Annotated in this window: 50 protein-coding genes and 1 tRNA gene (1 of these 51 running past the window's edge); 21 read left to right on the forward strand and 30 right to left on the reverse strand. The window is 63.3% G+C overall.

Features of this window, described 5'->3' with window-relative positions; genetic code table 11:
* Window positions 1-35: 35 nt before the first annotated feature.
* Window positions 36-4,055: a phosphoribosylformylglycinamidine synthase gene (purL, locus tag ACK41V_RS07585; protein WP_409780307.1), complete on the reverse strand. Its 4,020-nt coding sequence runs from the start codon at window positions 4,053-4,055 to the stop codon at window positions 36-38.
* Between the two features lie 148 nt (window positions 4,056-4,203).
* Here purL and map point away from each other — a divergent pair, with 148 nt between their 5' ends.
* Both map and ACK41V_RS07595 read left to right on the forward strand, forming a co-directional pair.
* Window positions 4,204-5,019 carry a type I methionyl aminopeptidase gene (map, locus tag ACK41V_RS07590; protein WP_409780088.1) on the forward strand — a complete coding sequence of 272 codons (816 nt, stop codon included), beginning with the start codon at window positions 4,204-4,206 and terminating at the stop codon, window positions 5,017-5,019.
* Between the two features lie 98 nt (window positions 5,020-5,117).
* A complete protein-coding gene (locus ACK41V_RS07595; protein ID WP_409780091.1) occupies window positions 5,118-7,709 on the forward strand; it encodes a [protein-PII] uridylyltransferase in 2,592 nt (863 codons plus the stop codon).
* A gap of 188 nt (window positions 7,710-7,897) precedes the next feature.
* Here ACK41V_RS07595 and def read toward each other — a convergent pair whose 3' ends face one another.
* Window positions 7,898-8,437 (reverse strand): peptide deformylase, encoded by a 540-nt coding sequence (gene def / locus ACK41V_RS07600; protein WP_409780092.1) that lies wholly within the window; start codon window positions 8,435-8,437, stop codon window positions 7,898-7,900.
* 167 nt (window positions 8,438-8,604) lie between these two features.
* Between def and ACK41V_RS07605 the strand changes: the two genes are divergently transcribed.
* The 4 genes from ACK41V_RS07605 to ACK41V_RS07620 all read left to right on the forward strand — a co-directional run bounded on the left by ACK41V_RS07605 (window position 8,605) and on the right by ACK41V_RS07620 (window position 11,195).
* Window positions 8,605-8,680: transfer RNA gene (locus ACK41V_RS07605), tRNA-Asn, on the forward strand.
* Between the two features lie 110 nt (window positions 8,681-8,790).
* The gene (gene aat, locus ACK41V_RS07610) at window positions 8,791-9,546 is read left to right on the forward strand and encodes a leucyl/phenylalanyl-tRNA--protein transferase (RefSeq protein WP_409780310.1); all 756 of its coding nucleotides are present in this window, start codon (window positions 8,791-8,793) and stop codon (window positions 9,544-9,546) included.
* A complete protein-coding gene (locus ACK41V_RS07615; protein WP_409780095.1) occupies window positions 9,543-10,301 on the forward strand; it encodes an arginyltransferase in 759 nt (252 codons plus the stop codon). Before aat ends, ACK41V_RS07615 begins: the two co-directional genes overlap by 4 nt.
* A gap of 66 nt (window positions 10,302-10,367) precedes the next feature.
* On the forward strand, window positions 10,368-11,195 hold the full coding sequence (locus tag ACK41V_RS07620; protein ID WP_409780098.1) for an IclR family transcriptional regulator: 828 nt from the start codon (window positions 10,368-10,370) through the stop codon (window positions 11,193-11,195).
* A gap of 181 nt (window positions 11,196-11,376) precedes the next feature.
* Here ACK41V_RS07620 and ACK41V_RS07625 read toward each other — a convergent pair whose 3' ends face one another.
* The 6 genes from ACK41V_RS07625 to ACK41V_RS07650 all read right to left on the reverse strand — a co-directional run bounded on the left by ACK41V_RS07625 (window position 11,377) and on the right by ACK41V_RS07650 (window position 18,981).
* Window positions 11,377-12,462, reverse strand: a complete 1,086-nt coding sequence (locus ACK41V_RS07625; RefSeq protein ID WP_409780101.1) for a serine hydrolase — start codon at window positions 12,460-12,462, stop codon at window positions 11,377-11,379.
* 116 nt (window positions 12,463-12,578) lie between these two features.
* On the reverse strand, window positions 12,579-14,117 hold the full coding sequence (locus ACK41V_RS07630; protein WP_409780104.1) for a 2-isopropylmalate synthase: 1,539 nt from the start codon (window positions 14,115-14,117) through the stop codon (window positions 12,579-12,581).
* 225 nt (window positions 14,118-14,342) lie between these two features.
* A complete protein-coding gene (pssA, locus tag ACK41V_RS07635; protein WP_409780107.1) occupies window positions 14,343-15,176 on the reverse strand; it encodes a CDP-diacylglycerol--serine O-phosphatidyltransferase in 834 nt (277 codons plus the stop codon).
* Between the two features lie 193 nt (window positions 15,177-15,369).
* Window positions 15,370-16,383 (reverse strand): ketol-acid reductoisomerase, encoded by a 1,014-nt coding sequence (gene ilvC, locus ACK41V_RS07640; protein WP_409780110.1) that lies wholly within the window; start codon window positions 16,381-16,383, stop codon window positions 15,370-15,372.
* Window positions 16,384-16,545: 162 nt separating this feature from the next.
* On the reverse strand, window positions 16,546-17,037 hold the full coding sequence (gene ilvN, locus ACK41V_RS07645; protein WP_409780113.1) for an acetolactate synthase small subunit: 492 nt from the start codon (window positions 17,035-17,037) through the stop codon (window positions 16,546-16,548).
* 147 nt (window positions 17,038-17,184) lie between these two features.
* Window positions 17,185-18,981, reverse strand: coding sequence for an acetolactate synthase 3 catalytic subunit (locus ACK41V_RS07650; protein ID WP_409780116.1), 1,797 nt, complete (start codon window positions 18,979-18,981; stop codon window positions 17,185-17,187).
* Window positions 18,982-19,273: 292 nt separating this feature from the next.
* On the opposite strand from ACK41V_RS07650, the gene ACK41V_RS07655 reads away from it, so the two are divergent.
* Genes ACK41V_RS07655 through ACK41V_RS07680 form a run of 6 tightly spaced genes read left to right on the forward strand, consistent with a single transcriptional unit; the run spans window position 19,274 to window position 22,837 of the window.
* Window positions 19,274-19,843 (forward strand): RNA polymerase sigma factor, encoded by a 570-nt coding sequence (locus tag ACK41V_RS07655; protein ID WP_409780119.1) that lies wholly within the window; start codon window positions 19,274-19,276, stop codon window positions 19,841-19,843.
* Window positions 19,840-20,289: a DUF3619 family protein gene (locus ACK41V_RS07660; protein WP_409780121.1), complete on the forward strand. Its 450-nt coding sequence runs from the start codon at window positions 19,840-19,842 to the stop codon at window positions 20,287-20,289. The genes ACK41V_RS07655 and ACK41V_RS07660 overlap by 4 nt, the downstream gene beginning before the upstream one ends.
* A 20-nt stretch (window positions 20,290-20,309) precedes the next feature.
* On the forward strand, window positions 20,310-21,200 hold the full coding sequence (locus ACK41V_RS07665; protein WP_409780124.1) for a DUF3106 domain-containing protein: 891 nt from the start codon (window positions 20,310-20,312) through the stop codon (window positions 21,198-21,200).
* A gap of 38 nt (window positions 21,201-21,238) precedes the next feature.
* On the forward strand, window positions 21,239-21,784 hold the full coding sequence (locus tag ACK41V_RS07670; RefSeq protein WP_409780126.1) for an RDD family protein: 546 nt from the start codon (window positions 21,239-21,241) through the stop codon (window positions 21,782-21,784).
* 56 nt (window positions 21,785-21,840) lie between these two features.
* Entirely contained in the window at window positions 21,841-22,251 is a 411-nt protein-coding gene (locus tag ACK41V_RS07675; protein WP_409780129.1) for a diacylglycerol kinase, read from the forward strand.
* Window positions 22,244-22,837 carry a TIGR00730 family Rossman fold protein gene (locus ACK41V_RS07680; protein WP_409780132.1) on the forward strand — a complete coding sequence of 198 codons (594 nt, stop codon included), beginning with the start codon at window positions 22,244-22,246 and terminating at the stop codon, window positions 22,835-22,837. Before ACK41V_RS07675 ends, ACK41V_RS07680 begins: the two co-directional genes overlap by 8 nt.
* Before the next feature lie 186 nt (window positions 22,838-23,023).
* On the opposite strand, the gene ACK41V_RS07685 is transcribed toward ACK41V_RS07680, so the two are convergent.
* Entirely contained in the window at window positions 23,024-23,362 is a 339-nt protein-coding gene (locus tag ACK41V_RS07685) for a P-II family nitrogen regulator (protein ID WP_056638495.1), read from the reverse strand.
* Window positions 23,363-23,417: 55 nt separating this feature from the next.
* The gene (locus tag ACK41V_RS07690) at window positions 23,418-25,076 is read right to left on the reverse strand and encodes an NAD+ synthase (RefSeq protein WP_409780136.1); all 1,659 of its coding nucleotides are present in this window, start codon (window positions 25,074-25,076) and stop codon (window positions 23,418-23,420) included.
* 80 nt (window positions 25,077-25,156) lie between these two features.
* Here ACK41V_RS07690 and ACK41V_RS07695 point away from each other — a divergent pair, with 80 nt between their 5' ends.
* Window positions 25,157-26,530 carry a GNAT family N-acetyltransferase gene (locus tag ACK41V_RS07695; RefSeq protein ID WP_409780139.1) on the forward strand — a complete coding sequence of 458 codons (1,374 nt, stop codon included), beginning with the start codon at window positions 25,157-25,159 and terminating at the stop codon, window positions 26,528-26,530.
* Between the two features lie 198 nt (window positions 26,531-26,728).
* Here the strand turns inward: ACK41V_RS07695 and ACK41V_RS07700 are convergent, their stop codons facing one another.
* The 3 genes from ACK41V_RS07700 to ACK41V_RS07710 form a co-directional block, all read right to left on the reverse strand.
* Complete coding sequence (locus ACK41V_RS07700) at window positions 26,729-27,739, reverse strand: Bug family tripartite tricarboxylate transporter substrate binding protein (protein ID WP_409780142.1); 1,011 nt, start codon at window positions 27,737-27,739, stop codon at window positions 26,729-26,731.
* Window positions 27,740-27,834: 95 nt separating this feature from the next.
* Window positions 27,835-28,209, reverse strand: a complete 375-nt coding sequence (locus ACK41V_RS07705) for a hypothetical protein (protein WP_409780145.1) — start codon at window positions 28,207-28,209, stop codon at window positions 27,835-27,837.
* A gap of 21 nt (window positions 28,210-28,230) precedes the next feature.
* The gene (locus ACK41V_RS07710) at window positions 28,231-29,598 is read right to left on the reverse strand and encodes an acyclic terpene utilization AtuA family protein (RefSeq protein WP_409780148.1); all 1,368 of its coding nucleotides are present in this window, start codon (window positions 29,596-29,598) and stop codon (window positions 28,231-28,233) included.
* 130 nt (window positions 29,599-29,728) lie between these two features.
* Between ACK41V_RS07710 and ACK41V_RS07715 the strand changes: the two genes are divergently transcribed.
* Complete coding sequence (locus tag ACK41V_RS07715; protein WP_409780151.1) at window positions 29,729-30,622, forward strand: LysR family transcriptional regulator; 894 nt, start codon at window positions 29,729-29,731, stop codon at window positions 30,620-30,622.
* 87 nt (window positions 30,623-30,709) lie between these two features.
* Here the strand turns inward: ACK41V_RS07715 and ACK41V_RS07720 are convergent, their stop codons facing one another.
* Window positions 30,710-31,102, reverse strand: a complete 393-nt coding sequence (locus tag ACK41V_RS07720) for a VOC family protein (protein WP_409780154.1) — start codon at window positions 31,100-31,102, stop codon at window positions 30,710-30,712.
* A gap of 77 nt (window positions 31,103-31,179) precedes the next feature.
* Window positions 31,180-31,722, reverse strand: a complete 543-nt coding sequence (locus ACK41V_RS07725; protein WP_409780157.1) for a 2'-5' RNA ligase family protein — start codon at window positions 31,720-31,722, stop codon at window positions 31,180-31,182.
* 123 nt (window positions 31,723-31,845) lie between these two features.
* Here ACK41V_RS07725 and ACK41V_RS07730 point away from each other — a divergent pair, with 123 nt between their 5' ends.
* Window positions 31,846-32,853, forward strand: coding sequence for an NAD(P)-dependent alcohol dehydrogenase (locus ACK41V_RS07730; protein WP_409780160.1), 1,008 nt, complete (start codon window positions 31,846-31,848; stop codon window positions 32,851-32,853).
* 67 nt (window positions 32,854-32,920) lie between these two features.
* Here the strand turns inward: ACK41V_RS07730 and ACK41V_RS07735 are convergent, their stop codons facing one another.
* From ACK41V_RS07735 to ACK41V_RS07755, 5 genes are all read right to left on the reverse strand, one after another.
* On the reverse strand, window positions 32,921-35,143 hold the full coding sequence (locus tag ACK41V_RS07735; RefSeq protein ID WP_409780163.1) for an ATP-binding protein: 2,223 nt from the start codon (window positions 35,141-35,143) through the stop codon (window positions 32,921-32,923).
* Complete coding sequence (locus ACK41V_RS07740) at window positions 35,128-36,348, reverse strand: hypothetical protein (protein WP_409780166.1); 1,221 nt, start codon at window positions 36,346-36,348, stop codon at window positions 35,128-35,130. Before ACK41V_RS07740 ends, ACK41V_RS07735 begins: the two co-directional genes overlap by 16 nt.
* Window positions 36,349-36,542: 194 nt before the next feature.
* Window positions 36,543-37,010: a hypothetical protein gene (locus ACK41V_RS07745; RefSeq protein ID WP_409780169.1), complete on the reverse strand. Its 468-nt coding sequence runs from the start codon at window positions 37,008-37,010 to the stop codon at window positions 36,543-36,545.
* On the reverse strand, window positions 37,004-37,891 hold the full coding sequence (locus ACK41V_RS07750; RefSeq protein WP_409780172.1) for a hypothetical protein: 888 nt from the start codon (window positions 37,889-37,891) through the stop codon (window positions 37,004-37,006). Before ACK41V_RS07750 ends, ACK41V_RS07745 begins: the two co-directional genes overlap by 7 nt.
* Before the next feature lie 122 nt (window positions 37,892-38,013).
* Window positions 38,014-39,582 (reverse strand): EAL domain-containing protein, encoded by a 1,569-nt coding sequence (locus ACK41V_RS07755; RefSeq protein WP_409780174.1) that lies wholly within the window; start codon window positions 39,580-39,582, stop codon window positions 38,014-38,016.
* Between the two features lie 293 nt (window positions 39,583-39,875).
* On the opposite strand from ACK41V_RS07755, the gene ACK41V_RS07760 reads away from it, so the two are divergent.
* Both ACK41V_RS07760 and ACK41V_RS07765 read left to right on the forward strand, forming a co-directional pair.
* The gene (locus ACK41V_RS07760) at window positions 39,876-41,582 is read left to right on the forward strand and encodes a hypothetical protein (RefSeq protein WP_409780177.1); all 1,707 of its coding nucleotides are present in this window, start codon (window positions 39,876-39,878) and stop codon (window positions 41,580-41,582) included.
* Between the two features lie 195 nt (window positions 41,583-41,777).
* A complete protein-coding gene (locus ACK41V_RS07765; RefSeq protein ID WP_409780180.1) occupies window positions 41,778-42,782 on the forward strand; it encodes a PhnD/SsuA/transferrin family substrate-binding protein in 1,005 nt (334 codons plus the stop codon).
* A 43-nt stretch (window positions 42,783-42,825) separates the two neighbouring features.
* Here the strand turns inward: ACK41V_RS07765 and leuD are convergent, their stop codons facing one another.
* The 4 genes from leuD to ACK41V_RS07785 are packed head-to-tail and all read right to left on the reverse strand — an operon-like array spanning window position 42,826 to window position 46,822.
* Entirely contained in the window at window positions 42,826-43,485 is a 660-nt protein-coding gene (gene leuD / locus ACK41V_RS07770) for a 3-isopropylmalate dehydratase small subunit (RefSeq protein ID WP_409780183.1), read from the reverse strand.
* Window positions 43,482-44,900: a 3-isopropylmalate dehydratase large subunit gene (leuC, locus tag ACK41V_RS07775; RefSeq protein WP_409780186.1), complete on the reverse strand. Its 1,419-nt coding sequence runs from the start codon at window positions 44,898-44,900 to the stop codon at window positions 43,482-43,484. Before leuC ends, leuD begins: the two co-directional genes overlap by 4 nt.
* On the reverse strand, window positions 44,897-45,802 hold the full coding sequence (locus ACK41V_RS07780; protein WP_409780189.1) for an alpha/beta fold hydrolase: 906 nt from the start codon (window positions 45,800-45,802) through the stop codon (window positions 44,897-44,899). The genes leuC and ACK41V_RS07780 overlap by 4 nt, the downstream gene beginning before the upstream one ends.
* 24 nt (window positions 45,803-45,826) lie before the next feature.
* Window positions 45,827-46,822: a tripartite tricarboxylate transporter substrate binding protein gene (locus tag ACK41V_RS07785; protein ID WP_409780192.1), complete on the reverse strand. Its 996-nt coding sequence runs from the start codon at window positions 46,820-46,822 to the stop codon at window positions 45,827-45,829.
* 124 nt (window positions 46,823-46,946) lie between these two features.
* Here ACK41V_RS07785 and ACK41V_RS07790 point away from each other — a divergent pair, with 124 nt between their 5' ends.
* Window positions 46,947-47,846 carry a LysR family transcriptional regulator gene (locus ACK41V_RS07790; RefSeq protein ID WP_409780195.1) on the forward strand — a complete coding sequence of 300 codons (900 nt, stop codon included), beginning with the start codon at window positions 46,947-46,949 and terminating at the stop codon, window positions 47,844-47,846.
* Between the two features lie 376 nt (window positions 47,847-48,222).
* Complete coding sequence (locus ACK41V_RS07795; protein ID WP_409780198.1) at window positions 48,223-48,819, forward strand: lipocalin family protein; 597 nt, start codon at window positions 48,223-48,225, stop codon at window positions 48,817-48,819.
* Window positions 48,820-48,973: 154 nt separating this feature from the next.
* Here ACK41V_RS07795 and ACK41V_RS07800 read toward each other — a convergent pair whose 3' ends face one another.
* From ACK41V_RS07800 to ACK41V_RS07825, 6 genes are read right to left on the reverse strand one after another with little or no spacing between them, the layout of a single operon-like run.
* Window positions 48,974-50,602, reverse strand: coding sequence for an ABC transporter ATP-binding protein (locus ACK41V_RS07800; protein ID WP_409780201.1), 1,629 nt, complete (start codon window positions 50,600-50,602; stop codon window positions 48,974-48,976).
* On the reverse strand, window positions 50,599-51,642 hold the full coding sequence (locus ACK41V_RS07805) for an ABC transporter permease (protein ID WP_409780204.1): 1,044 nt from the start codon (window positions 51,640-51,642) through the stop codon (window positions 50,599-50,601). Before ACK41V_RS07805 ends, ACK41V_RS07800 begins: the two co-directional genes overlap by 4 nt.
* Window positions 51,643-51,647: 5 nt before the next feature.
* Window positions 51,648-52,064 carry a type VII toxin-antitoxin system HepT family RNase toxin gene (gene hepT, locus ACK41V_RS07810; protein WP_409780206.1) on the reverse strand — a complete coding sequence of 139 codons (417 nt, stop codon included), beginning with the start codon at window positions 52,062-52,064 and terminating at the stop codon, window positions 51,648-51,650.
* On the reverse strand, window positions 52,054-52,476 hold the full coding sequence (mntA, locus tag ACK41V_RS07815; protein WP_409780209.1) for a type VII toxin-antitoxin system MntA family adenylyltransferase antitoxin: 423 nt from the start codon (window positions 52,474-52,476) through the stop codon (window positions 52,054-52,056). The genes hepT and mntA overlap by 11 nt, the downstream gene beginning before the upstream one ends.
* 22 nt (window positions 52,477-52,498) lie before the next feature.
* Complete coding sequence (locus tag ACK41V_RS07820) at window positions 52,499-53,530, reverse strand: microcin C ABC transporter permease YejB (RefSeq protein WP_409780212.1); 1,032 nt, start codon at window positions 53,528-53,530, stop codon at window positions 52,499-52,501.
* A gap of 26 nt (window positions 53,531-53,556) precedes the next feature.
* Window positions 53,557-55,383: an extracellular solute-binding protein gene (locus tag ACK41V_RS07825; RefSeq protein ID WP_409780215.1), complete on the reverse strand. Its 1,827-nt coding sequence runs from the start codon at window positions 55,381-55,383 to the stop codon at window positions 53,557-53,559.
* Between the two features lie 115 nt (window positions 55,384-55,498).
* Between ACK41V_RS07825 and fabI the strand changes: the two genes are divergently transcribed.
* Complete coding sequence (fabI, locus tag ACK41V_RS07830) at window positions 55,499-56,299, forward strand: enoyl-ACP reductase FabI (protein ID WP_409780218.1); 801 nt, start codon at window positions 55,499-55,501, stop codon at window positions 56,297-56,299.
* A 77-nt stretch (window positions 56,300-56,376) separates the two neighbouring features.
* On the forward strand, window positions 56,377-56,801 hold the start of the coding sequence (locus ACK41V_RS07835) for a DNA ligase (protein ID WP_409780221.1). The gene runs 427 nt beyond the window's last position; only the first 425 of its 852 coding nucleotides appear in the window; the start codon lies at window positions 56,377-56,379; the stop codon falls past the right edge of the window.

Here is a 56,801-nt window from a genome sequence, read left to right on the forward strand (position 1 = left end):
CAGCATGCGCCTGTGCGCAGCGCCTCAGATCATTTTCAACCCACCCACTTGCGCGCATTGCGCCAGAGGTGCATCCACGGGCTCAGCTGGCTGCGGTCTTCGCTGGTCCAGCTCATCTGCACATTGCGGAACACGCGCTCGGGGTGCGGCATCATGGCCGTGAAGCGGCCGTCCGCCGTGGTGACTGCCGTCAAGCCGCCTGCGCTGCCGTTGGGGTTGAACGGGTACTGCTCGGTCGCTGCGCCGTGGTTGTCCACAAAGCGCATGGCAGCAATCGCCTTGGCCGCATCGCCGCGGTATTTGAAGTTGGCATAACCCTCGCCGTGCGCCACGGCAATCGGCAGGCGGCTGCCCGCCATGCCCTGCAGGAACAGGCTGGGGGATTCAAGCACTTCCACCATCGACAGGCGGGCTTCAAAACGCTCGCTCTGGTTGGTGGTAAAGCGCGGCCAGTCTTGCGCGCCGGGGATGATGTCCGCCAGCTCGGCAAACATCTGGCAGCCGTTGCACACGCCCAGGCCGAAGGTGTCCGTGCGGCCAAAGAAGCCCTGGAACTGCGCGGCCAGCACGGGGTTGAAGGTGATGGAACGCGCCCAGCCAATGCCCGCGCCCAGCGTATCGCCGTAGCTGAAGCCACCACAGGCGACCACGCCCTTGAAATCTTCGAGCTTGACGCGGCCAGTCTGCAGGTCGGTCATGTGCACGTCGTAGGCCTCAAAGCCTGCTTCCGTGAACGTGTAGGCCATCTCGATGTGCGAGTTCACACCCTGCTCGCGCAGGATGGCGACCTTGGGCTTGGCGAGGTTCAGGAACGGCGCGGCCACGTTCTCCAACGGATCGAACGTGAGGTGCACGTGCATGCCGGGGTCCGTGGGCTCGCCCGCTGCGGCGTGTTCGGCATCGGCGTTGGCGGGGTTGTCGCGCTGCTGGCAGATCTTCCAGCTCACGGCATCCCACACCTGGTGCAGGTCGGTCAGCGGCGCGCTGAACACAGCCTTGGCATCGCGCCAGACCTGCAGCTCGCCCTTTCCCGCGGCAATCTCGGACGACGCAGGGCGCGTCTTGCCAACGAAGTGGCTGAACCTGGACAGACCGTGGTCACGCAGGGTTTGCATGACGTCGTTGCGTTCTGCAGTGCGGACCTGCAGCAACACACCCAGCTCCTCATTGAATAGGGCTTTCAAGGTGAGTTCGTCGCGGCGCGCGCCCACCTGGCCCGCCCAGTTCTTGGCATCGCCCGTGTCCATGCGGCTGTCGCTGATGCCGTCGCCTTCGGTGATCAGCAGGTCGACATTGAGCGCAACGCCCACATGGCCCGCAAAGGCCATTTCGGCTGCGGCGGCCAGCAGACCGCCATCGCTGCGGTCGTGATAAGCCAGGATCTGGCCCTTGGCGCGCAATGCGTTGACCGCGTTGACGAGGTTCACCAGGTCTTGCGGGTCGTCCACATCGGGCACCACGTCGCCGCTTTGGTCCAGCGTCTGGCCCAAAATGCTGCCGCCCATGCGGTTCTGGCCCTTGCCGAGGTCGATGAGCACCAGTGTGGTGTCGGCTTCGGCGGCGTCGAGTTGTGGCGTGAGCGTGCCGCGCACGTCAGACAGCGAGGCAAACGCGCTCACGATCAGGCTGACGGGTGATGTGACCTTTTTCTTGTCTGAACCTTCGTTCCATTGCGTGCGCATGGACAGCGAATCCTTGCCGACCGGAATGCTGATGCCCAGCGCGGGGCACAACTCCATGCCCACAGCCTTCACGGTTTCGTACAGCGCGGCGTCTTCGCCAGGCTCGCCACAGGCGGCCATCCAGTTGGCAGACAGCTTCACACGGGGCAGCTCAATCGGCGCGGCCAGCAGATTGGTCAGCGCCTCGGCCACGGCCATACGGCCAGATGCAGGCGCGTTGATAGCCGCCAACGGCGTGCGCTCGCCCATGCTCATGGCCTCGCCCGCAAAGCCCTTGTAGTCGGCCAAAGTCACGGCGCAATCGGCCACGGGCACCTGCCAGGGGCCGACCATCTGATCGCGGTGGCTCAGGCCCCCCACGGTACGGTCACCAATGGTGATGAGAAACCGCTTGGACGCCACCGTGGGGTGGGCCAGCACGTCGATTACGGCCTTTTGCAGCGGCACGCCCGTCAAGTCCATCGGTGCGAATTCGCGCACCACGGTCTTCACGTCGCGGTGCATCTTGGGCGGCTTACCCAGCAGCACGTTCATGGGCATGTCCACGGGCAGCTTCTGGTCGTCTGCGGTGGCGGCCGGGTCGTGCAGCACCAGTTGGCGCTCTTCGGTGGCCGTGCCGATCACGGCAAATGGGCAACGCTCGCGTTCGCAGAAAGCCTGGAACAGCGGCAGCGACTCGGGCGCAATGGCCAGCACATAACGCTCCTGGCTCTCGTTGCTCCAGATTTCCTTGGCAGCCATGCCCGACTCTTCGAGCTGCACGGCGCGCAGGTCAAAGCGTGCGCCACGGCCTGCGTCGTTAGTCAGCTCAGGAAAGGCATTGCTCAAACCACCCGCGCCTACGTCGTGGATGGCGAGGATGGGGTTGGCCGCGCCCTGCGCCCAGCAGTGGTTGATGACCTCTTGCGCACGGCGCTCGATCTCGGGGTTGCCGCGCTGCACCGAGTCAAAGTCCAGCTCGGCCGCGTTGGTGCCGGTGGCCATGGAGCTGGCCGCGCTGCCACCCATGCCGATGCGCATACCGGGGCCGCCCAGCTGGATCAGCAGCGAGCCCGCAGGGAATTCGATCTTTTGGGTCAGCCCGGCATCGATCACGCCCACGCCGCCCGCGATCATGATGGGCTTGTGGTAGCCGCGCTGCACGCCAGCCACTTCCTGCTCGTATTCACGGAAGTAACCGTTCAGGTTGGGACGGCCGAATTCGTTATTGAACGCTGCGCCGCCCAGGGGCCCTTCGACCATGATCTGCAGCGGGCTGGCGATGTGCTCGGGCTTGCCGACGGTGCTGCCCCACAGCTTGCCCACGGTAAAGCCCGTCAAACCCGCCTTGGGCTTGGAGCCCCGGCCCGTGGCACCCTCGTCGCGGATCTCGCCGCCCGCACCGGTGGAGGCACCGGGGAACGGGGAGATAGCCGTAGGGTGGTTGTGCGTTTCCACCTTCATCAGCACATGCTGGGTGACACTACTCTTTTGATAGCTGTTAGCGCTTGATGGATAAGCGCCAGAGGCCATTTTGGCTAAAAATCGCTCCACCTCATGGCCTTCCATGACCGAGGCGTTATCCGAATACGCAATCACCGTGTGCTGGGGCGCCAGCTGGTGCGTGTTGCGGATCATGCCGAACAGGCTCTTCGCTTGAGCCACGCCGTCAATGGTGAACTCGGCGTTGAAGATCTTGTGGCGGCAGTGCTCGCTGTTGGCCTGGGCGAACATCATCAACTCCACGTCGGTGGGGTTGCGAGCCAGGCCCGTGAAGGCGTTGACGAGGTAGTCGATTTCGTCATCGGCCAGCGCCAGGCCAAAGCGGGTGTTGGCGGCTTCGAGTGCCTTCCTGCCTTGTTCAGGGCCACCGGCCAGCACGTCGACATGCTCCATGGGCGCGGGCTGCAGTTCGGTGAACAGCGCAGCGGCGGCACTGCGGTCGGCCACCACCGATTCGGTCATGCGGTCGTGCAGCAAGGCCGCCACCTGGGCCAGTTGCTCAGGCGTCAGTTCGGGCGTCTTGCCTAGCAAGCCCGATTTGAGGCTGATGCGGAATTCGGTGATGCGCTCTACCCGGCGAATGGCAATGCCGCAGTTGCGGGCAATGTCGGTGGCCTTGGAAGCCCAGGGCGACAGCGTGCCCAGACGCGGGGTGACGATGAGGGCGGCGCCATCTTCAGGGCCTGCGTACGGATCGCCGTAGGTCAGCAGCGCGGCCAGACGTTCCTGCTCAGTGGGAGTGGGGGCCGCATCGGTCGCCACCAGGTGCACGAAACGCGCTGCAATGCCACTGATCTTGGGGTGGATCGCCTCCAGGGCGGGTTGAAGTTGCTGAGCGCGGAAGGTGCTGAGGGCGTTGCCGCCCGCCAGCGTAGTCATGTGCAAGGTCACGGTAGCGGCCTGTTGGGGGTGTGAGGGGTCGATGGTGGTGCCGACCCGGGGTCCAGACCGGTGGGCCTGGGCAGGTGGACAGCCCGACATTTTACCGGGCGTACCACCCACCGCTGCAGCCACCGGAGTGCAATGGGATAATTGCGGCATGAGCATCACCATCAAAAGCGCTGAAGACATCGAGGGCATGCGCCTGGCCTGCCGCCTCGCCTCCGAAGTGCTGGACTACATCACTCCCCACATCAAGCCCGGTATCACGACGAAAGAAATCGACCGCCTGGGCGCCGAATGCATGGCCCAGCAGGGCACGATTTCGGCTACGGTGGGCTACCAGCCACCCGGCTACCCGCCCTACCCTGCGTCGCTGTGCACCTCGGTCAACCATGTGGTGTGCCACGGCATCCCCAATGACAAGCCCTTGAAAAAGGGCGACATCGTCAATGTGGACGTGACCGTGATCACCAAGGACGGCTGGTACGGCGACAACAGCCGCATGTTCCTGATCGGCGAATGCTCGATTGCCGCCAAGCGCCTGTCCGCCATCACGTTTGACGCCATGTGGCACGGCATCATGCAGGTCAAGCCGGGCGCCCACCTGGGCGACATCGGCCACGCCATTCAGAAGTTTGCCGAAGGCCAGGGCTTTTCCATCGTGCGCGAGTTCTGCGGCCATGGCATTGGCCAGAAGTTCCACGAAGAGCCCCAGGTACTGCACTACGGCCGCCCCGGCACGCTCGAAGAACTGGTGCCTGGCATGGTGTTCACGATCGAGCCCATGATCAACGCAGGCCGCCGCGAGGTGAAGGACTTTGGCAACGATGGCTGGACCATCGTGACCAAGGACCACAGCCTGTCGGCCCAGTGGGAGCACACGGTGCTGGTCACCGAAACAGGCTATGAAGTGATGACGCTGTCGGCAGGCTCCCCGCCGCTGCCGGCCTTTGTGACAGCCACAGCCACCTGACGGCGCCTGCGAGACCGCAACCGCCACGGTCTCGCACAACTCTTGCATGGCTTTTTTCATGGCCCCCTAACCGCGCACAAACCGCGCACCCCTCGACCATGACCGAACTCCATGCCCTGCGCGACACCTACCGCAGCGACAAAGCCGCCCTGCTGGCCGCCATGCAGGCCACTGGGGCATCCACCCGTGGCATTCGCGTGCTGCTGCGCAAGCTGTCGACGCTGGCGGGCCAGTTGCTGCAAACCCTGTGGCAGCGGGCCGAGTTGCCCAGCGACCTGGCCCTGATCGCGGTGGGCGGCTTTGGACGTGACCAGCTGTTTCCGTATTCGGATGTCGATGTGCTGCTGCTGCTGCCGGATGGCACGGCCCCCGAGGCTGGGACGGTGCTGCGCACGCAACTGGAAGGTTTTATTGGCAGTTGCTGGGATGCGGGGCTGGAGATTGGGTCCAGCGTGCGCACGGTGGCCGAATGCCTGGCCGAGAGCGCGCGCGATGTCACGGTGCAGACCTCGCTGCTCGAATCCCGCCTGGTCTGCGGCAACACCGATCTGTTTGCAGAGTTTCAGCGCCAATACCGCAAGCAGATGAGCCCCCAGGCATTTTTGGTGGCCAAAACGCTGGAAATGCGCCAGCGGCACAACAAGTACGAAAACACGCCTTACTCGCTGGAGCCCAACTGCAAGGAGTCGCCCGGTGGCCTGCGGGACTTGCAGATGATTCTGTGGGTGTCGCAGGCAGCGGGCTTGGGCAGCAACTGGAAGGAACTGGCCGCCAGCGGCATGGCCACCGCATTCGAGGTGCGCCAGATTGAACGCAATGAGGCGGTGCTCTGCCTCATACGTGCCCGCCTGCATGCAGCCGCTGGGCGGCACGAAGACCGACTGGTGTTTGACTTGCAAACCGCCGTGGCGGAATCGTTTGGCTACCGATCGCAAGCGCCCGACGGGTCGCGCCTGCCGATGCGCGCCAGCGAAACCATGATGCGGCGCTACTACTGGGCCGCCAAGGCGGTATCGCAGCTCAGCCAGATCCTGTTGCTCAACATCGAAGAGCGGCTGAACCCCTCCACCCACGAGCCACGGCCCATCAACGCGCGTTTCTTTGAAAAGGCGGGCCTGATCGAAGTGGCGAGCGATGACCTGTATGTGCGCGACCCTCACGCCATCCTCGAAACGTTTTTGCTCTACCAGACCACGGTAGGCCTCAAAGACCTGTCGGCCCGCACCCTGCGTGCGCTGTACAACGCACGCGGCGTGATGGATGGGGCCTTCCGCCGCGACCCGGTCAACCGGGCGGCCTTCATGCGCATCCTGCAGCAGCCGTCGGGCATCACGCACGCCATGCGGCTCATGAACCAGACCTCGGTGCTGGGGCGCTATCTGTGGGCGTTTCGGGGCATCGTGGGGCAGATGCAGCATGACTTGTTCCACGTGTACACCGTGGACCAGCACATCCTGATGGTGCTGCGCAATGTGCGCCGCTTCTTCATGGCTGAACATGCGCACGAATACCCGTTTTGCTCGCAACTAGCGGGCGGCTGGGACAAGCCGTGGATCCTGTACATCGCCGCACTCTTCCACGACATCGGCAAGGGCCGTGGCGGCGACCACTCACAGATTGGCGCCGTGGAAGTGCGCCGTTTTTGCCGCCAGCACGGCGTGGACCGCGAAGACGCCAAACTCATCGAGTTTCTGGTCAGCGAACACTTGTGCATGAGCCGCATCGCCCAAAAGGAAGACCTGAGCGACCCCGACGTGATTGCCGCGTTTGCACTCCGCGTGGGCAACGAGCGCTACCTCACCGCGCTGTATTTGCTGACCGTGGCCGACATCCGCGGCACCAGCCCCAAGGTCTGGAACGCCTGGAAGGGCAAGCTGCTGGAGGACTTGTACCGCGCCACGCTGCGCACCCTGGGCGGCCGTGCACCCGATGCCGCCGCCGAGATCGAGGCGCGCAAGCGCGAGGCGTTGGTGCTGCTGGCGCTGAGCGCCCTGCCCTTTGAAGCCCACAAAACCCTGTGGGCTACGTTGGACGTGAGCTATTTCATGCGCCACGAGGCCGCCGACATTGCCTGGCACACGCGCCACCTGTCCCGCCACGTAGGCGCCCCGCGCCCCGTGGTGCGTGCGCGCCAGTCACTGGCGGGCGACGGCCTGCAAGTGATGGTCTACGCGCCCGACCAAGAAGACCTGTTCGCCCGCATCTGCGGCTACTTTGACCGTGCAGGCTTCAGCATTCTGGATGCGCGGGTCCATACGGCCAACAACCAGCACGCGCTGGACACCTTTCAGGTGGTCGCAGCCGACCAGGCAGGTCATTACCGTGAGCTGACCCACATGGTGGAGAGCGATCTGGTGCGCGTGATCGAAGAAGGCGGCCCGCTGCCCGAGCCCGCACGCAAACGCGTGTCACGCCGGGTCAAGAGCTTTCCGGTCGCGCCGCGCGTCACCCTGCGACCCGACGAAAAAGCCCAGCGCTGGCTGCTGGCCATCTCAGCCAGCGACCGCGCCGGTCTGCTGTACCTGGTGGCCCGCGTGCTGGCACAACACCACCTGAGCGTGCAACTGGCCAAGGTCAGCACGCTGGGCGAGCGCGTGGAAGACACCTTCCTGGTGCAAGGCCCCGAGTTGCAGAACAACGCCCGCCAGATCCAGATTGAGACAGAACTGCTGCGCGAGCTGTCGGCGTGATGAATGCGCGGCTGAGGCGGGGGCAAAGGCGCAGCAGATGCAAAGGTGCTGCGTACAGCATATTGCTTCCCTATTGATAGCTACTAGCGCTTATCCATCAAGCGCTAGAGGCATATTTCATCAATATTTTCACTATCAGCTAGACGCAACGAGAACGGTGCTTCTTGCCGCACGCCTGCACGCGTGTATCAGTCGTCCTCAGTCGCGCTGATCTCGGGAAACAACACCTCGGTGAAGCCGAACTGCGTGAAGTCACGCACCCGCATCGGATAGAGCTTGCCAATGAGGTGATCGCATTCGTGCTGCACCACCCGCGCATGAAACCCCTCCACGGTGCGATCAATCGGATCGCCAAACGGGTCCACACCGGTGTAGCGAATGCGCGACCACCGCGGCACCTTGCCACGCAGCCCCGGCACCGAAAGGCAACCTTCCCAATCTTCTTCCTCTTGGTCGCCCAGGGGGGTGATCACCGGGTTCAGCAGCACGGTGGGCGGCACCAGCGGACGGTCGGGGTAACGCGGGTTGCGATCGTCCGAGCCAAAAATCACCAATTGCAGATCCACCCCAATCTGCGGCGCAGCCAAACCGGCACCATTGACGGATCGCATCGTGTCGAACATGTCACGCACCAGCAGGTGCAGCGCATCGGTGTCAAAGGCCGTCACGGGTTGGGCAACACGCAACAAGCGCGGGTCTCCCATTTTTAAGATGGTGTGGATAGTCATGGGGTTTGGAGCGTGGTGTGGCAAACGCGTGAACGGAAACGGCTCGCGTTGAAGCCCGCGCAGCATAACGCGCGCAGTGCAAGCGCGCGGGGGGAACGAAGCCCCGCAAAACGCAGCCCTGTTTTCTGGAAAACGCTCACATTTTGTGTATATAATCGTGGTCTTGTTCCTCGATAGCTCAGTTGGTAGAGCGCCGGACTGTTAATCCGTAGGTCCCTGGTTCGAGCCCAGGTCGAGGAGCCACTTCAAAAGCCCTGCACCCACCGGTGCAGGGCTTTTTTGTTGGGCCCACAGCCTGTCGCGCGGAACGCCTGCCACCGTGCCAGACAATAGTGCTTTTGACCGACCACCCCGTGCCGCCGCAACTACCCTGGCTGGAGCCTGAAGACCCACTGCCCCACCCCACTGCGGCCTGGGGTTTGAACGACCCTGCGCCGGGTCTGCTTGCTGCGGGAGGAGCCCTTGGTGTACCAAATCTGTGTGCAGCCTACGGCCAAGGCTCATTCCCCTGGTATGGCCCTGGGCAACCCATTCTTTGGTGGGCGCCCGACCCGCGCATGGTGCTGCCGGTTTCCGAATTTCGCCTCCACCGGTCCTTGCGCAAAACTCTGCAGGCATTTCGCTCCAATCCACGCTGCGAAATTCGGGTAGACAGCGCCTTCCACGCCGTCATCACGGCTTGCGCCACCCAAGAGCGTGATGGACAGGCGGGCACCTGGATCGTCCCCGAAATGATCGCCGCCTACACCGCTCTGCACACAGCGGGCTACGCCCACAGCATTGAAACCTGGGTCAACGGCGAGTTGATAGGGGGTCTGTATTGCGTGGCCCTCGGCCGCGCCGTGTTTGGTGAATCCATGTTTGCCCACGCGACCGATGCCTCGAAGATCGCGCTTTCGGCACTGGTGTGCCTGTGCCGCCACAACGGCGTTGAACTGATCGACTGCCAGCAGAACACGCAGCATCTAGCTTCACTAGGCGGACGGGAAATATCCCGCGCACAGTTCCTCATCGACACAGAGCGTGCCCGCCAAGAACCCGCTCCACGCTGGACGTTTGACCCCGTATACTGGAGCGAGCTGCTGCCATCCACACTGCCCAAGGCATGACGCAACTCAATGACCTCCCGCTGCAGACCCTGCAGTTCTACGCGACGGCCCCCTACCCCTGCAGCTACCTGCCGGACAGACAGGCCCGGTCTCAGGTCGCCACGCCCAGTCACCTGATTCAAAGCGATGTGTACTCCGACTTGGTCGCAAAGGGATTCCGGCGCAGCGGCATGTTCACTTACCGACCGTATTGCGATGGGTGCCAGGCCTGCACACCGCTGCGGGTGCTGGTCAACGAGTTCAAGCCCGACCGCAGCCAAAGACGCTCGACCGTGCGGCATGGAAACCTTCAAGCGCGGGTGCTGCGGCTGTGTTTTGTTCCTGAGCACTACCAGCTCTATCTGCGCTACCAGAACGGGCGCCACGCGGGCGGCGGCATGGACCATGACAGCATTGATCAATACACCCAGTTTTTGCTGCAAAGCCGCGTGAATTCCCGGTTGGTGGAATTTCGCGAGAGCGACGAGTCAGGCGAACCCGGGGCGCTGAAGATGGTGTCCATCCTGGATGTGCTGGATGACGGGCTATCGGCTGTCTACACCTTCTATGAACCCGAGCCCCACTGCAGCTACGGCACCTACAACGTGATGTGGCAGATTGCCCAAGCCAACTCCTTGGGCCTGCCCCATGTGTATCTGGGCTATTGGATCGAAGCCAGTCCCAAAATGAATTACAAGGCGCGTTTTCATCCGAATGAGATTCGCACCCAGGGAGAATGGCAGCGCACAGGCGAGGGAACACTTCAAGGCGGCTGAACTCGGCGCAAAGCGGTGGCACATTTCACAAGGTAAGATGCAGCGGCCCTTGCCCTATCGCCGCTCATGAAAAAAATCGACCCCAGCATCCCCGTCAAACCCAGCGTTCAAGTGCTTGAGCGCATGTTTACGCTGATCGATGTGCTGGCGTCTCGCGAAGAGGCGATTTCGCTCAAAGAGATCAGCGAAAAAACGGGCCTGCACCCTTCCACGACGCACCGCATCCTGAACGATCTGACCATTGGCCGTTTTGTGGATCGCCCAGAATCCGGCAGCTACCGCCTGGGCATGCGTCTCCTGGAACTGGGCAACCTCGTCAAAGCACGCCTGAGCGTGCGCGATGCAGCACTGACTCCCATGCGCAACCTGCACAAGCTGATCCAGCAGCCCGTGAACCTGAGCATGCGCCAGGGCGATGAAATTGTGTACGTGGAAAGGGCCTACAGCGAACGCTCTGGCATGCAGGTGGTCCGTGCAATTGGCGGACGTGCCCCATTGCATCTCACATCAACCGGCAAGCTGTTTTTGGCGCTGGACGACCCCCAACGCGTACGCGCCTACGCGACACGCACAGGCCTGTCCGGCCAGACCCGCAACAGCATCACCCAGCTCCCCATCCTTGAACGGGAACTGGCCAAGGCACGGCAATACGGAATCGCCCGCGACAACGAAGAATTGGAATTGGGTGTGCGCTGCATGGCAGCTGGCGTGTATGACGACCAGGGCAAGCTCGTCGCTGGCCTCTCTATCTCGGCACCTGCAGATCGGCTCGACGAAGGTTGGCTGCCAAAACTTCAGGCGACCGCCAGCGAGATCTCAGTGGCGCTGGGCCACGTGGCAAGTCCCGACGCGCCTGGTGATGTGATCGGGAGCAACCGGAGCCTGGTCCGGTAAAACCGACACGGGCAACTACTCGCCAGGGACCGCCAAAGCAGCAGACATGGCATGGCGGGATAGCCATGAGCAGCGCTGCAAACGCAGTCGTCTCGCTTTACCGAAGAACCGCAGCGATCCGCATTGCGCGATGTGGAGACAGCACCCGGGGCGACCCCAGCGCGTCGCCAGCAAACGCTGCTCAGCCGTTGTTACCTCGAACCGCTTGAAGTGGAGCTGCCAAAGATGGCAGGACAGGCATGGACTCAACCCATTGCCTCACACGCTCGGCATCACCCAGACGGCTGAATTTGCCTGCCGAGTCGAGAAAAACCATGATGAGCTTGCGCCCAGCGACCTGTGTCTGCATCACCAGACAACGCCCTGCTTCAGAGATGTAGCCCGTTTTCTGAAGGCCAATTTCCCAGGTGGGGTTCTTCACCAAACCATTGGTGTTGTTGTACTGCAGAGTTTTTTGTCCCACCGCCACTTCATAGCCAGGCGAAGTCGACAGCTCGCGCAGCAATGCATCACCGTGAGCCACGTTAACCAACGTCGCCAGATCCCGTGCGCTGGACTGGTTGCGACTGGAGAGCCCGGTGGGCTCCACATAGCGGGTATCGGTCATGCCCAACAGGCGCGCCTTGGTGTTCATTTGGGTCACAAAAACACCCAGGCCGCCTGGATAAGTGCGGCCCAAAGCATGGGCAGCGCGGTTCTCGCTAGACATGAGCGCCAAATGCAGCATTTCGCCGCGGGTGAGCGTAGTCCCCACCGTCAGCCGTGAGCGACTGCCTTTTTCAGTGTCCACATCGTCCTGCGTGATGGTGATGGGTTCATCCATCGGCAAATTGGCCTGAGAGATGATCATCCCGGTCATCAGCTTGGTCAGCGAGGCAATGGGCAAAACGGCGTGATCGTTCTTGCTGAGCAACACCTCATGCGTGTCCTGGTCGATGACGAGAGCCACGCTGGATTTGAGTTCCAGCGGATCGGTGATTTCGTGCAGGCCTGCGATTTGCCCAAACGAGAGCTTGGGAGGAATGTAGGCAACCCGGGTAGGCGCTTTCGCCATCTTGGCGGAAATGCGAACTGCCTTGGTGTTGGCTGCGGTCTTTCGAGGAGCCACAGCACGCTTGGACTTCACAGAGCTGACCTGCTCTTTTTTCGCTGACGCCTTCTTTCGCTCGCCTGCATGGGCAGCGGGCGCAATCAGCGCGACACCCACAAAGAGACAGCCCAAAAGCTTGAAAAATCGACTCACTGCGGTGCGGTGGGCATGGTGCATCAAAGTGCTCCAAACAGTAAAAAGTGTTGTGCAGTGTACAGAAACTAAAAAAGTCTCGCAAGATCAATAACTTGCGCGACTTTCCCAGAAAGTGAGTGAAATTATAAAATCAATACTCAGCCTTGTGCTGCCACCCGGTCAGCTTTACTTTGTAACTTGTTCAAAGCGCTGAGGTAAGCCTTTGCGGACGCGACGACGATGTCTGGATCGGCGCCCACGCCATTCACCACGCGGCCACTGTTCTGCAGGCGCACGGTCACTTCGCCCTGGCTTTCTGTAGAACCACTTATGGCATTGACGGAGTACAGCACCATTTCGGCGCCACTCTTGACGTGCGACTCAATGGCCTTCAGCGACGCATCCACCGGCCCATTCCCATCGGACTCGCTGCGCACTTCGTGTCCATCAATGGTGAACACGATGCGAGCGCGCGGTTGCTCCCCCGTTTCACTCTGCTGAAAGAGCGACACAAAGCCGTACTGCTCCTTCTCGCTGGTCACGCTCTCATCGCTCACCAGTGCAAGAATGTCTTCGTCGAAAATCTCGCTCTTGCGGTCGGCCAACTCCTTGAACCGCGTAAACGCTGTGTTGACCTCGGTCTCGCTATCCAGACTCACGCCCAATTCCTGCAGCCGCTGCTTGAAGGCGTTACGGCCGCTGAGCTTGCCCAGCACAATCTTGTTGGCACTCCAGCCCACATCCTCGGCGCGCATGATCTCGTAGGTGTCACGCGCCTTGAGCACGCCATCCTGGTGGATGCCGCTGGCGTGGGCGAAGGCGTTGGCGCCGACCACGGCCTTGTTGGGCTGCACCACGAAGCCGGTGGTCTGGCTGACCATGCGGCTCGCCGCCACGATGTGCTGGGTGTCGATGTTGAGGTCGAGGTTGAAATAGTCACGGCGGGTCTTGACCGCCATCACCACTTCTTCAAGCGAGCAGTTGCCGGCACGCTCACCCAAGCCGTTGATCGTGCACTCGACTTGGCGCGCGCCGCCTATCTTGACGCCTGCCAACGAGTTGGCCACCGCCATACCGAGGTCGTTGTGGCAATGCACCGACCAGATCGCTTTGTCACTGTTGGGGATGCGCTCACGCAGCGTCTTGATGAAGTTGCCGTACAGCTCGGGGATCGCATAGCCCACGGTGTCGGGCACGTTGATGGTGGTGGCGCCTTCATCAATGACGGCCTCCAGCACACGGCACAAAAAGTCCGGATCGCTGCGGTACCCGTCTTCGGGGCTGAACTCGATGTCCGCCACCAAATTGCGCGCAAAACGCACCGACTGCTTGGCTTGCTCCATCACCTGGTCCGGTGTCATGCGCAACTTCTTTTCCATGTGAAGTGCAGACGTCGCGATGAAGGTGTGAATGCGCGCATTGGCTGCACCCTTCAAGGCCTCGGCAGCGCGGGAAATATCTCGGTCATTTGCACGTGAAAGCGAGCAAATGGTGGACTCCCTGATCGCGTTCGCGATGGCCTGCACCGCCTCAAAATCCCCGTTGGAACTGGCAGCAAAGCCAGCCTCGATCACATCGACCTTCAGGCGCTCCAGCTGGCGGGCAATGCGCAGCTTCTCGTCTTTGGTCATGGACGCGCCTGGCGACTGTTCGCCGTCACGCAATGTGGTGTCGAAAATGATGAGTTTGTCAGCCATGTCGTCTCTCCTGGATCTAATGAAGTTGCAGGTGGGGGTGGGTTCGGCCCGCAACACTGAAAATCTGGCGCCCAAAACAAAAGGCCCGTTGCGGATGCATACGGGCCTTTGTGGAAAAGTGTGCGCGTGCGCCTACTGTCTCCGCCCGTGGGGAGGTAGCAGTAGGGCCAGTGCAAACGATTTCATGCGGTGTAATGTAGCACAAGTCGCCAAACACGACCTTGTTCACTTGTGAAGTCCGCGCTCATCGGGTTCATCCGTCGATGTGCTGATGACACTGCTGTGCTGACCCTTGGCCTTGCGCCATGCGTACACCCCGTAGCCACTCACACCATACAAAACGAAAACGCCAAACAGGACGATGGGAGGGTTGATGTTGATGACGGCGATACCCAGTGCAATCAGCACAATGGCCGCAAAAGGAACGCTCTTTTTCATCTGCAAGTCCTTGAAGCTGTAAAAGGGCACGTTGGTCACCATCGTGAGGCCCGCATACAGCGTGAAGGCGAACATGATCCAGGTGACCTGGTTCCAGGTGAGCCACAGGTCTTCCCCAGGGCGCACCCCCAACTCGGTCATAAGCCAGATAAAGCCCGCTACCAAAGCCGCCGCTGCAGGTGACGGCAACCCTTGGAAGTAGCGTTTGTCCACCACGCTGGTATTCACATTGAAACGGGCCAGGCGCAGGGCAGCGCAGGCGCAGTAAACAAAAGCGGCAATCCAGCCCCAGCGCCCCAAACCTCTCAACGACCACTCGTAGGCGATCAAGGCAGGCGCGGCACCAAAAGACACCATGTCAGACAGCGAATCCATCTGTTCACCAAACGCGCTTTGGGTGTTGGTCATGCGGGCCACACGGCCGTCCAGGCTATCGAGCACCATGGCACAAAAAACGCCCACAGCGGCCAAGTCGAAGCGGCCATCCATGGCCATCACGATGGAATAGAACCCCCCAAACAGCGCCGCCAGCGTAAACAGATTGGGCAAGATGTAGATGCCTTTGCGCCGCTTGCGCACCATCACCTCGGTGCTTTCGGTGGAACCATTGCCATCATGCATCAAAAAGACCTCCAGCGCTTGCCAGCAAAGCGCAAGCAGCTATTAAATTTATAGTAATCGACAACCTTCTGCCCAGCAGGTCAGTTGTCGCTCGCATCCAAGGCGAAGGCCGCAGTGTAGCGCCTGCGAGCAGCACTTCACGCCCATGAAAAAGGCCACCGAAGTGGCCTTTTGATGGCTCAGGAGTGAAGCATCAGTTGCGGGTCTGGTCGACCAGCTTGTTCTTGGCAATCCAGGGCATCATGGCGCGCAATTGGCTACCCACCACTTCGATGCTGTGGTCGGCCGTGTTGCGGCGACGGGCCGTCATCGATGGGTAGTTCAGGCGGCCTTCCTGAATGAACATCTTGGCGTAATCGCCGTTCTGGATGCGCTTCAGGGCATTGCGCATGGCAGCGCGCGACTGCTCGTTGATCACTTCAGGGCCGGTCACGTACTCGCCGTACTCGGCGTTGTTCGAGATCGAGTAGTTCATGTTGGCAATGCCGCCTTCGTAGATCAGGTCCACGATGAGCTTGAGCTCGTGCAGGCACTCGAAGTAGGCCATTTCAGGGGCGTAGCCAGCTTCGACCAGGGTTTCGTAACCCATCTTGATCAGCTCGACCGCACCGCCGCACAGCACAGCTTGTTCGCCGAACAAGTCGGTCTCGGTTTCTTCCTTGAAGTTGGTCTCGATGATGCCAGCCTTGCCGCCGCCGTTGGCTGCGGCGTAGCTCAGGGCCAGGTCACGGGCCTTGCCGGACTTGTCCTGGTGCACAGCCACGAGGTGGGGCACGCCGCCGCCTTGGGTGTAGGTGTTGCGCACGGTGTGGCCGGGGGCCTTGGGGGCGACCATCCAGACGTCCAGGTCAGCGCGGGGCACGACTTGGTTGTAGTGCACGTTGAAGCCGTGGGCGAAGGCCAGCGAAGCGCCCTTTTTCAGATGCGGTTCGATTTCAGTGTAAACAGCCGCGATGTTCTCATCGGGCAGCAAAATCATTACGACGTCGGCCAATGCAACCGCTTCGTTGACTTCCAGCACGTTCAGGCCGGCCTTTCCGACCTTGTCCCACGATGCACCGCCCTTGCGCAGGCCGACCACGACCTTTACGCCGCTGTCGTTCAGGTTTTGTGCGTGGGCATGGCCTTGGCTGCCGTATCCGATGATGGCTACGGTCTTGCCCTTGATCAGGCTCAGGTCGGTGTCTTTGTCGTAGAAAACTTTCATGGGTCGCTCCGGTTGAAATACGTTGTTGGTTGAAAAAATTAAAACAGGGGATTGTCTTACATAGGATTGGATTTCGGCCGGATGGCTAGGCTGGGGAGCCGCAGACAGTGCTGTAGCACGGCAAGGCTCCCCAACGACGCTAGCTGGTCGAAGGCCAATCCGTCACACGCGCAGAATGCGCTCGCCGCGGCCGATGCCACTGGCACCGGTGCGGACTGTTTCAAGAATGGCGGTGCGGTCAATGGCCTGCAGAAAAGCGTCGTTCTTCGACTGGTCGCCTGTCAGCTCAATGGTGTAGCTCTTCTCGGTCACGTCGATGATGCGGCCACGAAAGATATCCGCCATGCGCTTCATCTCTTCGCGCTCCTTGCCCACCGCGCGCACCTTTACCATCATGAGCTCGCGCTCGGTGTAGGCACCTTCGGTGAGATCAACCACCTTGACCACTTCAATGAGGCGGTTCAGGTGCTTGGTGATCTGCTCGATCACGTCGTCGGAACCCGCGGTCTGGATCGTCATGCGCGACAGCGATGGATCCTCGGTAGGCGCCACGGTGAGCGATTCGATGTTGTAACCACGGGCCGAGAACAGGCCGACCACGCGCGACAGCGCCCCGGGTTCGTTTTCCAGCAAGACAGCAATGATGTGTTTCATGGGTGCAGATTCCTCTTTTCGCTGCCCTCCCCCGTGCACGGTAATACACGGGCTTGGCAGGCAATAGATTCGTCAAAAAAAGTGATTGCTATGCATTAGATAGCTAGTAGCGCTTATTGGATAAGCGCTGGAGGCCGATTTTGCTTATTAAAGGTCTTCCGACCCCAACAACATTTCGGTGATGCCCTTGCCCGCCTGCACCATCGGGAACACGTTCTCGGTGGGGTCGGTGCGGAAGTCCATGAACACCGTGCGGTCCTTGAGCTTGCGCGCTTCGCGCAGCGCAGGCTCCACGTCCTTCGGGTGCTCGATCAACATGCCGACGTGGCCATAAGCCTCGGCCAACTTCACGAAGTTGGGCAGCGCATCCATGTAGCTGTGGCTGTAGCGGCCTTCGTACTCAACCTCTTGCCACTGCCGCACCATGCCCAGGTAACGGTTGTTCAGCGAGCAGATCTTGATCGGCGTGTTGTACTGCAGGCAGGTGGACAGTTCCTGAATGTTCATCTGCACCGAGCCTTCGCCCGTGATACAGAACACTTCAGATTCGGGCTTGGCCAGCTTGATGCCCATCGCGTAGGGAATGCCCACACCCATGGTTCCCAGGCCACCAGAGTTGATCCAGCGGCGCGGCTCGTCAAACCTGTAATACTGCGCAGCCCACATCTGGTGCTGGCCCACGTCAGATGTGATGTAAGTGTCGACGTCCTTGGTCATGTTCCACAGCGTTTCCACCACGTACTGCGGCTTGATGACATCGGTACTGCCCATGCTGTACTTCAGACAATCGCGGCTGCGCCAGCCTTCGATGGTGTCCCACCACGCGGCGAGCGCACCGGCATCGGGGCGGGTGCTGCTCTCGCGGATCATGGAGATCAGCTCAGTCAGCACATCTTTCACATCACCAACAATCGGGATATCGACCTTCACGCGCTTGGAGATGCTCGACGGATCGATGTCTACGTGGATGATCTTGCGGTCGTTCTGCGCAAAGTGCTTGGGATTGCCGATCACGCGGTCGTCAAAGCGCGCGCCCACAGCCAGCAGCACGTCGCAGTTCTGCATCGCGTTGTTGGCTTCGATGGTGCCGTGCATGCCCAGCATGCCCAGAAACTTGCGATCCGACGCTGGATAGGCGCCCAGGCCCATCAGCGTATTGGTGACGGGGTAGCCCAACATGTCCACCAGGGTACGCAGTTCATTGGTGGCGTTGCCCAGCAGCACGCCGCCACCGGTGTAGATATAGGGACGCTTGGCCACCAGCAGCAACTGGAGCGCCTTGCGGATCTGTCCGCCATGCCCCTTGCGCACCGGGTTGTACGAGCGCATTTCCACACTTTGTGGATAGCCGCTGTACGGCACCTTCTTGAAGGACACGTCCTTGGGCACATCCACCACCACGGGGCCAGGGCGGCCTGAGCGTGCGATGTGGAAGGCCTTCTTCATCGTCATGGCCAAATCACGCGGATCCTTGACGAGGAAGTTGTGCTTGACGATGGGGCGGGTGATGCCGACCGTGTCGCATTCCTGAAATGCGTCCAGTCCAATGGCGGCCGTAGGCACCTGGCCGGAGATGATCACCATCGGGATGCTGTCCATGTAGGCCGTGGCAATACCGGTGACAGCATTGGTGAGGCCGGGGCCGGACGTGACCAGCGCCACGCCGACTTCGCCGGTAGCACGGGCATAACCGTCGGCAGCATGCACAGCGGCCTGCTCGTGGCGCACCAGCACATGCTGGATGGTGTCTTGTTTGTAGAGCGCGTCGTAGATGTAGAGAACCGCACCGCCGGGATAGCCCCAGATGTACTGAACGTTCTCAGCCTGAAGCGACTTGATGAGGATCTCGGAACCCATAAGGTCCTGAGCACCGGAAACGGGGGAGATATTGTTGCCCTGCGAAGCAGCGGCAGCTGAGGAGAGCTCAGCTTTGGAGATTTCCATGATCGATCAACCTTTGTGAATTTCTCTGACGAAAAACCTTGGGTGCTCCTTGCACGCGCTCTTGTGAAGCCAGCTCGGAACTTGAGGCCAAGGACATAAGCGAGATGATTGCCCGCCGGACCGTGACCCGTTTGCCTTTTGAATTGCAGCGGCGATTATCGCACTGCAACACAACCAAAACCCAAGAGCCCTAAAAAATTCACCGCTGGATGCGATAATCTATGGCTTCACAGTGCCACATAGCCACATTTTTGGTGCCTAGCGGCGCCGATCCCTCCCGGGCTGACCCGTCTTGGCAACCGAACAAGAACTCTCCGATTTCCTCAAAAGTGTAGAAAAGCGCGCCTTCAAGCGCTCGGTCTATCACGTTCGCAACGAGGAAGCGGCGCTCGACATTGTTCAAGACAGCATGCTCAAGCTGGCAGAACACTACGGTGACAAACCGGCCAACGAGCTGCCCATGCTGTACCAGCGCATCCTGTCTAACTGCACGTTGGACTGGTTTCGCCGCCAAAAAACACGCAATGCACTGTTTTCGAGCATGAGCGACTTTGAAGGCCCCGGTGAAGATGGCATGGATTTTGATCTACTGGAAGCGTATTCAGGCCCAGAGAATGGGGAACGCGCAGAAAGCGCCGAAGATCTGACCCGCCGGGCACAGATCTTTCATGGGATTGAGGCCGAGATCGCCGAGTTGCCCCCACGTCAACGGGAAGCGTTCCTGATGCGTTATTGGGAAGAAATGGATGTAGCAGAAACGGCAGCGGCCATGGGCTGCTCCGAGGGAAGCGTCAAAACGCACTGTTTTCGTGCCATACAAAGCCTCAGCAAGGCACTGAAGGCCAAAGGAATCGAGCCATGAACACTGTACAGACCCCATCCGCACAAGCAGAAGCTGCAGCAGAGCGCTTTGCGCTGCGCGTCGCAACGCGTTTGTCCAGCGGTACGAGCGAATTGCCCTATGACATTTCAGAACGGCTTCGCGCCTCGCGCATGCAGGCGCTTGCCAAACGCAAGAAGCTGACAGCACCCGCACGCATTGCGGCTCCGGTCATCGTCAATGGGGGGGGCAGCGCCACCCTGGGGCGTGGCAGTAAAGGCGGGGGCTGGTGGAGGGCACTGGTTTCGGCGGTTCCGTTGATGGCTTTGGTCGTTGGCCTTGTGGTGATCAACATTGCCCAGGACGAAGACAGCGCCAATGACCTCGCCGAGGTGGATGCCGCCCTGCTGACCGATGACCTGCCGCCAGCCGCCTACGCAGATCCAGGCTTTGTACAATTTCTCAAGACTTCCGCCCAGTCGAACTGATCAGACTGACACCGGACTGCATGCACCCACGTCCCACTGACGCCCGCCCCCACCTGCCAGCCTTTGTGCTGGCTTTGGCGCTTCTGGGCGCGTTCGCCGTGGTGGGTGGCGTGGTTTGGATGCAGATGCGCATGGCGCCAGGCACGTTGCTACCTGTGGGCGCCGAGGCGGCCATCGCAGCGCCCAACAACGTGCGCCCCCCCGCTGCAAGTGGCACTGCAGCAACACCCCTGGTCGAGACGGGCCCTGGCTGGCAGACGCTGACAACCCCACAGAAACTCGCCCTGTACCCGTTGGCAGAGCGCTGGGCGCTCATCAGCGAGGCGCAAAAGCGCCGCTGGCTATCGCTGGCCACCAACTTTTCTGCTTTGCCACCCGAAGAGCAGACCAAGTTTCATGACCGCATGACGGACTGGGCCAGCCTGAGTGCCCAGCAGCGCAACCAGGCGCGACTGAACTACGCCGTCACCAACCGATTGGCTCGCGACGACAAGCGTGCCCAGTGGGAGGCCTACCAAGCGCTCTCCGACGAAGAAAAGCGGGCACTGGCCGCCAAGGCGGCCCCCAAACCCAAGGGCGCTGCTACGGCCCTGCGCCCGGTGTCTCCCAAAAAGCTGGCGCAGGTTCCAGCCGCGACACAGGCCAACCCCAACCGTCCGAACGCTCCCAAAATCCCGCCGGTCATTGACCAATCGCCCCGTGTGGCCGCGCCGGTCACCCCCGCGGCAGCAGCCAGCACGGCGTCACCCGCCCCACACGCTGAGCCCACCGTGGTGGAAACCGCTCCGGTTTCGGTCCCGGTGGCCGTACCGTCGGCACTCCCGCCGCTCAGTCCCAGCTCTTCGGATGCCCCGTCATCGGCAAACAGTCCACCCGTGACGCCTGACACCTCAGGCCTGTATCCTCAGTAGTTTTCTAGCCTGACACCGCTCTGCGCGGTTTTTCCGGAATGCCCGCTTCTCCCCCCGCTCGCGCGCCGCAGCTTGATACCCCCGGCGCCCCCCCTCACACTCTCGGCACGACTCCCAACCTGTGGCGCCGCATGGCCTGCTGGCTGTACGAAGGCATGTTGATGTTCGGGGTCGTCTTTATTGCTGGCTACCTCTTTGGCACCCTCAGCCAAACCCGCAATGCGATGGACAACCGCCATGCACTGCAAGCTTTCCTGTTTGTCATCTTCGGCATCTACTTCACCTGGTTCTGGGCCAAGGGCCAGACCCTGGCACAAAAGACCTGGCATATCCGCGTGGTAGACAAAGCGGGGCAACCCATCACCCAGCCGCGAGCACTGCTGCGCTATGCGCTCAGCTGGGTGTGGTTCCTCCCGCCACTCGCCGCCTATTCGCTGGGCGTATCGGCGGTTGAAGTGCTGGTCCTGACATTTGGCTGGGTGGCCATCTGGGCCATCTTGAGTCGCTTTCATCCCGAGCGCCAGTTCTGGCACGACGCAATGGCGGGCACCCGATTGGTGCACTTTGAGCTTCCCAAAAAATAGGCATTGCTCCGCGGTCAGCGCCCGTGTCGGTGCGGAGCGTGCAAAACAACCATTCCATGTCCCCCTCCCCCTCTGAACCCACTTTGCCCGCCAACCCCCAAAAAGCGCGCACAGGTATCAACCGCGTCTGGCACGCGGCTGGCTATTCTGTAGAAGGCCTGCGCGCGGGCTGGAACGAGAAAGCCTTTCGCCAAGAGGCCATCGCCGCCATGGTGCTGATTCCTGCGTCGCTGTGGCTCGGGCAAAGCTGGGTAGAGGTCGCGCTGTTGGCAGGCTCGGTCGTGATCGTGATGATTGTCGAACTGCTCAACACCGGCATTGAAACCGCCATCGACCGCATCGGGCCCGAATGGCATGACCTGTCCAAACGCGCCAAGGACATGGGCAGCGCCGCGGTGCTGCTGGCGCTGCTTTTGTGCATGGGTACCTGGGCTGCGGCAATTTTTCAGAGGATTTCCCATGGCTGAACCCGCTTTTTCTGTGTGTGTGTACTGCGGCTCCCGTCCCGGTGAAGACGCCGCTTTTGCCCAGGCCGCAAAAACTGTCGGCCAATGGATCGGCGCCCACGGAGGCCAACTGGTCTACGGCGGCGGTCGCAGCGGGCTGATGGGCACCGTAGCCGAGGCCACGCGCCTGGCTGGCGGTCGCGTTGTGGGCGTGATTCCCCAGGCGCTGGTCGACAAGGAACTCGCCAACCGCCAATGCGACGAGCTGCACATCGTGCAAACCATGCATGAACGCAAGGCCCTCATGGCCGAACGCAGCGACGCCTTTTTGGCCTTGCCCGGCGGCATTGGCACGTTTGAAGAATTGTTTGAAGTGTGGACCTGGCGCCAGCTGGGCTACCACGACAAGCCGCTGGGCCTGCTCAACGTGGCCGGCTACTACGACGGCCTGCTGGGCTTTTTGCAGACCAGTGTGGCCAGCGGCTTTATGGGGGAATGGCAGATGGGCCTGCTGCACGCAGACACAGATGCCGAAGCTATGCTGCGTACGCTGGTGCAAGACGCTGGACCAGATCAAGCGCCCATCCCGCTGCGCTCAGTGATCTAACGGCCCGCAAAACTGGCGCAGCGCAAGGCCAGTGCCACCGTGGAACTGGCTTTGCCAGGCCACTGGTGGCGTCCCCCTCAGGGGCTGAGGGCCGCGGCTCCAAGCCTGCCTGCGCAGGCTTGGACGAGCCCGAAGAGACGCCGCCTCTGGCGGCGGCACCGAGGCGCGCAGCGACTCAGGGGGAGCTCACACCGCCGCGTCGTCCAGATCGCCCGTGCGAATGCGCACCGTGCGCTCCACCGCGGTCACAAAAATCTTGCCGTCACCAATCTTGCCGGTGCGCGCCACGTTCACGATGGCGTCCACGCAGCGGTCCACGTCCTCGGTTTTCACGACGACCTCGACCTTCACCTTGGGCAGAAAGTCCACCACGTACTCGGCGCCACGGTACAGCTCGGTGTGGCCCTTCTGGCGGCCAAAACCCTTTACCTCGGTCACGGTGAGGCCGGTCACGCCACATTCGGCCAGGGCTTCGCGGACTTCTTCGAGCTTGAAGGGCTTGATGACGGCGGTGATCATTTTCATGGCGTGTCTCCTGGAGGATGTAAAAAATGGGGGCTGAAGGCGCAGCGCCGAAGCGTCAGGCCCTGAATTTGCTGGTGATAGGGTAACGCCAGTCCTTGCCGAAGCTGCGGCGCGTCACCCTTATCCCTACCGGCGCCTGGCGGCGTTTGTACTCGTTGAGCTTGATGAGCCGCGTCACGCGCTCCACATCGGCGCGCGCAAAGCCGCTGGCGATGATGGACTCGATGGGCTCGTCGTTCTCCATGTAGCGCGCCACGATGGCGTCCAGCACCTCGTAGGGCGGCAGACTGTCCTGGTCCTTCTGATCGGGCCGCAGCTCGGCGCTGGGCGGGCGCGTGATGATGCGCTCGGGGATGGGGCTCACGCCCGTGCCATACGGGTCGTTCACATTGCGCCAGCGGGCCAGGTCGAACACGCGGGTTTTGGCCACGTCCTTGATCACCGCAAAACCACCCGCCATGTCGCCATACAGCGTGCAGTAGCCGGTGGACATCTCGCTCTTGTTGCCCGTGGTGAGCACGATGGAGCCGAACTTGTTGGACAGCGCCATCAGCAGCGTGCCCCGGATGCGTGCCTGCAGGTTTTCTTCGGTCGTGTCTTCCGCCAGACCCGCAAAATCGCTGGCCAGCGCGGCCTTGAAGGCCTCGAACTGCGGCTTGATGGAGATCTCGTCATAGCGCACGCCCATGCGCGTGGCCATGTCGCGCGCGTCGATCCAGCTGATGTCAGCCGTGTAGGGCGACGGCATCATCACCGTACGCACCTTGTTTGCCCCCAGCGCATCCACCGCAACCGCCAGCACCAGGGCCGAATCAATGCCACCCGACAGCCCGAGCAGCGCGCCTGGGAAACCGTTCTTGCCCACGTAGTCGCGCACGCCCAGCACCAGGGCGTCCCACAGGTCGGCCTCCAGGCTTTTCTCTGGGGCTATGTCTGCTTCAATTTTGATAGCTGCTTGCGCTTGATGGACCTGCGCAAACACCAGTTTTTCCTCAAATCCCGGCCCGCGGCAGGCCACCGAGCCATCGGCGTTCAGCGCGAACGAGCGGCCTTCAAATACGACTTCATCTTGGCCGCCGACCAAGTGCGCGTACACCAGCGGCAAACCCGTCTCGGCCACACGCTCGCGCATGGTCTGCTCGCGCTCGGCACTTTTACCCAAATGGAACGGCGATGCGTTGATGACCGCCAGCAGTTGTGCACCCGCCGCTGCGGCATCGCGTGCGGGGGCGGCAAACCAGGCGTCCTCGCACACCAGCACGCCGACTTTCACGCCTTCCACTTCGAAGATGCAAGGCTTGTCGCCCGCCACAAAGTAGCGGCGCTCGTCAAACACCTGGTAATTGGGCAGCTCGCGCTTGGCATAGGTCTGCTCGATCTGCCCGTCGCGCAGCACGCTGGCGGCGTTGAAGCAGGCGCTGAATGCAGGCGCATCGGGCGCCACGGCCTGCGGATGGCCCAGCACGATGGCCAAGCCTTTCAACCCCGCAGTCTCGCGGGCCACGGTTTTCACGGCATCATCACAGGCCGCAATGAAGGCGGGGCGCAGGAACAGGTCTTCGGCCGCATAACCGCAGATGGCCAGCTCAGGCGTCAGCAGCAAACGGGCGCCCTGGGCATAGGCCTCACGGGCAGCCGCAATGATCTTTTGAGCGTTGGCGGGCATATCGCCCACCACAAAGTTGAGCTGCGCAGTGCAAATGGAGAGCGTCATGGAACTGGAATCGGCCCCTGCGGCCAGGTTGAATACCGCCAATATTGGCCCGCAGCTTGCGAAGCAAAACCGGGGTGTGCATGGCTGAAGCTGCCATTATCGCCCGCGTAGTTGCCACTGCGATGGATGTGGATGCCACCGCCTGGAACACCCTGCTGGCGGCGCAAAGCCACCCCACCCCGTTCATGCGCCACGAATATCTGGCCGCGCTGGAGGAGAGCGACAGCGCCACCCCACGCACCGGCTGGGCGCCCCGGTTCATGACGCTGTGGAAAGGCGAGGAACTGATTGCCGCCTGCCCGCTGTACCTCAAGAACCACTCCTACGGTGAGTACGTGTTTGACTGGGCCTGGGCCAGCGCCTACGAACAGCACGGCGTGCCCTACTACCCCAAGGCCGTGGTCGCCGTGCCCTTCACCCCCGTGCCTGGCACCCGCCTCATGGCGCGTGACGATGCGGCGCGCGCCTTGCTGGTGCAGGCGGTGTGCCAATGGTGCGAAGACGAAAACGTGTCATCAGTGCACATCCTGTTTGCCAGCGACGACGACGTGCTGACCAGCGCACAGCAAGACCTGATGCTGCGGCACACCGTGCAATTCCACTGGAAGAACGTGGCCCCCACGCTCCCCGCTGCGCGTGGTTCGCTGCCCCATGCCGGGGAAGGGGCTCCGACTTCACCAGCGCGTGGGGCCCTCACCGCCTTGGGGCGGCCCGGCGGCGGCGAGAACGTGCCCCCCGAGCTGCCCGCTTCGTCTGCGGCGCTTATCCCTGAGGAGTCCTCGCCTGTCGGCGGAGAGAGTCAACCCTTCACAGATTTCGACCACTTCCTCGCCAGCCTCGCCCAAGACAAGCGCAAGAAGATCCGCCAGGAGCGCCGCCGCGTGGCCGATGCCGGGGTCACGTTCCGCTGGTCGCGCGGCGCAGACATCATCGCGGCGGACTGGGATTTTTTCTACCGCTGCTACGAACGCACCTACCTCGAACACGGCAACCCGCCCTACCTCACGCGGGACTTCTTCGCCCGCATGGCGGCCCACATGCCCGAGGCGTGGCTGCTGTTTGTGGCCGAACGCGACGGCCAGCCGATTGCTAGTAGTTTGATAGCTATCAGCGCTTTACCATCAAGCGCTAGTGGCCAAAAAGACCAAAATTTCGTAGCCTACGGCCGTTATTGGGGCGCGCTGGAGCGCGTGGACTGCCTGCACTTTGAGGCCTGCTACTACCAGCCCCTGCAGTGGTGCATCGACCATGGTGTACAGCGCTTTGAAGGCGGCGCCCAGGGCGAGCACAAAATGGCCCGCGCCTTGCTGCCGGTGCAAGCCACCAGCGCCCACTGGCTGGCCCACCCGGCATTTGCCGAGGCGGTAGAGCGGTTTCTGCAGCGCGAAGGTTCGGGGGTGGAAAGCTACCTGAGCGAGCTGCAGGCGCGCAGCCCGTTCAAGGCGACCACCTGAACGCTGCAGCCGCTCGGGGTGGTTGCGCTCCGCCAAACCGAAGCGGCGTTGTGCAACCACAGGCCCAACCCCGGGCCATCCCATCACCCACGGCCGGGCGATGTTGGCAAAACAGGTTAGCTGGCTGTTCCCAATCTCGAAAAATAAAACGAAGGAGCGTACGCCGCCGTGCCGGTCAGCGTGCGCCAGGCGAGCGGCTTACTCCGCCTCAATCCCCGCCGCCTTGATCACCTTGCCCCACTTCGTCGTTTCGGCGGCCTGAAACTTGGCCAGTTCGTCGGGCGTGGTGCTCCAGGCTTCGGAGCCCGCGTTGTCAAAGAAGCTCGTGGCCGCCGCGCTTTTGGTGGCGGCGGTCAGAAGCTCGTTCAGGCGCGCAACCACGGCGGCGGGCGTGTTGGCGGGCACATAGGCGGCAAACCAGTAGCCCATGTCATAGCCCTTCACCCCGGCCTCGTCCAGCGTGGGCACGTCGGGCAACTGCGCGCTGCGCTTTTGGGTGGAGTAGCCCAGGGCACGCAGCTTGCCCGCCTTGACCTGCGGCACGCCGGTGGAGGTGTCGGTGATCATCAAATCGATCTGCCCGCCCAGCAGGTCGGTGATGGCCAGCGGGTTGCTTTTGTAGGGCACGTGCAGGATGTCCACGCCCGCCAGTTGCTTGAGCATTTCACCTGCCATGCGGCTGGATGAACTGCCGCTGCCAAAGCTGAGCTTGCCGGGGTTCTTCTTGGCAAAGGCCAGCAGCTCGCTCACGTTCTTGTACGGTGCATTGGCGTTGACCACCATCACCTGCCCGCCCTTACCCAAGCCGGTGACGGGCGCGAAATCTTTGACCGGGTCGTACGAAAGCTTCTTGTACAGATGCTCGTTGGCGGCGTGCGTGGTGTTGGTGGTGATGAGCACGCTGTAGCCATCGGCCGCGGCCTTGGACACGGCGGAGGCCGCGATCATGCCGCTGGCACCGGCCTTGTTGTCGATGACCACGGGCTGCTTGGTGTCGTTGGTGATGGACTGGCCCAGCGCGCGGGCCAGTTGGTCGGTGGCGCTGCCTGCGGCAAAGGGCACCACAAAGGTGATGGCCTTGGCCGGGTAAGTAGGCGCCTGGGCCAAAGCGGCAGGGGCGTACAAAGCGCCGAGTGCCAGCAGGGCTGCGGCGGCCAGGGTGTGGCGACGGGTGCGGTGAATCGTCGAATGGGAAGGCGTGTGGTTCATGTTGTCTCCTGGTTTAGTTAGGTTAGATATGGGGAAAGGGAAATCGGTGGTGCTGCGCGCAGGGCCCTCAAAACCACCGCGTGCCTTGGCCGGGGCTACATCGGCGGTCCCGCCAGATGCAGTGCCAGCGCGGCGGGCACCTGGATTGGCAGGTCCAGCAGCAGGTAGCTCAGCGCCTTGCCGTGGCTGTCGAGGTTGAGGGAATCGTTCACGCCGCCGTCGAGCACATCGTCCAGCACGATGTTCATGGCCTGCAGCTGGGGCAGCAGGTAGCGCGTGACCTGGCGCGGCTGGCGCAGCGCGAACTGGCGTGTCACGGCGGCTTCGGTGACTTGGTCGACCAGCACATTCCACAGCGCGGGGTGCCAGGCGATGACGCTGATATTGGAGCGGTTGCCTTTGTCGCCCGTGCGGCTGTGGGCCAGGCGATAGAGCGGAACAGTGATCGTTGAAGCGGTGGCGGAAGTCATGGTGCGTCGTTCCTTCATCGATCAATCAACCATCTCGAAATGCACCGCGACGGCCTCGCGCGGCACCAGGCACGACACGGTGCCCAGGCGCGGGCGCATGGCGGTGCGCACGCCGCCGCCGCCTGCGGGGCCGCAGGTGTAGAGCGCGGTCACCTCGCGCACCAGGCGTTGGGCGCTGGCGTGGTCGCGGTGCTGCAGGGCCACGCGCAGGCGCACGTCCCGGGCATCGCCGCTGTCGCTTGTGGACGCATCGAGCCAACGGCTGGTGTCGTCGCCCAACACGCTGGTCACGCCGATCAGGTCGATGCGCAGCGGGCCAAGACCTTGCAGGCGCTCGCGCAGTACCTCGCCCGCCAGTCGGGCGCGGGCCTCGGCGCGCGGGCCGGCGTAGGAGATTTCGCCCTCGGCGAACCAGCCGGATTCAAAACACACGTTGACTTTGAGCGTGGGCGGCTGCGCGTGGCCCAACACACCTTCCAGCCGAACGGCGTCGGAGACGACAGCCCATACCTGGGCCTCGGTGATGTCCGCCACCACATCGGGCGTGAGGTACGCCGCTGGGTCGTGCAGTTCGTACAACAGTTGTTCCTTCACCGTGCGCTCGGTGATGCAGCCGCCGGTGCTAGCGGGCTTGGTGATGGTGCAGTGGCCGTCGGCATCAATCTCGGCAATCGGGTAGCCCAGCTGGGCCAGGCCCGGCACGTCCTTGTAGCCGGGGTCGGCAAAGTAGCCGCCCGTGACCTGTGCGCCGCATTCGAGCAAGTGCCCGGCCATGGTGGCGCGGGCGAGCCGGTCCCAGTCGTCCAGGGCCCAGCCGTAGTGGGCCAGCGCCGGGCCCAGCACCAAAGACGGGTCGGCCACGCGGCCGCAGACCACGATGTCGGCACCGGCGCGCAGCGCATCGGCAATGGCCTGCGCGCCAATGTAGGCGTTGGCACTGACGATGGGCTCGGTGGGCATGGCATCGCCCAAGGCATCCTGCAGCAGTGCGCGGTGGGCGGGGCCGCTCAGGTCGTCGCCCTGCAGCACGGCAATGCGGGGGCGGGGCAGGCCCAGCTCGGCCGCCAGCGCGTGGATGCGGCGTGCGGCGCCATGGGGGTTGGCCGCGCCAAAGTTGCTGACGATGCGCACGCCGTGTTCCAGACACTGCGCCAGCACGGGCTGCAGCAAGTCGACCAGCAGGGGTTCGTAGCCCGCATCGGGATCGGTGCGGCGAGCCAATTGCGCCAGAGCCAGCGTGCGCTCGGCCAGGGTCTCGAAGATGAGCACCGACGGCTGACCGCTGGCGATGAGCGCCTGCACCACGGGCAAGGCCGCGTCGGTGCGGTCGCCCGAAAAGCCGGCTGCGCAGCCGACCAGCAGGTTGTGGTGATGAGCGTGGTTCGCCATGTTTTCCTTGCAGACCGTTGTCTTTGTCTCAGGGGGCCACTTTAGGGAGACTGCGGTATTCTGTGAAATCGATTGTTACGATCAATCCATCTGAAATTCAAATGAATAGCCGCCGTCTGATGGCTCACCCATGAGTACCCACCACCTCTCCAGCCGCCAGCTGGACGCCTTCATCGCGCTGGCCGAGCAGCGCAGCTTTACCCGCGCCGCCGTGGTGTGCCACCTGTCGCAACCCGCGTTCAGCGCCCTCATCCGCGCGCTGGAGGGCGACCTGGGTCTGCGCCTGTTTGACCGCAGCACGCGCCATGTCGACCTGACGTCCGAGGGGCAGAATTTTTTGGAATCTGCCCGCCGCATCCGCAGCGAGATCACCAACGCACTGGCCGCCGTGCGCGACACAGCCACCTTGCAGCGCGGGCGCGTGGCCGTGGCGCTGCTGCCGTCACTGGCCGCAGGCTGGCTACCCGGCGTGCTGGCGCAGTACCGCGCGGCGCACCCGGGCATCGAGATCGACATTGCGGATGTGCTGTCAGAGCCCTGCATCGACCGCGTGTCCAGCGGTCATGCCGACTTTGCGCTGGCCGCCATCCGCGCCGACACGCCCGCCCTGCAGGCCGAGCCGTTTTGCAGCGACAACTTCTACCTGGTGTGCACCGCCGACCACCCGCTGGCGCGCCGCCGCAAAACCATCACCGCGCAGGACCTGGCCGCCTGGCCCTTCATCCACCTGGCGCGCACCAGCAGCGTGCGCCAGTACCTGGAGGCCGCTCTGCACCCACAGGCCATGCACACGCTGATGGAGGCGGAGCAACTGGCCACCGTGATGGGCATGGTGCGCGCGGGGCTGGGCATCAGCGTGGTGCCTGCGCTCACGCTGTTCCACTTCGAGCAACCGGGCCTGGTCACGCGGCCACTGTCGCTGCCCGGGCTAACGCGGCAGATCTACTTGGTGAGGCGCCGGGACGAGAGTTTGTCGGTGGCGGCGCAGGTGATGTATGCACTGGTGATGGCGCAACGGCCTTGAACCACGGGCAGCATTAACTACAAATTTGATAGCCATCAGCGCTTATTCAATAAGCGATAGAGGCCAATTTCTTTTGAAATCTATCGATCAAACTGCTGCAGCACGCGCATAGCTCACGGTCAGCATCTCCCACTGGTGCCCGTCGGGTTCGTTCCAGTAAACGATGCGGCCACCGTGGGCTGTGTCTACTTGGCTGTCCACCGGGCCGTGCACCGCGCTGCGGTACGGTATACCCGCCGCCTGGATGCGCGCGAGGATGGCGCTGAAAGCCTCATCGCTCACGCGAAAGCAGTAGTGGATGTGCGGAATGGGCTCGGGCCATTCGTCAAAGTCGATGGTGAAACCATCGTTCACGAACACGGGCGCAAACGGCCCGACGCCTGTTACGGACCAGAGCACGCCCAGCAACTCGGCCAGCAGCCGGGCGGCGGCCAGTTTGTCCCGGGCAGGCACCATGAGGTGATCAAGCTGAATGGACATTTTTCAACCTCCTGTGACGGTCCAAGACTGGTGGTCTTGGGACCCGGATGGCCGCAGTGTAGGAGCAGCACAAGGATTCAGCCCACCAGGTCAAACCGACCCAGGTGATCAAAACGGCCATCCGTCACCTGCCCGACCCACAGCGCGCCCACACGCCCCGGGATGGACACACCCACATGGTTGCGTTCGACGCACCACTGCCGCGCTTGCGGTGCGGATTCAAACGTGCCCACCGTGATGTGTGGTGTGTAAGGCAGATCAAGCCGCAGTTGGTCGGCCAGTGGGCCGGTGTACAGCGCATCGTGCAGCAGCGACAACGCGGCATACCCTTCGTCCGGCACCAGACACGCATGGGCGCGAGGGCTGTGGGCGTCGGCCCCCAGCATGGCGTAGCGACAGTGGAAGGCAATGGGCACAGTGCGCGCCGCAACCGCTGCGACGTGGGCCATATACGTGGACTCATCCACCGCGTTGCACGCAAACACCAGCGTGAAATGCGGGCGGACCAGCGCATGGCCCGCAGCGTCGTGGGCAGCGCGCCAGGCGTCCACGGCAAGCAGGTCTTGCGCGCCGCATTCGGGGTAGGCCACGGTGTAGAGGGTGGGGTTCAAGGAGGGCATGGCTCTACAGCGTACCGCGCGGTGACCCCGCCCAAGGTCGGGTTGCGCACAAGACACGCATCTGCCTACGCTCTGCGGTTGCGCTACCCGTCCGTCCGTCCCCCTCCAACCATCTGCCTCGCCATGCCTGCCATTCCATCTACCGCCCACATCCCCGCCACCATGCGCGCCTGGGTGTGCAACAACTACGGCGGTACCGATGTGCTGGCGCTGCAGATGCGCCCTTGCCCCATCCCTGGCCCGCACGATGTGCTGGTGCGGGTGTTGGCGGCCAGCGTGTCGTCGGCCGACGTGCGCATTCGCACGCAAAACCTGCCACGCGGCTTTGGGCTGATGGGGCGGCTGGCGTTTGGACTGGCGCGGCCGCGCCAGCCGGTGCTGGGCACCGATGTGGCCGGTGTGGTGGAGGCCGTGGGCCGCGACGTGCAGGGCTTTCAGCCGGGCGACGCTGTGCTGGGCGTGGCCGGAATGGCCATGGGCTGCCATGCCGAATACTGCGTGCTGCCCGCCAGCAGGCCCCTGGCCCACAAGCCAGCGCGGATGTCCTTTGCCGCAGCGGCCAGCTTGCCGTTTGGGGGCATGACAGCACTGCATTTTTTGAACAAGGCCCAGGTGCGGGCGGGCGAGAAGGTGCTGGTGATTGGTGCATCGGGCGCGGTGGGCAGCGCCATGGTGCAGCTGGCGCAGCACCGGGGGGCGTCGGTCACGGGGGTGTGCAGCACGGGCAACGTGGCGCTGGTGCGTTCATTGGGTGCACACGCCGTCATCGACTACACCGAGCAGGACTTCATCCAACTCGATCAACGCTGGGACGTGATTGCCGACACCGTAGGTGCCAGCAGCTTTGCGGCCTGCCTGCCGCGCCTGAACGAGCACGGCCGCTACCTGTCGGTGGCGGGCAACCTGATGGACGTGTTGGCCCGCCCCCGCGGCACACGCCGCAGCATCGGTGGCCCGGCGGCAGAGCGTGTGCGGGACCTGCAGTTGCTGATGGAGCTGACCCACGCGGGAGCGCTGCGGCCGGTGATTGACTGCACCTACCCCTTTTCCGAGTTGCCCGCTGCGCATGCCTATGTGGAGACGGGGCGCAAGCGCGGGGCGGTGGTGGTGGTGGTGGTGGCCATGCCTTAAAAGGCATGGAACACCAAATTTGATAGCTACAGGCCCTTATCCAATAAGCGCAAACGGCCTTTTTTTCTCATATTTTTATATCACTGCGCGCCAGCACCGCCAGTTCCTGGTGCAGCAGCAGCTCCACCTCGGTCGGCTCGAACTGGTCCTGCAGCAGCGGGATGGCAAAGCGGTAGTCGGCGTCCTGCTTGCGCAGTACATAGGCCAGCTGCAGGCGCGCCAGCGACTGGCGCAGGGCCTGGGCATCGCCGGTGATGCCGTGGCTTTGCAGAAGTTGGGCCAGGGCGACCAGACTGGTCTGCCCGACCTGGGCGGTGTGATAGACCACGATGCGGTCGAGGCGGCAGGCGGCTTCGTCGTGGCTCAGGCGCCCCCAGCCGGCCAGGGCGTCTTGCACGGCCTGCGAGGCCAGGGCTTGGGTGAGGTGGCGGGCTTCGATGACGCGTTCGCCGGGCGCCAGCGCTTCCAGACACTCCTGGCAGAGGATGGCCACCAGGTTGGCGCGTTGGCCGCTGGCGTCGATGAGGCGGTCCACCAGTTTTTCGTTGTCAAAGCCCAGGCGCAATTTGCGCAGCGGCTCGGTGGCCAGCTCGCGGCAGGCGGCGCGCTCCAGCCCGCCGATGGCCAGCACCTCGCCAAAGTTGCGCAAGGGGCTCTGGTAGTCGAGCACGGCCGTGGCATACAGGTCCCAGAAGCCCGCCAGCATGAACCAGCAGCGCCCCTCTTCGCTCAGCGCGCGCAGGGTGGACAGCTGTGCGTAGCCATTGTTCGACTCGTCGCGGAAGAACAGGTCGGCTTCGTCGATCAGCAGCACCAGGCGCTTGCCCTCGTACTGGGTCTGCAGGTGGTCCACGATGGCTTCCAGCGGCGTGTCGGCCGCCAGGCCAAACTGCAGCGCCATGCGCGGCGCCAGGCGGTGGTCGCGCAGCGAGACGTAGTGGCACACGGTGTGCGGATGGCCCTGCATGCGGCGCTGCACAGCCTTGAGCAGGCTGCTCTTGCCTAGTTGGCGACCACCCACGACTAGGTAGTTGGCGGGCTCGCGGTTGATGACGCGAGCCAGCAGTTGTGCGCGGCCAAAGAAGGCACCTTCGCGGGTGACGCCGCCGCGCGTCTGGTACGGCGAGATGCGGGTGATGCGCAGCTGCGCGGCCAGTTGGCGCAGCAGCACCTGCAGCGCTTCGCCGCCAATCAGCCATTCGGTCTGGCTGGCGCTGTCCACCATCACATGCAGGTTGGCGCGGTCGTCGGCATGGGCGCGCAGCAGCGGCCAGGGCGTGTCCACGCTGTGTTCGCTCAGGATCAGCAGCACATCGCTACCGGTCTGCGCGGCGCGCAGCTGGCGCAGCAAGGTGGCTTCGTCGATGCCGGGCGTGGGGATGAAAACCATGCAACGGTCCAGCGACACGGGCAGGTCGGGCGGAAATTGCCACTCGAAGACCTGGCCGGGCAACGCCCAGTCGGTGCTGGGTTGGCAGCGGGCCGACACGCGCTCGGCCAATGCGCGTGCCAGGGCCGGTGCATGGTCGGCGCCCGTGGCCTGCGCGCACAACACGGCGCGGCGCCAGTCCACCATGCGGATGTCGGCGGCCAGCAGGGTGGGCTCCAGCCGCCGCAACCAGCGCAGCAGCCGGTCGATCTGCGGCAAGCGCGACAGCGGGGTGCGGCGCAGGCGTGCGGGGCGCAGTTGCCCGGCGCCGATCAGGGGGTGGCGCACCACCCACACCACGGCGCCCAAGGCAAAGATCACGCCGCACCACAGGATGAGCGAGCGCAGCCAGGCAAACGGATCTGCATCGGCGGCATGGGTGGAGGGCTTGGCGGGCTCAAAGTCGTCGGTGCTGCCCTCCAGACAGTTGATGGGCAGGTAGCCGGGGGGAATGGGCGGGTTGCCGGGGCGGCACGTCCAGGTGTGGGTGCCGGGTTTCAGTTCCATCACCACCTGCGTGCCGGCCAGCTTGCCCAGCTCGGGGTTGTGGGCGATGTCGGCCTGCAGAACGTTGGGGCGCGGAGACGTTACGCGCAACTGCGGGTTGGCAATGCGCGGCGCGTATTGGTGGATGTCCTTGGGCCAGCCATCCAGCTCGTTGCGCGCCTCGATCATGGCAATGCGCCACTGCACCAGCTCGCCCCACACCGGGCCGACATTGACCGACGCCAGGAACCCACCGCGCGTGACCGGGTTGAGCTGGGGCGTGAAAAGCGCGCTGGCAACAAACAGCGTGACCACCGCAATCACCACCGCGCGCACCACGGCCGTAGACAGCAGGGGCTTCAGTCGGTCGAGCATGATTCCAGCACCATCAAACCCGCATCCCGAATGGTGGCGCATCGCCAGTGCAGCCGCGCCGCATCGCCCGCGCCGCGCACGTGGATGAGGTTGCCCCAGAACAGGCTGCGCAGTTCGTCGTCCTGCAGATAGGGGCGCGCACGGCCCAGGTCGTCGGCCTGCAGCAGTTGCAACAAGCGCGTGCGGGTGGCAGGCGCCTGGGCCAGCGGCAAAAAGGTCTGCCACAGGCGCGGGCTGCTGGCCAAGTGCGTGCGCAGTGCGCTGGACGGTGCGTGGCCATCGCCGACACCGTGGTCCACCAGCCACTGCAGCCCCTCTTCAAACAACGCGGGGTGGCCGCCGCTGAGTGCCTTCAACTCGGCCACCACCGACCCGGTCCAAGTGTGCTCGGGCCAGCGGTGGCGGGCCAGTTGCATGAGGTCGTCCAGCGACGGGTCGGGCCAATGGTTGACCTGCGCGATGTTGAGCAGCGAGAGGTCGCCGCTGCGGTATTTGAGGTCGGCCAGCGCCTCGCCGCCACACAGCAGGAGGTGCAGGCGGCCGCTGTGCATCTCGCTCAGGCTGCGCAAAATGCCCGCCAGGGTTTCGCGCAGCGCGGGCGTGCCTTGCTCAAAGCGGCTGACCAGGCAGAAGATGCGCTCGCCCGCCAGCAGGCGGCGCTCCAGCGCGGATTCAAATTCGTAGTCCGACGCTACCTCGCCCAGGCCACATTGGCGGCCGATGGCCGCAAAGTAGTCAGCCTGCGCGGTGCTCACGCTGTAAGGCGGCTGGATGTGCAGCACCGATGCCTCGCCGTACTGCGCACGCGCGCGCTGCAGCAGCTCTTGTCGAAACGGCGGCTGGCCCCAGTGCGCGGGCGACAGCAGCAGCGAGATGGGGTACGGCACGGCCTGCGCGAGCTGGGCGAACACCTTGTCCTGAAACGCGGCAAATGGCTGCGCGCCCACCGACTCGGCCTGCAGCGGGAACTCGGGCGCGAAGCCTGCGGCACTGAGCAGGCGGTTGGCCTCGCTCTCTGCCAGGCGCAGGTAGCGCGTGCAGGCCACCACGCGGTCGCGCGAGCGCGGGTTGGGCACCGACACGCCGTTGCGCCAGTTGTTCACCGCCTCGCGGCTCAGGCCGATTTCGGTGGCCACGCCCGAGGCGCTGGCGCGGATGCGGCGCATGTAGATCGACAGCAGATCGGCAAAGGAATCGGTGGCCATGAGGAAATGGGACGAGATAGGCAAGAGGCTGGCGGCAAGGGAAACGACCACGGGTCAGGAAAAAGAATGCGGCGGGTGGCTGGCACGGATTGTCATCTGTGCCGAAGCCACCCAGCCGCAAAAAGCGGTGGTTCGAACAGTCCGCGACCCCGAGACCCAAAGCACCATCCAGCGCCTCGGGGTTTCAGATCCTCCTAGATCAGCGGCTGAACCAGGGGCCACGCCTTGGCGCAGCCCAGTCCACACGCCACCAGTACCGGGCTGTACAGCACCAGAGCCCCTACCACCGACATCAACCAGCCGGGCTCTTCGTCGTCGCCTTCTTCAGCTGGTTTTGCTTCTCCTCCTTCCCCTCTTTTATCTACCTTGTCGTTTTGATCTCCCTCGCCGGAGTCGCCAGTCATCTCTTGCACCAGCATCACCACAACGATCACCAGCGATGCACCCAGCACCGCCAGGTAGGCGTACTGCAGCGCAAGCTGCTCCAGCGGGTAGAAGTAACCCGCCAGCACCCCGGCAGGCAGCAGGTAGAAAGCGTGCATCTGAAGCCGGTACCACGAGATGCCTTCGTCCTTCGTCTCGAGCGCGCCCATCACCATCCGGTGGGTCAGCGCCCCCACCACAAAAATCAGCCCGCCCCACCATTCGATTTGCGTCAGCATGTTGGGCTACCCCGGGCCATGACGGTGGCCGGGCTGCCGTCATCGTCATTGCTGCCGTCGTTGTTATCGTCGTCATCTCCCTTGAGGTCCTTGTATTCACTGAGCATGTAGTAAAGCGGCAGCACCACCGCCAACACCAGCCCCAAGCCCAGCCACAACCAGAAACCCTTGAACAGCAGCACGGTGACTACGGTAAATACAAACGCCTGCAGCAGCCCCTTGAGCCCGGCGCGCAGCAGCAGCACCGCGATCAGCCCTTTCACCGGTGATGTTCCACTTTTACCTATGGCCTTGGCGAAGTCGACGATGGCTTCGACTGCCTCTTGCGCCTCGCGCTTGCGCTCCGCCTCCTGCTTGCGCAGCTTGGTGATGGAAATCGGCTTGGCAGGGTCTTTGGAGCAGGCGTAGTCGGCATCCTCATCGCCCTCGTCGTCCTCGCTGCTCTCGCCTTTTTCACCACGCTGGGCTTTGGGCTCGACCACGGGTTGCCACTGCGGGTTTTTCTGAAAGAACGCCTGGCGGGACACCCATTGCCCCGAATCAAAATGCATGCGCTCGGTTTCGCCCACTTGGTCGTAGAACACTTCCAGCACCGCAGCTTGCAGACCATGGGCAAACAGCGCCTCCAGCGCGCGCAAAGGGAGGTCGTCGGTCGTGCCCGTGTCAAAACGCAGCGTCAGGCGGTTGGGCTCGGCAAACACCTCCTGGTTAAACCACTGGTCATCCCACAGCGCGTCCAGATCGGCGCCACCGAGTTTGTCGGCCCAGCGCTGGGCCTGCTCGGCATTGCCCGCCGCCAGGTACTGGTAGACCAATTGGCCCAGCTTGAGCTTGATCGGGTCTTCAAAGAAGAGCTGCAGGGTATGGGTGTTTTGGGACATGAGGGACAGGCTTGTAAGGAAGTGGCTTGATTGTTGCCATGGGCGGTGTTGTGCGCCCTCTCCGCCTTGTCCATCGCGGCAGCCGCAGCGGTTGACGTGGTGTCAACCGCTGGTCGCCACGGTCAGCTTTTCGCTGTGTCCAGTTCCTGCACCAACTGGCGTATGTCCATCGCCTTCGCATACAACCAGCCCTGCGCAAACTCCACCCCATGCTCGCGCAGGTAGGTGGCCTGCTCTTGCGTTTCCACACCTTCGGCAATCATCCGGAGCTGGAGCGACTTGGCCATTTCGATGATGTGGCCGATGACGTTGCGGGTCACGGCCTGCGTGCCAATGGTATTGACGAAACACTTGTCGATTTTGAGGCAGTCCAGTTCGAACTCCGTCAGGTAAGACAGGCTGGAGTAGCCCGTGCCGAAATCGTCAATCGACACCACGTGCCCTTGCGCTCGCAGCGCAGCGACCGTCTTGCGGGCTTGCCCCACGTCCAGGAAAACGCGCTCCGTTGCCTCGATGTGAAGACTGCGGGGGTGCACGCGCATCTGCGCGCATGCGCCGCGCAGTCGATCCGCCAGCGCCGGGTTGCTGAAATCCTGCGCTGACAGATTGATGGCGATATAGAAGTCCGGGCGTTCGCGCAGCAGTTGTGCAGCATCGCGCACCAGCAACTGCACCACGCGCTCGGTGATGCGCTCAATCAGGTGGCTGCGTTCGGCCTCGGGGATGAACACGTCGGGGCTGACCATCACGCCGTTGGCATTGCGCCAGCGCAGCAGCGCCTCGGCCCCGATCCAGCGGCCCGAGGCGAGATCGACAACGGGTTGATACGCCAGGAACAGCTCGTCGTTCTTGAGCGCGTCGCGCAGCGCCGTCGACAGCGTGCGCTGCAGCCGCACGAGTTGCGCCACCACCAGTGCCAGCACCAGACCCGCGCCAATACCCACAGGCACTAACACCAGCATGGCGCGCGCCCAGTCGTGGTCAATCTCGCTGCGCGGGATGGCCACATACGAGGCAAAGTCATACCGATCGGACCGATTCCAAGCCACGATGCGCGTGCCGTCAAAAAAGGTGGTTTCGTGGGTGCTGCCAATGTTCTCCTGCCAGCCCGGTTCAAACGCGCCGTGCTGAAACAGCGCCATTTGGCTGCGCACGCTCACGACGCCGTAGGTCAATCGACTGTCGGCCGGTGCAACGTCGAGCACGGCCCCCTCATGGACCAGTGCAGAGAAGCCTGTCTTGGGATCGGTGGAGATCACCAGCCGAGAGCCGGGAAGCAGAGGATGCTCAACCTGTGTGCGGACGTCATACCCGCCCCCGCCCCGGTAGGTCGGAGCGCCGACGGTGTAGGCATTGCGACCAAAGGACGAGCACACCATCTCCTGTTTGTCGACATAGCCCACATCGATGAGCAGGTGGGACTGGACCACGAGCTTTCGCATGAGGTCCAGGTTGGCATCGGAGCAGCGCTCGGCACCTTGCGCGGCGTTCAGCTCGCGCAGTGCCACTGCCAGCTGATCAGTGACGCGGTGCGCGCGGGAAAGAATTTCGCCAGCGAGCCGGTTCGCACGGTCCTTTTGCTGTTGCAGGCTGCGGTACTCGGCAAGCAAAACCGCCGCGATGATGGGCAGCAGGACGGCCAACAGGCCAACGCCGTACAAGATGGCAATCCGGGTCTTGATGCGCCGCATGAAACTCCTGTTGGTATTAAGGCATTGATCTTTGCGGCCTTCCCCGCGTACCGAATATGGCATGCCGCTGCAGTCCGGGCAATCCTGGGCACTACCAGTCAGGCAGTAAGGCGCAGACCTGCGCTGGCCAGACCTACCTGTTGGCGAACTTGGACACGCAGCATCAAGGGCTTTCACGCAGAGGCTCTGAGAATGCGCGACGGACACACCACGGAACGGGGGTGATACGCTGGGCACCAGCGTTCTGTGGTCGGCCCCGGCACCAGACCGCCGAAGCCCTGAAAGGCCCGTTCTTGATAGCCCTTGCCGCAACGATTTTCCGCTTCCTGCTGCGCCACCTGGTGGCCTTTGTGCTCATCTGTGCCGTGCTGCTCTTCGGGAAATGGGCCTGGGCCGAGTGGCAGGCGCACCAATCGTCCCAGGCCGAACTGGCGCAGCTGACGGCGGCCAATGACCGCATTGCACGCGACCTAAACACACTGACCACCGCAAGCCAGGGCCGCATGGCGACGCTTGCCTCCGCATCGCTTGACACGCTGACGGCTCGCATCGATACCGTAGACCAGGAGACGCGGCGCAAACAGCTTGAGCGCCAGAAGGCCAGCGCCATCGGCCCGGTTCTCAAGGGCCAACCCATCGTGGCGCACCAGTGGGACGGCATGCGGCTGGATGCCGAGATTTACCTTCTGAATGCCGAACGCCGACACCTTCAGGAACTGAGACTGCGGCTGCAAGCCACCCAATCGGCGCAAGCGCGCCGCGCAGAACTGGAGCGCTTGCGCCTTGTCCACCAGGGCCTGTACACCCAATGGCAGGCCGCCCAACGGGAGCGCGAGGCCCTGGAGCAGAGCCACCCGGTGGCGTGCCGCCTGGGCATCGGCGGCATCGGCTCCACCGAATACCGGCAATGTGAGCAGCTCAGGGCGATGCAGGCCCAGTTGCTGGCCGAAAACCAGCGCGCGGCCGAGGACTACCAGCGTCAACACGCCCTGGCGCAGGCCATACAACCCCTGCCGCCCCTGGAGGCTTTTGCACCACGCCAAAGCGACATTGATGCCCTGCTGGGACCGCTGCGCGAGCGGCAGACAGCACTGCAGAACCTGCGCGCGGGCAATTGGTTTGTCAGGCTGTCGCAGCCACTGCGGGATATTTTTCCCGCGGCCTTGCTCATCCTGTTGGGGGTCATCTTCACCCCGCTGGCCCTCAAGGCGTTGTTCTATTTCGTGCTGGCGCCGCTGGCCGCGCGGCGACCACCGGTGAGGCTGCTGCCAGACAGCCTGGGTGAGCTGGCATTGGAATCCCACCTGTCCGCCGTTTCGCGCGAGGTGACGGTGGACCCGACGCATGAGCTGCTGTTGCACCCCGACTTCCTGCAAAGCGCATCCATTGCGGGCCACACCGACACCTGCTGGTTGCTCAACCGCCGTTTTCCCTTGACCAGCCTGGCGTCCGGCATGGTGGCACTGACCCGCATCCGCACCACGGCGCCTGCGACCTATGTGGTGTCAGCCACCCAAGACGCCCACAGCGAAATCGGTGTGCTGGTGTTGCCCGCAGGTGCCGCGCTGGTGATGCAGCCGCACAACCTGGTCGGCGTGCTGCAGCAGCGCGGCGTGCCCGTGCGCATCACCTCGCATTGGCGGCTGGGCAGCCTGCATGCTTGGCTCACGCTGCAGCTGCGCTACCTGGCGTTTCACGGCCCTGCGCAGCTCATCGTGCAAGGCTGCCGGGGCGTGCGTGTGGAGCCTGCACACACCGGGCGCAGCGTCAGCCAGGCGGCCACCATCGCGTTCAACGCCAACTTGGGGTATTCCACGCGCCGTTGCGAAACATTCATTGCCTATGTGCGGGGCAAGCAGGCGCTCTTGAACGATTCCTTCCAGGGAGACAAAGGGTTCTACGTGTACGAGGAAATGCCCCATTCCAGCCAGCACGATGGGGGCCCGGCACGGTGGTTTCAGGGACTGGCCGATTCGGTGCTGAAGGTGTTCGGGATTTGATCCTGCCAGGCTGCGCCCGAGGGGCATTGCAGGAATGGTCAAGGGCAAGGCGAGTCGCGCGCGTTACCAGCGGCGCAGGGCCTTCATGCATACTCAGAAACCCGGGTTCAGCGCAGGCAGTTCCGTCACCCAGGGCTACCCCCCGCCGCTGATGCCCCGGTCACGCGACCCAATAAAAACCGGAGGGAAATCACCATGCGATTCGATACACGCTTTTGCGCACTTTTGTCTGGCGCCACACTGATGCTGGGCCCCGTGGCCGCGCAAACCGACAATGCCGCCACCACGCCCCAGGCCCGTGCGGCAGCCGCCCGCGCAGCCGCAGCACCATCACCCGCCCCCAGCTTTGGGGGCCCGCGCGAAAAGCTGGTGGTGGCCATGCCCAAAACCTATGCCAAGAGCGAAACCATGTTGTTGTGGGGCGACTACTTCAACCACCTGGCGCGCTGCGGCAACCTTGATCTGCAGAACATCCACGGCGAGTCGCTGGAGCGCAGCACCAACATCGACACCCTGGGCGAGAAAGAGCTGATCGACGGCATCGTGACCGGCAAGGTGCAGTTGGCCCAGGTCAACCCTGGCCTGGTGCCGCAACTGGTCAATGCTGGCCAGCCCGCTCCGTTTGGCGTGCCCGGCAACAAGGCCAGCGGCAAACGCAACTCGTACACGCTGATCCTCATCTCCCGCGTGGACAGCCCGTTTACCAAGCCCCAGGACCTGGTGGGCAAGAAGATTGCACATTCCACCCCTACCTCCAACTCCGGCAATCTGGCCCCACGCGCCCTGTTCCCGGCCCTGGGCCTGCAGCCCGATCAAAACTACGAAGTGGTGTTCTCCAACGGCCACGAGCGCTCGGTGACGGGTGTGATGCACGGCTTTTACCCCGCCGCCGCCGTGGCCAGCGACCTGTACCAGCGCATGGTGCTCAAGGGTGATGTGAAGGGATCGAGCATCCGCACGCTGTGGGAGAGCCCGCCGTTCATGACCGAAACATGGACGCTGGGCAAAGAGGTGTCGCCAGACCTGCAGGCGCGCGTGAAGAAGTGCTCGTACAGCTACAACTTCTCGCCCAAGCTGCGCCAGTTGCTGCCGGGCAACGACACCTTCTTGCCCATCAACTTCGAGCGCGATTTTGCGACGGTGATGGAGGTCTATACCAAGACCCTGGCGGCACAAGCGGGCAAGGGCGCGGCCAAGTAGTCAGTCCGGCGGCCACCAACCGCTGCCCGGCATTGAGATAGTTTCAACCGACCGTGGTGACAGACAGCCGGTCGCGCGTGCGGCGCGCCACGTCTTTCACCCACGGCTGGGCAGCCCAGTGTCTGTCGGCAAAATCGCGGATCTGATCGGCATATGCCAGCGACGCGCCAATCACATCCAGCCCCTGCAAAAACATCTGCTGGTGCCGGTCTGACAGCACAAAACCTGCGGTGTGTTGGGCGCTGCGCACCCGGCGCTGCACTACGTCGATCTCCAGCGCCAATGGACCTGGCTGTTCTGCGGCCTCGGCCATGAAAGCCTGCACATCACCCTCGGCCACCATCGCCAGCAGCAGGCCGTTGTTGAGCGCGTTGGAGTAAAAAATCTCGCCAAAACTCGACGCGACCACGGCCTTGAAGCCGTATTGCTGCATGCCCCAGACCGCATGTTCGCGGCTGGACCCGCAACCGTAGTTGGCGCCCGCAAGGAGCACATCCACCTTGGCAAACGCAGGCTGATTGAGCACAAAGTCCGCACGCGGGTGGCCTGCGCCATCAAAGCGCAGGTCGTACAGCAGGCCCGGCGCCAGACCTGATTTGTCAATTCCACGCAAAAACTGCTTGGGCATGATCTGGTCGGTATCCAGGTTGGGCGTGGCCAGCACGGCGGCTTGGCCGCGCAGGATACGTTGGTCGATCGTCATGCAGCGTTCTCCAGTGCTCTCACATCGGTAATGCAGCCTGTGATGGCGGCTGCGGCGGCCATGGCCGGGCTCATAAGGTGGGTGATCGCGCCCCGGCCCTGCCGGCCTTCAAAGTTGCGGTTGGTGGTCGATGCACAGCGCTGGCCGGGGGCCAGCACGTCGTCGTTCATGGCCAGGCACATGGAGCAGCCGGGCTGCCGCCATTCAAACCCTGCAGCCTGCAGCGCGGCAGCGATGCCTTCGGCCTCGGCCTGCGCCTTGACCGCACCCGACCCGGGTACAACCATCGCGCGGACACCCGGCGCCACATGGCGCGTGCCCACGACCCGGGCGACTTCACGCAAGTCTTCGATGCGCGCGTTGGTGCATGAGCCGATGAACACGTGCTGCACAGGCACCCCCAGCAACGCTTGCCCGGCGCGAAGTGCCGTGTAGCGCAAGGCCTGCTCGGCGCTGCTGCGCTGGGTGGCGTCGGCCATGTGCGCAGGCACCGGCACGGTGGAGTCGACGGCCATGGCCTGGTCGGGGCTGGTGCCCCAGGTCACGTAGGGCGCCACGTCCGTGGCATCGAAAAGGTGTTCTGCATCAAACATCGCGTCCACATCACTGTGCAGAGTGGCCCAGTGCAGCAGGGCCTGGTCACGCCACGCGCCTTTGATGTCTGGGGCGCGCGTCAACACGTAGTCGATGGCCTTGGCGTCGGGCGCAATCAGTGCGCCGCGTGCGCCCGCCTCCACCGCCATGTTGCACAGCGTAAAGCGCGCCTCTACCGACAACGCATTGATGGCGCTGCCGCAAAACTCCACCACATAGCCGCGCGCCCCCTGGGCGCCGATGTGGCGGATGACCATCAGGATCAGGTCTTTGGCGGTGGTGCCGGTGGGCAGCATGCCATCCACCCGAATGCGCATGTTCTGCGCCAATCGGTAGACCAGCGTTTGCGTGGCTAGCAGGTGCTCGACCTCCGACGTGCCAATGCCAAAACCCAGGGCGCCCAGCGCACCGTAGGTGGTGGTGTGGCTGTCGCCGCAGAGGATGACCATGCCAGGGCGCACCATGCCGTGCTCGGGCGCCACCACATGCTCGATGCCTTGCAGCGGGTCGTTGGTGTCGAACAGCGGGATCTGGTGCCGCTCGCAGTTGACTTTGAGGTTGCGCGCCTGCAGGGCAGAAGGCGGGTCTTGAATGACGCGTTGGCGCACGGGGTGCGTGGGGATGATGTGGCTGACCACCGCCACGTTCTGCCCCGGCATGGGCACACCCCGCCCCGCATCGTGCAGCCCGGCAAATGCTTGCGGGCTGGTGTATTCGTTCATCAGGTGCAGGTCGCAGAACAGCAGCACGTTCTGCGCATCCAGCACCGCCACCGTGTGCGATGCAACCAGCTTTTGGTACAGGGTTTGCGGATCGGTCATGGCGTAGCTTCCAGCAAGAAGGGCAAGGCGGCAGCCAGCAGTGCATCAGGTGCCTCTTCAGCGATGTAGTGACCACAGGGCAAGGCGTGGCCGCGCACGTCGGCCGCCACGCGCTGCCACTCCGCCAACGGATCGAAGCACTGGTGCACCACCCCTTGCGCGCCCCACAGGGCCAGCACGGGCATGGGCAACTGGCTCCCGGCATCGCGGTCGGCACGGTCGTGCACCAGGTCGATGCCAGCGGCTGCGCGGTAGTCCTCGCAGATGCCGTGGGCCGTGCCCGGCAGCGCCAGACAGCGTGTGTATTCGGCCAGCGCCCGCGCGTCAAACGGCGCCAGGCCCGCGCTGCGGCGTCCCATCACGTCGCGGATGTAGGCGGCGGGGTCTGCCTCTATCAACCGTTCGGGCAATGGCGCAGGCTGGATCAAAAAGAACCAGTGCCAGTAGGCGCGCGCAAAAGCGTCGCTGGTCTGCTCGTACATGGCCAGCGTGGGTGCGATGTCGAGCAATACCAGGCGCAACACGGCCCCGGGGTGGTCAGCCGCCAGGCGGTGCGCCACGCGGGCGCCGCGGTCGTGCGCCAGTACCGCGAAGCGGGCGTGGCCCAGGTGTTGCATTACAGCGAGCATGTCAGCGGCCATGGTGCGCTTGCTGTACTGCGCGTGGTCTGCACCACCTGCTGGTTTGGCCGAATCGCCGTAGCCGCGCAAATCTGCCAGCACCAGCGTGAATTGCTGCGTCAGTGCAGGGGCCACTTTGTGCCAGATCGCGCTGGTTTGCGGATGGCCGTGCAGCAGCAACAAGGGTGGACCACTGCCACCCACCAGCGCATGGATGTGATGGCCATCGGGCGTGGGGATGCGGTGCACCGCGAAGTCGGGGAACAAGGGGGTATCAGTCATCGTGGGTAAGTGGCGGGGAGGCTGTCAGTCTGCGGAGATGCCGCGCTCCTTGATGAGCTTGGCCCACTGCGGCAATTCAGCCTCGACCCGGGCTCTTGCTTGCTCGGGAGTGGAAGGTGTGGGGTCAAAACCGTCTTTGGTCATGCGCTCTTTCAGCGCGGCGGTGCCAAGCGCCTGGTTCAGCGATGCATTGAGTTTGTCGATGATGAGCTTGGGCGTGGCCGCCGGAGCGAACACGATGAACCAGGTTTCAAACGCGTATTGGGGGACACCTGCCTCTGCAATGGTGGGCACATCGGGCATCAGCGCAGACCGTTTTGGACCGGTCACCCCCAGGGCACGCAGTTTGCCCGACTGCACATGCGGCTGGGCAGCCGACAGGACCGGAAAGCTCAGTGCCACCTGGCCCGACATCGTGTCGATCAACGCCGGGCCGCCGCCGCGGTAGGGGATGTGAACGATAGGCACGCCCGCCACCGCCTTGAACAGCTCGGCCGACATGTGGAAGGTGCTGCCGGCACCCGCCGACCCATACGAGTATTTGCCCGGCTGCGCCTTGAGCAACGCCACCAGCTCCTTGATGTTGTTGGCGGGCAGGCTGCTGTTGACCACCAGCACATGTTGCGAGCTGGCCACCAGTCCGATGGGGGCCAAGTCCTTCAGAGTGTCATACGGCATCTTGACCATGAGCGCAGGGTTGATCGCCAGCGAAACGGTCTGCAGACCGATGGTGTAGCCGTCCGGCGCGGCCTTGGCCACCATGTCCACACCGATGTTGCCGCCCGCGCCGCCCTTGTTCTCGATAAAAAGCGAACCGCCCAGCGCTTTGCCCCACTCATCGGCCACCAGTCGCGCCGCGATGTCGGCACTGCCACCAGGCGCATAAGGCACCACCAGCTTGACGGCCTTGGTGGGGTAGGTCTGCGCCAAAGCAGTAGCGGGCAGCGCAGACAGCAGGGCCAGGGCTCCGGCGAGGGCCAAGCGGCGGGTGGGGAAAGTCCCGTTGGACATGCATTTCATGATGGTTTGTCTCCTGCAGAAGGTTGTTGTGTTCTGTCAGGGTGGATCTTATGAGTGATTCAAAATCACATAAAGTCATTCAAAATCACTTTATTCATAACTCGAAAGCACGAATAAGGCCGCGATGGACACCTTTTCCGACCTGCGCTTTTTTGCCTTGCTGATGAAAGAAGGCAGCCTGGCCGCCGCCGCGCAGCAGATGGGCATCACGCCACCTGCGGCCAGCCGCCGGCTGGCGCAGCTGGAGCATCGGCTGGGCGTTCGGCTGCTGCACCGCACCACCCGGCGCATGAGCCTGACGCCCGAGGGAGAGACCTACCTGCTGGACGGCGCGCGCATCCTGTCGGACCTGGAGGCGCTGGAGCGCACCGTGGCGGGTGCGCGCAGTTCGCCGCGGGGGCTGATCAAGCTGGCGGCGACCCTGGGCTTTGGCCGCGTGCACATCGCGCCTGCCCTTTCCGCATTTGCCCGCGCGTACCCCGAGGTCGAAGTGCAACTGCACCTCACCGACCGCCCCATCAATCTGGTGGAGCAAGGCTTTGACGCCGCCATCCGGTTTGGCGACCTGCCCGATTCCCGCCTGACGGCCCGCAGACTGCTGGCCAATCAGCGCGTGCTGTGTGCCTCACCGGACTACCTCTCTAGCGCTGGCGAACCCACCCAGCCCACAGATCTGCTGGGTCACCAGTGCATCGTGATTCGGGAAAGCGACGAAACCTATGGCACATGGCACCTGCGCCAGGGCGACCAGCAACAAACCGTGAAAGTGCGCGGCATGCTCAGCAGCAACGACGGCGAAGCGGCCACCCACTGGGCGCTGGAAGGTCACGGGGTGTTGCTGCGGTCCGAATGGGATGTCGAGCGGCACCTGCAATCGGGCCAGCTGCGCCGCGTGTTGCCTGCGTGGGCTCTGCCACCGGCCGATGTGACGCTGGTGTACCCGAGCAAAAGCGATTTATCGGCCAAGACACGGGCGCTGGCAGACTTCCTCAAGCACTGGTTCGACAGGGATCGCCGCGATTGACGGCGAATCCCTGGGCGCAGTGTCCGGCGCATGGAAAACTCCTGATTTGATAGCTATCAGCGCTTTACTGATAAGCGGTAGCGGTCAAAAACACTCAAAAATCAGCGCCCAACCCCAAAACACCCAACACTGGTGCGCTGATTGAGCCACCCCCCGCTTACTGCGCCCCGTCGCCTTTTAGTTCCCTGCACCGCGCTCGCCGACACAGGCTGACAGCACGCTCCTACAAGGCGAACAGGGGGCGCTGTCTACATTCAGACACAGAGGCCACGGCAGCACGTTGCGCCACCGCAGCCTCCCCCAACACCAACGCCATCGCCAACACACGCCGCGTTCTTTGCAAGTCCACAGAACGCCCCAGCCCAGGAGAAGACCCATGCGCATTTACAGCCCACCCCTTCGCCATTCGCCCTGGCCGCTGATCACGGCTGCTGCCGCGTTGATGGCGGTGCTGGCGCTGTCTGCCTGCTCCACGCCGCGGACTCCCGAGGGGATCAAGGCGGTGAGCGGGTTTGATGTGGACCGCTACGCCGGTCACTGGCATGAAGTGGCGCGCATCGACAACTCGTTTGAGCGGGGCTTGACGCAGGCCACGGCCACCTACACCCGCAATGCAGACGACACCCTCAAGGTCGTCAACCGCGGCTATGACCCGGTGCGCAAGGAATGGAAAGAGGCCGAAGGCACGGCCCGCTTTGTGGGTGAGCCAGACCGCGCAGCGCTGAAGGTTTCATTCTTCGGGCCGTTTTATGGCGGCTACAACGTGGTGGCGCTGGACGAAAACTACCAGTGGGCCATGGTGATCGGGTCCAACCGCGATTACCTTTGGATCCTGTCGCGGACGCCCACCCTGCCCTGGCATGTGCGTGATCACCTGATGGAACGGGCGCAGGCGATGGGGGTGGATGTGAGCAAGATCGTGTTTGCGCCCCCGGCGGGCGAGCAGCACGCCCGGCAGGCCGTGCGAACCTGAACCGGTTCAGCTGGGGAGCTGGTTTTGGATGAGTTACGCCCCACAAGCTGTGGGCTTGGCACTTGGCCTTAACCAGGCTCAATTACTACGCTATTGATAGCTACTAGCGCTTTACCATCAAGCGCTAGAGGCCAATTTCATTGATATTTCTGGCCTAGACTGTCACGGTAGCCGCTGCCACCAGCTTCTGGGTGTACGGGTGCTGCGGCGTTTCCATCACTTCGGTGACGGTGCCGCTTTCCAGCACCGCACCATCTTTCATCACCAGCACGTCGTGCGCCATGGCGCGAATCACGTCCACGTCGTGCGTGATGAGCAGATAGCTCAGCCCCTTTTCTTTTTGCAGACGCTGCAGCAGGCCCAGCACCTGCTGCTGAATGGTGACGTCCAGCGCGCTGGTGGGTTCGTCCAGCACCAGCACCTGGGGCTGCACGATGAGCGCGCGCGCAATGGCCAGGCGCTGGCGCTGGCCGCCAGAGAACTCGTGCGGGTAGCGCTCCAGCAGGCGCGGGTACTGCGCCTCGGCAAGCCCTACCTCGGCCAGTGCCGTCTCCACCCGGGCGCGGCGCTCGGCCACGGTCAGCGTGGGCGCGTGCACCTTCAGACCTTCGCCGACGATCTCCTCGACCGTCAGGCGTGGAGACAACGACGAAAACGGATCTTGAAACACCACCTGCACGCGCCTGCGCAACTGCTGGTTGGCGGGCGTGTTGCGCATGGCGGGCTGCTGCCATGCCTGGCCGCCCACCTGCAACTGCCCTGCATAGGGCAGCAGACCCAAAATGGCCTGTGCCAAGGTGGACTTGCCCGAACCCGATTCGCCCACCACCCCCAAGGTTTGCCCCGGCAGCAGTTGCAGCGTGGCGCCTTGCACCGCCACAAACTCGCCCTTCTTGAACCAGCCACGCACACCGGGCAGCGGTGTGGGGTACACCACGCGCAGATCCTGCGACTGCACCACCGGTGCCGTGCCCACAGGCGGGTCGGCCTCCACCACATCGCGGCGGGGCTGGCTGGCGATCAGTCGGCGGGTGTAGGCATGCTGGGGCGCACCAAACACTTCGGCCACGGGGCCCTGCTCTACCAGCACGCCCTGCTCCATCACGGCCACGCGGTCGGCAAAGCGGCGCACCAGGTTCAGGTCGTGCGTGATCAGCAGCACCGCCATGCCGGTCTGGCGCTGCAAGTCAGACAGCAAATCAAGAATCTGCCCCCGCAGCGTCACGTCGAGTGCGGTGGTAGGCTCATCGGCCAGCAGCAGCTTCGGGCTGCTGGCCAGCGCCATGGCAATCATCGCGCGCTGACGCTGCCCGCCGCTGAGCTGGTGCGGAAAACTGTTGGCGCGGCGCGCGGGCTCGGGGATGCCGGTCTTGGCCAGCAGCTCGATGGCGGCTTGCGCGCACTGGGCGCCGGTCAGGCCTTTTTTGAGCTGCAGGATTTCAGCGATCTGCATGCCAATGGTCATCAGCGGGTTGAGGGCTGTCATGGGTTCTTGGAACACCATGGCGATGTCGCCACCGCGCACGCCACGCATCTCGCGCTCCGTCAACGCCAGCAGGTCGCCGCGACCTTGCAGGTGCGCCTGACCGGTAATGGCGGCATCACCCGCCAAGCGCAGCAGGCTCAGCGCGGTGATGGTCTTGCCCGAGCCGGACTCGCCCACCAGCGCGAGCTTTTCGCCCGCCGCGATGCTGAAGTTGACGCCCCGCACCACCTCTTTGGAGCCAAAACGAACATGCAGATCCTGCACCTGCAACAAAGGAGTCTGGGCCGATGGTTTCACTGGTCGGCCTTTCGGGGGTCGAGGGCGTCGCGCAAGGCATCGCCCATGAAAGTCAGCAGCAACAAGGTGGTCACCAATACCGCAAAGGTAGACAGCGAAATCCACCACGCATCAATGCTGTTCTTGCCCTGGCTCAGCAACTCGCCCAGCGACGGCGTACCGGGCGGCACGCCCAGGCCCAGAAAGTCAAGCGAGGTCAGCGCCAGAATGGCTGCGCTCATGCGGAACGGCAAAAACGTGACCACCGGCGTGAGGCTGTTGGGCAAGATGTGGCGCCAGATGATCTGCGCATTGCCCACACCCAGGGCGCGCGCGGCTTTCACGTAGTCGAGCTGGCGGTTGCGCAAAAACTCGGCCCGCACATAGTCCGACAGCCCCATCCAACCGAACAGCGACAGCAGCACCAGCAGCAGCGCAATGCTGGGCGCAAACACCGCGCTGAAGATGATGAGCAGATACAGCTCAGGCATGGAGCCCCAGATCTCGATGAAACGCTGAAACGCCAAGTCGGTTTTGCCACCAAAAAATCCCTGAATGGCACCCGTGACCACGCCCAGAAAAACGCCCGTCACGGTCAGCGCCAACGCAAACAGCACGCTCACCCGAAACCCATACAGCAGCTGCGCCAGCAGGTCCCGCCCCCGGTCATCCGTGCCCAGCCAGTTGTCACCGGTGGGCGCCGAAGGATTGGGCGACTTGGCAAAGTAGTTGAGCGTGTTGGGGCCGTACGGGTTGATGGTGTAGAGCGCCCAGTTGCTACCTGAGGTGAGGCGCTCTTTGATGAAAGGGTCGAGGTAGTCGGTGGGGGTTTCAAAGTCGCCGCCGAAGGTCTTTTCGGGGTAGTCCTTGAGCATGGGGAAATACGTCTGCCCCTCGTAGCGCACCACCAGCGGCTTGTCGTTGCTGACCAGTTCAGCGCACAGGCTGAGCAGCACCAGGGTGCAGAAGATCAGCAGGCTCCAGTACCCCAGCCGGTTGCGCTTGAAGCGCAGCCAGGCGCGGCGCGAGGGGGACAGGGAAACAGGGGCAGCGTTTGTCATGCCGGTCAAGCTGCGTCTTTCAGGAGCAAAGCCTTGCTGTACTGCAAGAACTCATCGAGGTGGTTTTGAATGATGGACACCGTGATCGGCAATTGCAGTGCCTGGTAGTCGTGCACCGCAATGTTCCGAAACCCGACCATGCGCTTGAGCGCATCGGCCAGAGTGGGCTCGATCCAGTGCCCGTGGGCCAACAGCGTGAACACGTCGCGTGCGCTCTGGGGCACACCCAGCCGCTCACGGCGCACCAGATGCTGCCCCATGTCCAGCGCCGCCTCGCAGGCGCGCTGAATGTTCAGGATGGCGGCGTCCTGGCGCGTGAAGTCGGTGGCAAACGTGTCGGGCCCGCGCAGATACTCTTCGCGCGCTCGGCCCACGCAGCGCTCAATGGTGGCGGCCTTGTTGACCAACACGTCATCGGCCATACACGCTCCCTCGCTGTGCAATGTCTGCCATCAACCCGGCACGGGCCGTGTCCAGCGCGGTTTTTTCACTGAGGATGGCGCTTTCAAACAAGGCGGCCTGGCTGTCCAGCGTCCACCAGCGTGCGCCGCCGGTAATGATCTGGTACTGCAGCACCGTGGACGCTGCACGCAAGTCCACCAAATCCACCGCGCAGCCCGCCACATCGGCCAGCTCGCCAGACAAGTCCCACAGCGCCATCACGTCGGCGTAGCCCGCCACCAAGACGGCCACATCCAGATCACTGTCGCCTGTGGCCTGCCCCTGAACGCGGCTGCCAAAACCGTAAACCGCCAGCAGGCCAGGCAGCGCAGCGCGCAAACACTGGACCACACGCTGGGTGGTGTCAGGGGTCAGATCTTGGAGGACGGACATAGGGATCGGGGCAGAAAATCTGTCAATCAAACTTCACGCGCGGGTCGACCCACACATAACAAAGATCGCTGATGAGCTTGGTCACCAGCCCGATCAACGTGAACAGATACAGCGTGCCGAGCACCACGGGGTAGTCGCGGCGAATCACACTTTCGTAGCTGAGCAGGCCCAGGCCATCGAGCGAGAACAAGGTTTCGATCAGCAGCGAACCCGCAAAAAAAGCACCGATGAACGCTGCCGGAAAACCGGTGACGATGGGAATGAGCGCGTTGCGGAACACGTGCTTCCACAGCACCTGCCGCTCGCTCAACCCCTTGGCACGCGCCGTCAACACATACTGCTTGCGGATCTCTTCCAGAAATGCGTTTTTGGTCAGCATGGCCGTGACCGCAAAACTGCCCAGCACCATGGCCGTAATAGGCAGCGTGATGTGCCACAGGTAGTCCACAATGCGCGCGCCCCAACTCAGCTCGTCCCAGTTGGCCGACGTCAGCCCGCGCAGCGGAAACCACTGCAATTGCCCGCCAAAGATGACCAGCAGCGCCACGCCCAGCACAAAACCCGGGATGGCATAGCCCACCAAAATGAGCAAAGTGGTCACCAGGTCAAACCGCGAACCAGCCCGCACTGCCTTGGCTACACCCAGCGGCACGGCCACGAGGTAGCTGATGAAAAACGTCCACAAACCGAGGCTGATGGACACCGGCAGTTTCTCTACGATGAGCTGCCAGACATCCTTGTTCTGAAAAAAGCTCTTGCCCAGATCAAACCGCGCAAACTGACCGAGCATCTGAAAAAAGCGCTCATGGGCGGGTTTGTCAAAACCGTAAAGCGCCTTGATTTGCTCGACGCGCTTGGGGTCTACGCCCTGAGACCCGCGGTAGCTCAGCCCGCCTCCTTCAGCGCCGCCACCGCCCGCTCCCGCTTTGGCCTCGGCCATGTACTGCTCCACCGGGCCACCGGGGACGAACTGGATCACCACAAAGGTCAGCAGCAGCACGCCGAAAAGGGTGGGCAGCATGAGCAGTACGCGTTTGAGGATGTAGGCGAACATGGGCGAGGTGATGAATGCGTAGGCCGCTACTTTTTGTCCGGAGCAGTCTGGGGCGGAATACGTGCCCACCAGGTGTCGATGACCCAGCCTTCGCCGCTGGAGTATGGCGGCACCACGTCCGGCTTGGCCAGGCGCCAGGCGTTGTAGGCCATGCGGTGTGTGCCCGCCGTCCACTGTGGAATCAGGTAGTGGCTGTGCGCGATGATGCGCTCCAGCGCGTGGCAGGCGGGTAGCAGTTGGGCCTCGGTTTTGGCCGAGGTCATGGCTTTGATCATCGCGTCGACCGCCGGGTTCTTGACGCCCGCGAAGTTGCCGGAGTCTTCCACGTCAGCCGCCTGGCTGCCGAACATGTCGGCAAACTCCTGGCCCGGGTTGTTGGTGCCCTGGTAGGCCAGCGAAGTGATGTCAAAGTCGAACTTCTGCAAACGCTGCTGGTACAGCGCAAAGTCGACTGAACGGAAACGCAGCGTGATGCCCAGTTTTTCGAGGCTGCGCATCCAGGGCGCAATAGTGCGCACGCCGCCCTCGTTGCTGTCCATGTATTCGAGCACCATGGCTTCGCCCTTGGTGTTGCGCAGGGCGCCATCGCGCACCTCCCAGCCAGCATCCTTGAGCAATGCCTGCGCGCGGCGCAGATTGCCACGCAGGGACGAGTCACCATCGGTGCGGGGAGGTACCGTCATGGGCCCAAAGGCCGCTGGGGGGATGTCCTTGCGATAGGGCTCCATCAGCGCCAGTTCTTCGGCGGATGGAGAGCCTTTGGTCTCGCAAGCGGTGTTGCCAAACAAACCATTGACGCGTTGGTAGGCCCCGTAAAAAAGCTGACGGTTCATCCACTCGTAGTCCATGGCCAGCCCCAGGGCTTCGCGCACGCGGGCATCCTGCAGCAGCGGTCGGCGTGTGTTGAGCACGTAGCTCTGAAAACCCGAGGGCAACTTGTGCTGGAACTCGCCCTTGACCAGTTCGCCCGTGTCAAACTTCTTGCCCGTCACGCGCCGGGCCCAGTCGCCGGCGCTGAAAAAGCGCATCAGGTCAAACTCGCCCGCTTTCAAGGCCTCCAGCCGCGCCGTGCTGTCCTTGTAGATCTTGACCAGCACGCGGTCGAAATTGGCGGTGCCTTTGCGCACATTCAGGTCGCGGGCCCAATACTGCGGGTCGCGCACGTAGGTGATGTCTTTGCCGAACCGCACGGGACCAATCTTGTAGGGCCCGCTGCCGATGGGGATGTCCATCACCACCTGATCAAAAGGTTTGGCCTTGCCGTTCTCTACACCCCAATCGCGGCTGAACACCGGCAAACCGCCCACCGTGATCGGAAGCTCCCGATTGGGCAGCTTGAAACGGTAGCGCACCGTGCGGTCATTGATCACGTCCACGCCTGCGACCTCGATCAGCAGCGTTTTGTAGGCGGGCGAGGTGAACGGCCCCACCAGCGTGTCGTAGCTGTGTTTCACATCCTGCGCCAACACCGGCTTGCCGTTGTGAAAACGCGCCTCGGGCCGCAGGCGGAAGGTGGCAGACAAGCCGTCCGGTGCGACCTCCACATCCTCCGCCAGCAGGCCATAGCCCGTGGCGGTCTCGTCCATTGATCCGACCAGCAGCGAGTCGAACATCAACGTCGAAAGATAGGCGGGCGCATTGCCTTTGATGGTGAACGGGTTGTATTTGTCGAAGGTGGAGACGCGCAGGTTGCTCACCAGCCGCAGTTCGCCGCCCTTGGGAGCGGCGGGGTTCACGTAGTCAAACTGTGCGAACCCGGCGGGGTAGCGCGGCTCACCCCACAACGCATATGCATGCGCGGCCCACGCCGGACCAGCACACCCCAACAGCAGAAAAGTCAGCCAATACCGCATGCGACAATTCTGCACTACGTCGGTGGCGCCACCACAAAGGCTGTGGGGATTTCCCAGCAGGCCGGTCGGTTGCCACGTTCAACGTCAATTCCTCGCATTCCTCAGGAGAAGAACAATGGGTTTTCTGTCCGGCAAAAAGCTGCTCGTCACGGGCGTGCTGTCCAACCGCTCCATCGCCTACGGCATCGCCAAGGCCTGCCACGCACAGGGCGCCGAGCTGGCCTTCAGCTACGTGGGCGACCGCTTCAAGGACCGCATCACCGACTTTGCCGCCGAGTTCGACTCCAAGCTGATTTTTGACTGCGACGTCGGCAGCGACGAGCAGATCGACCGCATGTTTGCCGACCTGGCGCAGGTGTGGCCCAAGTTTGACGGTTTTGTGCACAGCATCGGCTTTGCGCCGCGCGAGGCCATTGCAGGCAACTTTCTGGAGGGCCTTTCGCGCGAAGGGTTCCGCATTGCGCACGACATCAGCGCCTACAGCTTTCCGGCCATGGCCAAGGCCGCGCTGCCGTACCTGAACGACAAGTCGTCGCTGCTGACCCTGAGCTACCTGGGCGCGCTGCGCTCCATCCCCAACTACAACACCATGGGCCTGGCCAAGGCCAGCCTGGAAGCCAGCGTGCGCTACCTGGCCGAGGCTGTGGGCCGCACTGAAGACGGCCGCAGCATCCGCGCCAACGGCATCAGCGCGGGCCCCATCAAGACACTGGCCGCCAGCGGCATCAAGGATTTTGGCAAGCTGCTGAGCCGCGTGGCCGACGCATCGCCTCTGCGCCGCAACGTCACGATTGAAGACGTGGGCAATGTGGCGGCGTTCCTGCTGTCCGACCTGGCATCGGGCATGACGGCCGAGATCACGTACGTGGACGGCGGCTTCAGCCAGACCGCTGGTCTGAGCGCCGATCAAGTCTGATTGCGGCTGAAAATTTAAGCCAAAACAGGCTCTAGCGCTTATTGAATAAGCGCTAGCAGCTATCTATTCAATAGCAAATGCTCCGCAGACTTTGCCTGACCTGGCTGGGCTACCTGGCTGTCGTGGCGCTGCCCGCGCACGCGGCGGATGCCCCAGCGCTGCTGCTGGCCAATGTGTACCGCCCCGGCATGCCGCTGGCGGACTACTGGGTGAGCGAGAAATACGACGGTGTGCGCGGCTACTGGGATGGTCGCACGCTGCGCACACGCGGCGGAGAAACCGTGGCGGCACCGGCATGGTTTACCGCAGGTTGGCCCGACACGCCCATGGACGGCGAACTGTGGGCCGGGCGCGGGCGCTTCAGCCAGGCGCAGTCCACCACACGCACCCAGTTGCCCGATGACGCCGCGTGGCGCGCCATGCGATTTATGGTGTTTGACCTGCCTCAACATGGGGGCAGCTTTGATGAGCGGCTTCCTGCGCTCAACCGCGTGGTGCAGCG

Origin of the sequence: Acidovorax sp. (genome assembly GCF_046291265.1) — a bacterium.
Taxonomy (GTDB): domain Bacteria; phylum Pseudomonadota; class Gammaproteobacteria; order Burkholderiales; family Burkholderiaceae_C; genus Acidovorax.

Excerpts from the sequence above, each read along its gene's own strand:
- map (WP_409780088.1), top strand. The coding sequence starts at position 4,204 with ATGAGCATCACCATCAAAAGCGCTGAAGACATCGAGGGCATGCGCCTG.
- ACK41V_RS07595 (WP_409780091.1), top strand. The coding sequence starts at position 5,118 with ATGACCGAACTCCATGCCCTGCGCGACACCTACCGCAGCGACAAAGCC.
- def (WP_409780092.1), bottom strand. The coding sequence starts at position 8,437 with ATGACTATCCACACCATCTTAAAAATGGGAGACCCGCGCTTGTTGCGT.
- ACK41V_RS07615 (WP_409780095.1), top strand. The coding sequence starts at position 9,543 with ATGACGCAACTCAATGACCTCCCGCTGCAGACCCTGCAGTTCTACGCG.
- ACK41V_RS07620 (WP_409780098.1), top strand. The coding sequence starts at position 10,368 with ATGAAAAAAATCGACCCCAGCATCCCCGTCAAACCCAGCGTTCAAGTG.
- ACK41V_RS07625 (WP_409780101.1), bottom strand. The coding sequence starts at position 12,462 with ATGCACCATGCCCACCGCACCGCAGTGAGTCGATTTTTCAAGCTTTTG.
- ACK41V_RS07630 (WP_409780104.1), bottom strand. The coding sequence starts at position 14,117 with ATGGCTGACAAACTCATCATTTTCGACACCACATTGCGTGACGGCGAA.
- pssA (WP_409780107.1), bottom strand. The coding sequence starts at position 15,176 with ATGCATGATGGCAATGGTTCCACCGAAAGCACCGAGGTGATGGTGCGC.
- ilvC (WP_409780110.1), bottom strand. The coding sequence starts at position 16,383 with ATGAAAGTTTTCTACGACAAAGACACCGACCTGAGCCTGATCAAGGGC.
- ilvN (WP_409780113.1), bottom strand. The coding sequence starts at position 17,037 with ATGAAACACATCATTGCTGTCTTGCTGGAAAACGAACCCGGGGCGCTG.
- ACK41V_RS07650 (WP_409780116.1), bottom strand. The coding sequence starts at position 18,981 with ATGGAAATCTCCAAAGCTGAGCTCTCCTCAGCTGCCGCTGCTTCGCAG.
- ACK41V_RS07660 (WP_409780121.1), top strand. The coding sequence starts at position 19,840 with ATGAACACTGTACAGACCCCATCCGCACAAGCAGAAGCTGCAGCAGAG.
- ACK41V_RS07665 (WP_409780124.1), top strand. The coding sequence starts at position 20,310 with ATGCACCCACGTCCCACTGACGCCCGCCCCCACCTGCCAGCCTTTGTG.
- ACK41V_RS07670 (WP_409780126.1), top strand. The coding sequence starts at position 21,239 with ATGCCCGCTTCTCCCCCCGCTCGCGCGCCGCAGCTTGATACCCCCGGC.
- ACK41V_RS07675 (WP_409780129.1), top strand. The coding sequence starts at position 21,841 with ATGTCCCCCTCCCCCTCTGAACCCACTTTGCCCGCCAACCCCCAAAAA.
- ACK41V_RS07680 (WP_409780132.1), top strand. The coding sequence starts at position 22,244 with ATGGCTGAACCCGCTTTTTCTGTGTGTGTGTACTGCGGCTCCCGTCCC.
- ACK41V_RS07685 (WP_056638495.1), bottom strand. The coding sequence starts at position 23,362 with ATGAAAATGATCACCGCCGTCATCAAGCCCTTCAAGCTCGAAGAAGTC.
- ACK41V_RS07690 (WP_409780136.1), bottom strand. The coding sequence starts at position 25,076 with ATGACGCTCTCCATTTGCACTGCGCAGCTCAACTTTGTGGTGGGCGAT.
- ACK41V_RS07695 (WP_409780139.1), top strand. The coding sequence starts at position 25,157 with ATGGCTGAAGCTGCCATTATCGCCCGCGTAGTTGCCACTGCGATGGAT.
- ACK41V_RS07700 (WP_409780142.1), bottom strand. The coding sequence starts at position 27,739 with ATGAACCACACGCCTTCCCATTCGACGATTCACCGCACCCGTCGCCAC.
- ACK41V_RS07705 (WP_409780145.1), bottom strand. The coding sequence starts at position 28,209 with ATGACTTCCGCCACCGCTTCAACGATCACTGTTCCGCTCTATCGCCTG.
- ACK41V_RS07710 (WP_409780148.1), bottom strand. The coding sequence starts at position 29,598 with ATGGCGAACCACGCTCATCACCACAACCTGCTGGTCGGCTGCGCAGCC.
- ACK41V_RS07715 (WP_409780151.1), top strand. The coding sequence starts at position 29,729 with ATGAGTACCCACCACCTCTCCAGCCGCCAGCTGGACGCCTTCATCGCG.
- ACK41V_RS07720 (WP_409780154.1), bottom strand. The coding sequence starts at position 31,102 with ATGTCCATTCAGCTTGATCACCTCATGGTGCCTGCCCGGGACAAACTG.
- ACK41V_RS07725 (WP_409780157.1), bottom strand. The coding sequence starts at position 31,722 with ATGCCCTCCTTGAACCCCACCCTCTACACCGTGGCCTACCCCGAATGC.
- ACK41V_RS07730 (WP_409780160.1), top strand. The coding sequence starts at position 31,846 with ATGCCTGCCATTCCATCTACCGCCCACATCCCCGCCACCATGCGCGCC.
- ACK41V_RS07735 (WP_409780163.1), bottom strand. The coding sequence starts at position 35,143 with ATGCTCGACCGACTGAAGCCCCTGCTGTCTACGGCCGTGGTGCGCGCG.
- ACK41V_RS07740 (WP_409780166.1), bottom strand. The coding sequence starts at position 36,348 with ATGGCCACCGATTCCTTTGCCGATCTGCTGTCGATCTACATGCGCCGC.
- ACK41V_RS07745 (WP_409780169.1), bottom strand. The coding sequence starts at position 37,010 with ATGCTGACGCAAATCGAATGGTGGGGCGGGCTGATTTTTGTGGTGGGG.
- ACK41V_RS07750 (WP_409780172.1), bottom strand. The coding sequence starts at position 37,891 with ATGTCCCAAAACACCCATACCCTGCAGCTCTTCTTTGAAGACCCGATC.
- ACK41V_RS07755 (WP_409780174.1), bottom strand. The coding sequence starts at position 39,582 with ATGCGGCGCATCAAGACCCGGATTGCCATCTTGTACGGCGTTGGCCTG.
- ACK41V_RS07765 (WP_409780180.1), top strand. The coding sequence starts at position 41,778 with ATGCGATTCGATACACGCTTTTGCGCACTTTTGTCTGGCGCCACACTG.
- leuD (WP_409780183.1), bottom strand. The coding sequence starts at position 43,485 with ATGACGATCGACCAACGTATCCTGCGCGGCCAAGCCGCCGTGCTGGCC.
- leuC (WP_409780186.1), bottom strand. The coding sequence starts at position 44,900 with ATGACCGATCCGCAAACCCTGTACCAAAAGCTGGTTGCATCGCACACG.
- ACK41V_RS07780 (WP_409780189.1), bottom strand. The coding sequence starts at position 45,802 with ATGACTGATACCCCCTTGTTCCCCGACTTCGCGGTGCACCGCATCCCC.
- ACK41V_RS07785 (WP_409780192.1), bottom strand. The coding sequence starts at position 46,822 with ATGAAATGCATGTCCAACGGGACTTTCCCCACCCGCCGCTTGGCCCTC.
- ACK41V_RS07790 (WP_409780195.1), top strand. The coding sequence starts at position 46,947 with ATGGACACCTTTTCCGACCTGCGCTTTTTTGCCTTGCTGATGAAAGAA.
- ACK41V_RS07795 (WP_409780198.1), top strand. The coding sequence starts at position 48,223 with ATGCGCATTTACAGCCCACCCCTTCGCCATTCGCCCTGGCCGCTGATC.
- ACK41V_RS07805 (WP_409780204.1), bottom strand. The coding sequence starts at position 51,642 with ATGACAAACGCTGCCCCTGTTTCCCTGTCCCCCTCGCGCCGCGCCTGG.
- hepT (WP_409780206.1), bottom strand. The coding sequence starts at position 52,064 with ATGGCCGATGACGTGTTGGTCAACAAGGCCGCCACCATTGAGCGCTGC.
- mntA (WP_409780209.1), bottom strand. The coding sequence starts at position 52,476 with ATGTCCGTCCTCCAAGATCTGACCCCTGACACCACCCAGCGTGTGGTC.
- ACK41V_RS07820 (WP_409780212.1), bottom strand. The coding sequence starts at position 53,530 with ATGTTCGCCTACATCCTCAAACGCGTACTGCTCATGCTGCCCACCCTT.
- ACK41V_RS07825 (WP_409780215.1), bottom strand. The coding sequence starts at position 55,383 with ATGCGGTATTGGCTGACTTTTCTGCTGTTGGGGTGTGCTGGTCCGGCG.
- fabI (WP_409780218.1), top strand. The coding sequence starts at position 55,499 with ATGGGTTTTCTGTCCGGCAAAAAGCTGCTCGTCACGGGCGTGCTGTCC.